Annotated in this window: 50 protein-coding genes and 1 pseudogene (1 of these 51 running past the window's edge); 22 read left to right on the top strand and 29 right to left on the bottom strand. The window is 72.9% G+C overall.

What is annotated here, in order from left to right; all coding sequences use genetic code 11:
* From QEZ54_RS17440 to QEZ54_RS17450, 3 genes and pseudogenes are all read left to right on the top strand, one after another.
* A pseudogene (locus tag QEZ54_RS17440) lies at positions 1-196 on the top strand (nucleotide sugar dehydrogenase); the annotation flags it as partial.
* Between the two features lie 145 nt (positions 197-341).
* Positions 342-1481 (top strand): mannose-6-phosphate isomerase, class I, encoded by a 1140-nt coding sequence (manA, locus tag QEZ54_RS17445; protein WP_281305919.1) that lies wholly within the window; start codon positions 342-344, stop codon positions 1479-1481.
* 477 nt (positions 1482-1958) lie between these two features.
* On the top strand, positions 1959-3239 hold the full coding sequence (locus QEZ54_RS17450) for a sporulation protein (protein ID WP_281305686.1): 1281 nt from the start codon (positions 1959-1961) through the stop codon (positions 3237-3239).
* Positions 3240-3302: 63 nt separating this feature from the next.
* On the opposite strand, the gene QEZ54_RS17455 is transcribed toward QEZ54_RS17450, so the two are convergent.
* Entirely contained in the window at positions 3303-3509 is a 207-nt protein-coding gene (locus QEZ54_RS17455; RefSeq protein ID WP_281305687.1) for a DUF2277 family protein, read from the bottom strand.
* Positions 3510-3544: 35 nt separating this feature from the next.
* Between QEZ54_RS17455 and QEZ54_RS17460 the strand changes: the two genes are divergently transcribed.
* The gene (locus tag QEZ54_RS17460) at positions 3545-4417 is read left to right on the top strand and encodes a hypothetical protein (protein WP_281305688.1); all 873 of its coding nucleotides are present in this window, start codon (positions 3545-3547) and stop codon (positions 4415-4417) included.
* 200 nt (positions 4418-4617) lie between these two features.
* Here QEZ54_RS17460 and QEZ54_RS17465 read toward each other — a convergent pair whose 3' ends face one another.
* Positions 4618-5613: a helix-turn-helix domain-containing protein gene (locus tag QEZ54_RS17465; protein ID WP_281305689.1), complete on the bottom strand. Its 996-nt coding sequence runs from the start codon at positions 5611-5613 to the stop codon at positions 4618-4620.
* Between the two features lie 92 nt (positions 5614-5705).
* Between QEZ54_RS17465 and QEZ54_RS17470 the strand changes: the two genes are divergently transcribed.
* From QEZ54_RS17470 to QEZ54_RS17480, 3 genes are all read left to right on the top strand, one after another.
* Complete coding sequence (locus tag QEZ54_RS17470) at positions 5706-7016, top strand: MFS transporter (RefSeq protein ID WP_281305690.1); 1311 nt, start codon at positions 5706-5708, stop codon at positions 7014-7016.
* A 445-nt stretch (positions 7017-7461) separates the two neighbouring features.
* A complete protein-coding gene (locus QEZ54_RS17475) occupies positions 7462-8664 on the top strand; it encodes a glycosyltransferase family 4 protein (protein ID WP_281305691.1) in 1203 nt (400 codons plus the stop codon).
* A 2-nt stretch (positions 8665-8666) separates the two neighbouring features.
* Positions 8667-10778 (top strand): glycogen debranching N-terminal domain-containing protein, encoded by a 2112-nt coding sequence (locus QEZ54_RS17480; RefSeq protein ID WP_281305692.1) that lies wholly within the window; start codon positions 8667-8669, stop codon positions 10776-10778.
* Here QEZ54_RS17480 and QEZ54_RS17485 read toward each other — a convergent pair.
* Positions 10746-11498: a SigB/SigF/SigG family RNA polymerase sigma factor gene (locus QEZ54_RS17485; protein WP_281305693.1), complete on the bottom strand. Its 753-nt coding sequence runs from the start codon at positions 11496-11498 to the stop codon at positions 10746-10748. The two genes, QEZ54_RS17480 and QEZ54_RS17485, sit on opposite strands and share 33 nt — an antisense overlap.
* A 174-nt stretch (positions 11499-11672) precedes the next feature.
* Here QEZ54_RS17485 and QEZ54_RS17490 point away from each other — a divergent pair, with 174 nt between their 5' ends.
* Complete coding sequence (locus QEZ54_RS17490; protein WP_281305694.1) at positions 11673-12155, top strand: 8-oxo-dGTP diphosphatase; 483 nt, start codon at positions 11673-11675, stop codon at positions 12153-12155.
* A gap of 67 nt (positions 12156-12222) precedes the next feature.
* On the opposite strand, the gene QEZ54_RS17495 is transcribed toward QEZ54_RS17490, so the two are convergent.
* Complete coding sequence (locus tag QEZ54_RS17495; RefSeq protein ID WP_281305695.1) at positions 12223-12903, bottom strand: hypothetical protein; 681 nt, start codon at positions 12901-12903, stop codon at positions 12223-12225.
* A 306-nt stretch (positions 12904-13209) separates the two neighbouring features.
* On the opposite strand from QEZ54_RS17495, the gene QEZ54_RS17500 reads away from it, so the two are divergent.
* Complete coding sequence (locus QEZ54_RS17500) at positions 13210-13842, top strand: hypothetical protein (RefSeq protein WP_281305696.1); 633 nt, start codon at positions 13210-13212, stop codon at positions 13840-13842.
* A 52-nt stretch (positions 13843-13894) separates the two neighbouring features.
* On the opposite strand, the gene QEZ54_RS17505 is transcribed toward QEZ54_RS17500, so the two are convergent.
* Genes QEZ54_RS17505 through QEZ54_RS17515 form a run of 3 tightly spaced genes read right to left on the bottom strand, consistent with a single transcriptional unit; the run spans position 13895 to position 17126 of the window.
* Positions 13895-15079: an ABC transporter permease gene (locus QEZ54_RS17505; protein WP_281305697.1), complete on the bottom strand. Its 1185-nt coding sequence runs from the start codon at positions 15077-15079 to the stop codon at positions 13895-13897.
* Complete coding sequence (locus tag QEZ54_RS17510; protein WP_281305698.1) at positions 15076-15792, bottom strand: ABC transporter ATP-binding protein; 717 nt, start codon at positions 15790-15792, stop codon at positions 15076-15078. Before QEZ54_RS17510 ends, QEZ54_RS17505 begins: the two co-directional genes overlap by 4 nt.
* Entirely contained in the window at positions 15789-17126 is a 1338-nt protein-coding gene (locus QEZ54_RS17515; protein WP_281305699.1) for an efflux RND transporter periplasmic adaptor subunit, read from the bottom strand. The genes QEZ54_RS17510 and QEZ54_RS17515 overlap by 4 nt, the downstream gene beginning before the upstream one ends.
* An 89-nt stretch (positions 17127-17215) precedes the next feature.
* Here QEZ54_RS17515 and QEZ54_RS17520 point away from each other — a divergent pair, with 89 nt between their 5' ends.
* Genes QEZ54_RS17520 through QEZ54_RS17530 form a run of 3 tightly spaced genes read left to right on the top strand, consistent with a single transcriptional unit; the run spans position 17216 to position 19708 of the window.
* A complete protein-coding gene (locus tag QEZ54_RS17520) occupies positions 17216-18322 on the top strand; it encodes an AI-2E family transporter (RefSeq protein WP_281305700.1) in 1107 nt (368 codons plus the stop codon).
* Complete coding sequence (locus QEZ54_RS17525; RefSeq protein ID WP_281305701.1) at positions 18312-18875, top strand: hypothetical protein; 564 nt, start codon at positions 18312-18314, stop codon at positions 18873-18875. The genes QEZ54_RS17520 and QEZ54_RS17525 overlap by 11 nt, the downstream gene beginning before the upstream one ends.
* Positions 18876-18877: 2 nt before the next feature.
* The gene (locus tag QEZ54_RS17530) at positions 18878-19708 is read left to right on the top strand and encodes a metallophosphoesterase (RefSeq protein ID WP_281305702.1); all 831 of its coding nucleotides are present in this window, start codon (positions 18878-18880) and stop codon (positions 19706-19708) included.
* A gap of 29 nt (positions 19709-19737) precedes the next feature.
* Here the strand turns inward: QEZ54_RS17530 and QEZ54_RS17535 are convergent, their stop codons facing one another.
* Positions 19738-21798: an Hsp70 family protein gene (locus QEZ54_RS17535; protein ID WP_281305703.1), complete on the bottom strand. Its 2061-nt coding sequence runs from the start codon at positions 21796-21798 to the stop codon at positions 19738-19740.
* A 221-nt stretch (positions 21799-22019) separates the two neighbouring features.
* On the opposite strand from QEZ54_RS17535, the gene QEZ54_RS17540 reads away from it, so the two are divergent.
* A complete protein-coding gene (locus QEZ54_RS17540) occupies positions 22020-22613 on the top strand; it encodes a hypothetical protein (protein ID WP_281305704.1) in 594 nt (197 codons plus the stop codon).
* Between the two features lie 54 nt (positions 22614-22667).
* Here QEZ54_RS17540 and QEZ54_RS17545 read toward each other — a convergent pair whose 3' ends face one another.
* From QEZ54_RS17545 to QEZ54_RS17570, 6 genes are all read right to left on the bottom strand, one after another.
* A complete protein-coding gene (locus QEZ54_RS17545; RefSeq protein WP_281305705.1) occupies positions 22668-23168 on the bottom strand; it encodes a DUF3592 domain-containing protein in 501 nt (166 codons plus the stop codon).
* 217 nt (positions 23169-23385) lie between these two features.
* Entirely contained in the window at positions 23386-25800 is a 2415-nt protein-coding gene (locus tag QEZ54_RS17550) for a VWD domain-containing protein (protein ID WP_281305706.1), read from the bottom strand.
* 224 nt (positions 25801-26024) lie between these two features.
* The gene (locus tag QEZ54_RS17555) at positions 26025-26513 is read right to left on the bottom strand and encodes a DUF2269 family protein (protein ID WP_281305707.1); all 489 of its coding nucleotides are present in this window, start codon (positions 26511-26513) and stop codon (positions 26025-26027) included.
* A complete protein-coding gene (locus tag QEZ54_RS17560) occupies positions 26506-27174 on the bottom strand; it encodes a response regulator transcription factor (RefSeq protein WP_281305708.1) in 669 nt (222 codons plus the stop codon). Before QEZ54_RS17560 ends, QEZ54_RS17555 begins: the two co-directional genes overlap by 8 nt.
* Positions 27174-28334, bottom strand: coding sequence for a sensor histidine kinase (locus QEZ54_RS17565; protein WP_281305709.1), 1161 nt, complete (start codon positions 28332-28334; stop codon positions 27174-27176). The genes QEZ54_RS17560 and QEZ54_RS17565 overlap by 1 nt, the downstream gene beginning before the upstream one ends.
* 122 nt (positions 28335-28456) lie before the next feature.
* Positions 28457-29119, bottom strand: a complete 663-nt coding sequence (locus QEZ54_RS17570) for a fasciclin domain-containing protein (protein ID WP_281305710.1) — start codon at positions 29117-29119, stop codon at positions 28457-28459.
* A 208-nt stretch (positions 29120-29327) separates the two neighbouring features.
* On the opposite strand from QEZ54_RS17570, the gene QEZ54_RS17575 reads away from it, so the two are divergent.
* Complete coding sequence (locus QEZ54_RS17575; RefSeq protein ID WP_281305711.1) at positions 29328-30827, top strand: MFS transporter; 1500 nt, start codon at positions 29328-29330, stop codon at positions 30825-30827.
* A 133-nt stretch (positions 30828-30960) separates the two neighbouring features.
* Here the strand turns inward: QEZ54_RS17575 and QEZ54_RS17580 are convergent, their stop codons facing one another.
* The 4 genes from QEZ54_RS17580 to QEZ54_RS17595 all read right to left on the bottom strand — a co-directional run bounded on the left by QEZ54_RS17580 (position 30961) and on the right by QEZ54_RS17595 (position 34227).
* A complete protein-coding gene (locus QEZ54_RS17580; RefSeq protein ID WP_281305712.1) occupies positions 30961-31647 on the bottom strand; it encodes a M23 family metallopeptidase in 687 nt (228 codons plus the stop codon).
* 164 nt (positions 31648-31811) lie between these two features.
* On the bottom strand, positions 31812-32276 hold the full coding sequence (locus QEZ54_RS17585) for an RDD family protein (protein ID WP_281305713.1): 465 nt from the start codon (positions 32274-32276) through the stop codon (positions 31812-31814).
* Entirely contained in the window at positions 32273-33031 is a 759-nt protein-coding gene (locus tag QEZ54_RS17590) for a hypothetical protein (protein WP_281305714.1), read from the bottom strand. The genes QEZ54_RS17585 and QEZ54_RS17590 overlap by 4 nt, the downstream gene beginning before the upstream one ends.
* A gap of 464 nt (positions 33032-33495) precedes the next feature.
* Positions 33496-34227 (bottom strand): hypothetical protein, encoded by a 732-nt coding sequence (locus tag QEZ54_RS17595; RefSeq protein ID WP_281305715.1) that lies wholly within the window; start codon positions 34225-34227, stop codon positions 33496-33498.
* 157 nt (positions 34228-34384) lie between these two features.
* Between QEZ54_RS17595 and QEZ54_RS17600 the strand changes: the two genes are divergently transcribed.
* Positions 34385-35380, top strand: a complete 996-nt coding sequence (locus QEZ54_RS17600) for an inorganic phosphate transporter (protein ID WP_281305716.1) — start codon at positions 34385-34387, stop codon at positions 35378-35380.
* A gap of 121 nt (positions 35381-35501) precedes the next feature.
* Complete coding sequence (locus QEZ54_RS17605; protein ID WP_281305717.1) at positions 35502-36137, top strand: DUF47 family protein; 636 nt, start codon at positions 35502-35504, stop codon at positions 36135-36137.
* A 132-nt stretch (positions 36138-36269) separates the two neighbouring features.
* Here the strand turns inward: QEZ54_RS17605 and QEZ54_RS17610 are convergent, their stop codons facing one another.
* Entirely contained in the window at positions 36270-36578 is a 309-nt protein-coding gene (locus tag QEZ54_RS17610; RefSeq protein ID WP_281305718.1) for a hypothetical protein, read from the bottom strand.
* A 101-nt stretch (positions 36579-36679) separates the two neighbouring features.
* Here QEZ54_RS17610 and QEZ54_RS17615 point away from each other — a divergent pair, with 101 nt between their 5' ends.
* Positions 36680-37381 (top strand): MBL fold metallo-hydrolase, encoded by a 702-nt coding sequence (locus QEZ54_RS17615; RefSeq protein ID WP_281305719.1) that lies wholly within the window; start codon positions 36680-36682, stop codon positions 37379-37381.
* Positions 37382-37438: 57 nt separating this feature from the next.
* Here the strand turns inward: QEZ54_RS17615 and QEZ54_RS17620 are convergent, their stop codons facing one another.
* The 7 genes from QEZ54_RS17620 to QEZ54_RS17650 form a co-directional block, all read right to left on the bottom strand.
* Positions 37439-37843 carry a PIN domain-containing protein gene (locus QEZ54_RS17620; protein WP_281305720.1) on the bottom strand — a complete coding sequence of 135 codons (405 nt, stop codon included), beginning with the start codon at positions 37841-37843 and terminating at the stop codon, positions 37439-37441.
* Positions 37844-37891: 48 nt separating this feature from the next.
* Positions 37892-39586, bottom strand: coding sequence for a proline--tRNA ligase (locus tag QEZ54_RS17625; protein WP_281305721.1), 1695 nt, complete (start codon positions 39584-39586; stop codon positions 37892-37894).
* Between the two features lie 102 nt (positions 39587-39688).
* A complete protein-coding gene (locus tag QEZ54_RS17630) occupies positions 39689-40330 on the bottom strand; it encodes a hypothetical protein (RefSeq protein ID WP_281305722.1) in 642 nt (213 codons plus the stop codon).
* Positions 40331-40376: 46 nt separating this feature from the next.
* The gene (locus QEZ54_RS17635; RefSeq protein WP_281305723.1) at positions 40377-40940 is read right to left on the bottom strand and encodes a septal ring lytic transglycosylase RlpA family protein; all 564 of its coding nucleotides are present in this window, start codon (positions 40938-40940) and stop codon (positions 40377-40379) included.
* Between the two features lie 194 nt (positions 40941-41134).
* The gene (locus QEZ54_RS17640) at positions 41135-41641 is read right to left on the bottom strand and encodes a potassium channel family protein (protein ID WP_281305724.1); all 507 of its coding nucleotides are present in this window, start codon (positions 41639-41641) and stop codon (positions 41135-41137) included.
* Between the two features lie 76 nt (positions 41642-41717).
* Positions 41718-42656 carry a formylglycine-generating enzyme family protein gene (locus tag QEZ54_RS17645; RefSeq protein ID WP_281305725.1) on the bottom strand — a complete coding sequence of 313 codons (939 nt, stop codon included), beginning with the start codon at positions 42654-42656 and terminating at the stop codon, positions 41718-41720.
* A 91-nt stretch (positions 42657-42747) separates the two neighbouring features.
* Complete coding sequence (locus QEZ54_RS17650; protein WP_281305726.1) at positions 42748-44160, bottom strand: sulfatase; 1413 nt, start codon at positions 44158-44160, stop codon at positions 42748-42750.
* Between the two features lie 521 nt (positions 44161-44681).
* Between QEZ54_RS17650 and QEZ54_RS17655 the strand changes: the two genes are divergently transcribed.
* Positions 44682-46184 (top strand): VCBS repeat domain-containing M23 family metallopeptidase, encoded by a 1503-nt coding sequence (locus tag QEZ54_RS17655; RefSeq protein WP_281305727.1) that lies wholly within the window; start codon positions 44682-44684, stop codon positions 46182-46184.
* A gap of 61 nt (positions 46185-46245) precedes the next feature.
* Here the strand turns inward: QEZ54_RS17655 and QEZ54_RS17660 are convergent, their stop codons facing one another.
* Positions 46246-46824, bottom strand: a complete 579-nt coding sequence (locus tag QEZ54_RS17660; protein WP_281305728.1) for a TetR/AcrR family transcriptional regulator — start codon at positions 46822-46824, stop codon at positions 46246-46248.
* Positions 46825-46915: 91 nt separating this feature from the next.
* Between QEZ54_RS17660 and QEZ54_RS17665 the strand changes: the two genes are divergently transcribed.
* Entirely contained in the window at positions 46916-47362 is a 447-nt protein-coding gene (locus QEZ54_RS17665; RefSeq protein WP_281305729.1) for a DUF1772 domain-containing protein, read from the top strand.
* Positions 47363-47378: 16 nt separating this feature from the next.
* Here QEZ54_RS17665 and QEZ54_RS17670 read toward each other — a convergent pair whose 3' ends face one another.
* Positions 47379-47969, bottom strand: a complete 591-nt coding sequence (locus QEZ54_RS17670; protein WP_281305730.1) for a hypothetical protein — start codon at positions 47967-47969, stop codon at positions 47379-47381.
* A gap of 285 nt (positions 47970-48254) precedes the next feature.
* Between QEZ54_RS17670 and QEZ54_RS17675 the strand changes: the two genes are divergently transcribed.
* The 3 genes from QEZ54_RS17675 to QEZ54_RS17685 all read left to right on the top strand — a co-directional run bounded on the left by QEZ54_RS17675 (position 48255) and on the right by QEZ54_RS17685 (position 55580).
* Positions 48255-49754, top strand: a complete 1500-nt coding sequence (locus tag QEZ54_RS17675; protein WP_281305731.1) for a hypothetical protein — start codon at positions 48255-48257, stop codon at positions 49752-49754.
* Between the two features lie 150 nt (positions 49755-49904).
* Positions 49905-54446, top strand: a complete 4542-nt coding sequence (locus QEZ54_RS17680; protein ID WP_281305732.1) for an ExeM/NucH family extracellular endonuclease — start codon at positions 49905-49907, stop codon at positions 54444-54446.
* A 306-nt stretch (positions 54447-54752) separates the two neighbouring features.
* Positions 54753-55580: a hypothetical protein gene (locus QEZ54_RS17685; RefSeq protein WP_281305733.1), complete on the top strand. Its 828-nt coding sequence runs from the start codon at positions 54753-54755 to the stop codon at positions 55578-55580.
* A gap of 140 nt (positions 55581-55720) precedes the next feature.
* Here the strand turns inward: QEZ54_RS17685 and QEZ54_RS17690 are convergent, their stop codons facing one another.
* Positions 55721-57278, bottom strand: partial view of a DUF3488 and transglutaminase-like domain-containing protein gene (locus QEZ54_RS17690; RefSeq protein WP_281305734.1) — the 3' portion only. It continues 677 nt past the right edge of the window; the window shows 1558 of its 2235 coding nt (coding positions 678-2235); its start codon lies beyond the right edge, outside the window; it ends in the stop codon at positions 55721-55723.

Here is a 57278-nt window from a genome sequence, read left to right on the forward strand (position 1 = left end):
CTACGTGCAGCACTGGGACGTCAACGGCGTCGAGGTCCTGCGCGCCGACGACCTCGACGTCGCCGTGGCCGAGGCGGACCTGGTCATCCTCGTCCAGCAGCACCGCCAGTACGACGTGAACGCCCTGGCGGCCGCCTCGCGCGAGTTCTTCGACACCCGCGGCGTGACCACCGGCGACGACGCACACCGGCTCTGAGCAGCCAAGCTGTCCGACCGGCCGGGGCTATGGGCCTGCTCACAGCAGCAGGCCCGGCCCCGGCTTCCGCCTTGCCGACGCGCCCGCGCGGAATCTAGTGTCGCTCCCGGTCCGGTGCCGTGCCCGAGGAGTGTGAAGGTTGACGCTGTTTGCGCTGCGGTGCGCGGTGCGGCCGTACGCCTGGGGCTCGCGGGAGTTCATCGCCGCCATGCAGGGCCGGTCGGTGCCGAGCGCCGGGCCCGAGGCGGAGCTGTGGATCGGCGCCCACCCCGGCGACCCGTCGCGTGACGGCACCGGCCGGGGCCTCGACGAGCTGATCGCCCAGGCGCCCCGGGCGCTGCTGGGGGCGGCCGCCGACCGGTTCGGGGCGCGGCTGCCGTACCTGATGAAGGTCCTGGCGGCGGCCTCGCCGCTGTCCCTGCAGGCCCACCCGGACCTGGCCCGCGCCCAGGCGGGGTACGCCGCCGAGGACGCGGCGGGCGTCGCGCCGGACAGTGCCGAGCGCAGCTACGTCGACCGCAACCACAAGCCGGAACTGCTGGTCGCGCTCACCCCGTTCGACGCGCTGTGCGGCTTCCGGCCCGCGGCGCAGGCGCGGGAGCTGCTCGGCGCCGTGGCCGCACCCGCCGGGGTGCTGGCGGCGCTGGACGCGGGCGGGCCCGTCGCGGCGGTCGGGGCGCTGCTCGCGCTGCCCCGGGAGACCGCCGCCGCGGCGGCGGCGCAGGCGCTGGCCCTGGCCGACCGGCTGCCCGCCGCCGAGGCGGTGCTGGTGCGGCGGCTGGAGGAGGCGTTCCCCGGTGATGTCGGTGTGCTGGTGGCGCTGCTGCTGACGCACCTGACGCTGGCACCGGGGGAGGGGCTGTGGGTGCCGCCGGGGGTCATGCACGCGTACGTGCGGGGAGCCGGGATCGAGGTCATGGCGGCCAGCGACAACGTGCTGCGCGGCGGGCTGACCGGCAAGCACGTCAACGTGCCGGAGCTGCTGGCGGTGCTCGGGGACGGGTCGGCCGCCCCGGCGGTGATCGCGCCGGTCGAGATCGGTCCGGAGGTCACGACGTGGCCGGTGCCGGTCGACGACTTCGCGCTGCACCGGGTGTCGCCGGGCGGTCGGCGGTGCGAGCCGGGGCTGGACGGGGCCCGGGTGGTGCTGTGCGTGGCGGGCGAGCTGGTGCTCGGCGACGGGGCGGACGAGATCCGGCTCGGGGCCGGGCAGGCCGCGTTCGTGGCGGCGGGCACGCCCCTGGAGCTGACCGGCACCGGCACGGCTTTCGTCGCCTCCCGGTAGAAAGGGCTTCCCCGCCTCCAGGGTTGGCAGGGCTGGCGGAGCTGGCGGGGCTGGCGGGGCTGGCGGGGCTGGTCGTCCGGAGGAGATCGCTGTGCGCGGTCAGAAGGTGGGTTCAGAGGGCAGGTTCTGACCGCTCCGCGCGATCATCGTCTGGGTGATCGCGGTGCGCGGTCGGTATCCGGGGTTTCGGGCCGGGGCCGCGCACGGGACCGACCGGAGTCGGCGATCTCCAGGCCGAAGCTGCCCTGAGGCGAGGGTGAGGCACCGCGCTCACGCAAGTCGATGCACCGAGAGTGACCGCAGGTGGCGATCTCCGCCGCGCGGGGCCGGCGGCCGAGAACGTCGGCGACTGACCAGCGCGGCTCTCCTGGCAGCCCGGCACTCGCCGAGCCGCGGTCGGGCCCCGGTTCCGGGTTCATCGGGCGCGGGATGTGCCGGACTCGGGTTGGTTTGGGCTGGTTGGGTCATGATGGACGCATGGTGTTGCGACGGATCCTCAGCAGCCTGGGCTTCGGTGGTGTCGACGTCGACACCGTGCTGTCCACCCCGACCGCCCGGCCGGGCGGCCCGTTCGCCGGGCAGGTGCGGCTGCACGCGCGCGGCGCCGTCGAGCTCGGGGCGATCGAGCTGCTGGTGGTCGCGTCCAGCCCGGCCGGGTCGGGCGAGGTCGAGCTGGCGCGCTTCCCGGTCGCGCAGCGGCTGGAGCTGGCCGGGGGTGCGGGGCAGGCGGTCGGATTCCACCTGGTGCTGCCGTACACCGTGCCGGTGACGCTGGTGTACGGCCATCCGATGCCCGGCATCGGGGTCGGGGTGCGTACGCAGGTGAGCGTGGCGGGCGGGTCGGCCAAGACCGACTTCGATCCGCTGGGAGTGGAGCCGACCGAGATCCATCAGCGGGTGCTGGACGCCCTGGGCACGATCGGGTGCCGGTTCATCCGCAGCGAGCTGCGGCCCGGCCCGCAGGTGTGGCAGGCGATCACGTTCTATGCGCCCGTACCGGCAGGGCAGCCGGTGGGTCCGCACATCCCGCAGCTGCTGTTCGCCACCACCTGCGACCCCCAGGGCATGACCGTGTACGCCGAAGCCGCCGCGCGCCCCGGCCACGGCACCACGTACCGGATCAGCGGCGAGCAGGCGCGCGAGCTGGGTGCCGATACCGGCCGCTGGATCGAGGTGGTCGACGGCTGGGTGCGCGCGGCCCTCGCCGAGTTGGCCAAGGCACCCGCCGACCAGGGCTCGTTCATGCGGCCGCCCGCCGGTGCGCCGCCGGGGCAGCAGGGCTGGCCGCCGCCGCGCCACCCCAACAACGGCTACGCCTACTCGGGGTACGGCGGCCCGGGCGGTTACCGCTACGGCGGCTACCGGCCCGGGATGGGCGGAGCGGTAGCGGCCGGGCTGGGCGGTGCCGCGCTGGGCTTCCTCGGCGGCATGGTCGTCGGCGACATGATCCACGACGCGCTGACCCCGGACGTGACCGCCGACGCCGCCGGAGCCGCCGGAACGGACGCCGCCGGAGCCGATGCCGCCGGAGCCGGTGACGCGGCCGCGGGCGGTGACACGGCGGCGGGCGGTTACACGGCGGCGGGCCTGCAGGACGGCGCCGACCCGAACAACTACGAGGTCACCGGCGACGAGTTCGGCCAGGGCGGCTACGAGACCGACGGCTTCGGCGCGGGCGGCTACGAGCCGGGCGGGTACGACCCGGGCATGGACGACTTCGGCGACTTCGGCGGAGACTTCGGCGGCGGCGACTTCTGACCCGGGTTGGGAAGGGGCCCTGCTACTACGGAAAGCGATAAGAAGGGTCCCTTCCTTGCGGGGTCAGCGGCGGACCTGGAGGGTGGCGAGGAGGGTGGCGGTGGCGGCGGCGACGGCTGCCACGGCGTCGTCGAAGGCCTGGGCGTTGTGGGCGGCCGGGGCGCGGAAACCGGAGATCTTGCGGACGTACTGCAGGGCGGCGGCCTGCACGTCCTCCTCGGTGACGATCTCCTGGAACGGCGGGCGAAGGGTCTTGATGCTGCGGCACATGGCATCCATTGTCGCTCGCTGGGCATAGTGGGCTGGTGACCGCACCTGACCTCGCCACCGCCCGGCCCGCCTCCGCCCGGCCCGCCTCAGTGCGTGTGCTGGCGGCGCTGCTGGTGCTCACCGCGCTGGTCACCGCCGCGGTCGAGTGGCTCAACTGGTACTACGCCGAGGACGGCGGCTACGGGCTGTTCGTGCGTACCGGGTGGGCGCTGCTGCGGGCGCTGGGGTTCCTGGTGCTGATCTGGCACGTGTGGGCGGGACGGCCCGGCGCGGCGCCGTTCGGGCTGATCCTCGGCATGACCACGATCTTCTCGGTGGCGCGACTGGTCGTACCGAGGAAGGGTTATCCGCCGCTGCCCGGGATCATCGGGTTCGGCGTGGTCACGGTGCTGTGCCTGGTGGTCATCGCGCTGCTGTACCGGTCGGCGGGGGTCGCCGGGCATCTGCGCCGGCCGCGCGCCCGATGGGTGGTGGACCGCGACGGGATCAACCGCAAGGTGGTTCAGGCGCGGCCGCAGGTCGCCGGGTGGCTGCTCACGGCCCGGGTCGCGTCGTTCAGCTACAGCGCGCTGATGCTGGTGGCGTGCGCGGTCGCGTTCGGGCCGGTGCTCGACGGCAGGCTGGCGCAGCTGCCGCTGGTGCTGGTCTGGCTGCTGCTGGCCCTGGTGATCAGCTACGTGGCGCTGTTCGCCGCACCGTTCCTGCTCAAGGGCAAGGGGTGGGCCAGGCTGCTGCTCGTGGCTCTCACCATATTCGTCCTGGTGGTGCACCTGCCGCTGTGCTGGTGGCTACTGGGTGTGGACGGGCTGGTCCGCGACGGCGGCCCGCTGGTGGTGGCAGCCTTGCTCACCCTGTACGGCCTCTGGCGCTCCAGCCGCAACGGCCGCACCACCCCCGCCTCCGCCTGACCCCGCAGCACCGACGAGCGCCCAGTCCCGCCTGCGCCCCGCCCGCGCCCGCCAGCGGCCCCGCGCCCGCCCGCGGCCACGCGCCCGCGTCCGCGCCCGCGCGCTCGCCACGCCCCGCGCGCTGGCGGCGGGGCTGCAGTTCCGGGGAAAGTGCGCGAATCTTGGGCTCGATTTCGGCAGTTTCCCCGAAAATGCAGTGATCAAAGCGCGGAGGCGGGGGTGGGGGCCGTCGCGGTGGGGGTCGGGCGGAAGGTGCGGCGGTAGGCCAGCGGGGCGGTGCCGATGCTGGCGCGCAGGTGCTGGCGCATCGAGACGGCGGTGCCGAAGCCAGCCCGCTCGGCGACCTGGTCGACCGTCAGGTCGGTGCTCTCCAGCAGGTGGCGGGCGTGTTCGACGCGCTGGCCGGTGAGCCAGCGGCCGGGGCTCATGCCGGTCTCCTCGCGGAAGCGGCGGGTGAACGTACGCACGCTCATGTTGGCGTGCCGCGCCAGCTGCGGCAGGTCGAGCGGCTCGCCCAGGCGGGTCAGCGCCCACGCCCGGGTCGGTGCGGTGACGGCGTCCCCGGCCTGCGGCATCGGCCGCTCGATGAACTGCGACTGGCCGCCGTCGCGCCAGGGGGCCACGACGGTACGCCGGGCGGCCCGGTTGGCGACCTCGGCGCCGTGGTCGCGGCGTACCACGTGCAGGCACAGGTCGAGCCCGGCGGCCACGCCGGCCGAGGTGAGGATGTCGCCGTCGTCGATGAACAGCACGTCGGCGTCGAGGTGGACCTGCGGGAACAGGCGCCGGAACAGGTCGGCGTAGGCCCAGTGGGTGGCGGCGGGGCGGCCGTCGAGCAGCCCGGCGGTGGCCAGCGCGAACGCGCCGGTGCAGATCGACATCAGCCGGGCCCGCCCGGCGGCCGCGCGCAGCGCCACCAGCGCGGGGTGGTCGGTGGGCAGGTGCACGTTCTCGCGGTACAGGCCCGCCACGATGATGGTGTCGGCCCAGTCGAGCAGCTCCAGCCCGTGCCTGGGCACGATGTCGAAGCCGCCGCTGCTCTGCACCGTGGCCGCGCCCGGGGTGCAGACGCGTACCTCGTAGAGGCGGTTGCCGTCGGGGTCGGTGGCGGCGTGGAACACCTGCGTGGGGATGCCGAGGTCGAGGGCGACGACGCCGTCGAAGGCGAGTACGGCGATGCGGTGCGGCTGGCTCATACCCCCGATGATGCCACGCAGTGGCCTGATCTTTTCGTATGGTGGCATTCGGGCCACTGGTGGGCACCCCGGCGCGCTCGGATGATTGCCACGTGACATTGCTGGAAAGCCGCGTCAAGCGGGTCAGAAGTCAGAACGTCGCCTGGGCGGTGGCGGCGGTCGCATTGGTGGCGATCGTCGGCTCGGCCGGGTTCCGGGCCACCCCCGGGGTGCTCATCGAGCCGCTGCGGCAGGAGTTCGGCTGGTCGCGCGGCACCATCTCGGCCGCGGTATCGATCAACCTGGTCCTGTTCGGGCTCACCTCGCCGTTCGCCGCCGCGCTGATGGAGCGCTTCGGCATGCGCAAGGTCGTGGCGGCGGCGATGCTGCTGGTCGCCACGGGCAGCGGCCTGACCGTGTTCATGGACGCCAGCTGGCAGCTCATCCTCTCCTGGGGCGTACTGGTCGGGCTGGGCACCGGATCCATGGCGCTGGCGTTCGTGGCCACGTTCACCGGCCGCTGGTTCGTCAAGCGCCGCGGCGTGGTCACCGGCGTACTGACCGCCGGTGGCGCGACCGGCCAGCTGATCTTCCTGCCGCTGCTGGCGAACCTGGTCGCGCGGCACGACTGGCGCGTCGCCGCGCTGACCGTCGCCGGATCGGCGCTGCTGGTGGTGCCGCTGGTGCTGTGGCTGCTGCGCGACAACCCGGCCGAGCTGGGCGTCCTGCCGTACGGCGCCGACCCGGCCGAACCGGTGGCGCCCGCGCCCGTACCGACCGGGGCGGCCCGGCGAGCGCTCGGGGCGCTGCGCGACGCGGCCCGTACCAAGACGTTCTGGCTGCTCGCGGCCGGGTTCGCCATCTGCGGCGCGACCACCAACGGCCTGGTCGGCACGCACTTCATCCCCGCCGCGCACGACCACGGCATGCCCAGCACCACGGCGGCGGGGCTGCTCGCGCTGGTCGGCATCTTCGACATCGCCGGTACGGTGCTGTCGGGCTGGCTGACCGACCGGTTCGACCCGCGCGTGCTGCTCGGCGCGTACTACGGCCTGCGCGGACTGTCGCTGCTGGTGCTGCCGAGCCTGTTCGCGGCCGACCCGCACCCCAGCATGCTGGTGTTCGTCATCTTCTACGGGCTGGACTGGGTCGCCACGGTGCCGCCGACGATCGCGCTGTGCCGGCAGGCGTTCGGCGCGGCGGCGCCGATCGTGTTCGGGTGGGTGTTCGCGTCGCACCAGCTGGGCGCGGCGGCGGTCGCGTTCACGGCGGGGGTGGTGCGGGACCAGTCGGGGACGTACGCGGGGGCGATCTACGTGGCGGGGCTGCTGTCGCTGCTGGCCACGGGGTTGTCGCTAGCGGTACGCCGCCCCGGCGAAGCCCGCCCCTGGCGCCTGGCGCAAGCCGGCCAGGCAGGCGCTTGACAATGACGCTGGCCTATCTCGAGGAGTGACGGTCCTTGAGATAGGCCAACGTCGTTGTCTGGGGGTTGGAGATCACCGTCTGCGGTCAGATGCGGCCCGTGTACCGCATGAATCGACCCAAGTTGGTGATCTTCGGTGGCCCCCACGCGAAGATCGCACCCCAGACGAAAACCGGGCCTACCTCCGGGCGCCAGCCCCGCCTGCGGGTAAGGCGGTGCAGTTTCGGGGAAACTGCACGAATCGTGGCCCCGATTCCGGCAGTTTGCCCGAAACTGCAGCTCGCCCGTCGCCCGTCGCCCGTCGCCCGTCGCCAGGGGCTGGGCGGTCTGTGGCCCGGTTTGTTGATCACGGTGCCAGGGTGGCGACACGCCGTCGAACCCGACCTCAAGTTCATGATCAACCGGAATGAGGTGTGGGAGGGGGTGGGTGGGGGTAAACAGAAGTGGTGAGAACCACGCTGGTCAAGGGCGGTGACAGTACGCCCGAACATTTCGCCAGGGTGCAGAACACCCTGCTCGGCAGCGGGTCCGCACCGTTGCGGATCGCGATGGTGGCGCCGCCGTACTTCGACATACCACCCGCTGCGTACGGCGGCATCGAGGCCGTCATCGCGGACCTCAGCAACGCGCTGGTCGAACTCGGTCACAAGGTGACCGTGATCGCGGCCGGTCGGGACGGCACCCAGGCCCGGTTCTGGCAGGTCTGGGAGCAGGCCGTGCCGGAGCGGCTGGGCGAGCCCGGCCCGGAGATCATCTACGCGGCGCTGTCGCGCCGGGTGGTGGAGAACCTGGCGGCGGCGGGCGAGGTGGACGTGGTGCACGACCACACCTTCGCCGGCCCGCTCAACGCCCCGGCGTACGACCTGCTGGGGCTGCCCACCATCGCGACCGTGCACGGGCCGGTCGACTCCGAGCTGCGCGGCTACTACCAGACCCTGGACCGCGACCTGTCCCTGGTGGCGATCAGCCGCCGGCAGCGGTCGCTGGCGCCGGAGCTGAACTGGCTCGACACGGTGTACAACGGGCTCAATCCGCACGACTGGCCGTTCCAGGAGCGCAAGGGCGACTATGCGCTGTTCCTGGGCCGGTTCAACGCCGACAAGGGCGCGCATACCGCGATCGAGGCGGCGCACCGGGCCGGGCTGCCGCTGATCCTGGCGGGCAAGTGCGCCGAGCCCGAGGAGAAGGAGTACTTCGCCAAGGAGGTCGAGCCGCGGCTGGGCCCCGACGACCGGATGATCGGCGTCGCCGACGCCAAGCGCAAGCGCGAGCTGCTGACCAACGCTCGCTGCCTGCTGTTCCCGGTGCAATGGGAGGAGCCGTTCGGCATGGTCATGATCGAGTCGATGGTGTGCGGGACGCCGGTGGTGGCGCTGCGTGCCGGTGCCGTGCCCGAGGTCGTTGAGTCCGGTGTGAGCGGACTGATCTGCGATGACCCCGACGAGCTGCCGCAGGCGCTGGCCGACGTGGTGCAGCTGGACCCGCGGGCGTGCCGGGAGCACGTGGTGCGCGGGTTCAGCGCGACCCGGATGGCGGTCGGCTACGCGCGGGCGTACCGGGCGGCGCTGGCGCGGATGCGGCGGCCGCAGGCGGCGGGCAGTGACAGACCGCTGGCGATCCGGGCCGGCCGGCCCGCCTCGGGGCGGTGACCGTGACTAATCCCGCCCCCCTGAACGCCTCCGAGCCGGTGCCGCACGGCCAGGGCGAGGTCACCATCGTCGAAGGCACGACGTTCAGCATCTGCGCGCCCAACGGGGACATGAACCCGGGGGCCGCGCAGGGGCTGTTCTTCCGTGATACCCGCATCGTGTCGTGCTGGCAGCTGCGCCTGGACGGCCAGCCGCCGCAGCCGCTGCAGGTGGTCGACCGCGACGCGTTCGCGGCCCGGTTCATGCTGCGGCGCCCGCCCGCGCCGGGGCACGCCGACAGCAGCCTGCTGGTGGTGCGCGAGCGCATCGTCGGCCAGGGCATGCGCGAGGTGATCACGCTGGAGAACGTCGGGTACGAGCCGACGATGATCACCCTGGACCTGCGGGTGGAGACCGACTTCGCCGACCTGTTCGCGGTGAAGGAGGGCCAGATGGTCCCCTCGGTCACGCACGCCACCGCGACCGGGGTGAACCTGGTGTTCAGCCGCTCGGACAACTCGCGCGGGCTGCTGGTGCACGCCACCGGCGAGCCGACCAGCAGCCACAACGGGCTGAGCTGGCAGGCGGTCATCCCGGGGCGGGGCCGCTGGCAGACCGAGATCGAGGTGCACCCGGTGGTGGAGAGCCGCCGGATCGAGCCGCGCTTCCGCGACCATCCGGCCGCCGAGGACGCCGAGGCCGGGTCGTGGCGGCGGCAGGTGTCGGCGATCCGGGTGCAGCACGAGGGCCTGTCGCTGGTGCTGCGCCGCAGCGTGCGGGACCTGGACGCGCTGCGGATCTCGGTGTCGGACGAGGCGCGCCAGACGTTCGTGGCGGCCGGGGCGCCGTGGTTCATGACCCTGTTCGGGCGGGACAGCCTGCTCACCTCGTGGATGGCGCTGCCGCTGGACCCGGGGCTGGCCGTCGGGACGCTGTACACGCTGGCGGGGCTGCAGGGACGCAAGGTCGATCCGCGTACCGACGAGGAGCCGGGGCGGATCCTGCACGAGCTGCGGCTGGGGCCGGAGAGCGCGTCGGCGCTGGGCGGCTCGCACTACTACGGCACCATCGACGCCGGGCCGCTGTTCGTGGCGCTGCTGGGCGAGGCGTGGCGCTGGGGTGCGGCCGAGTCGGACGTGCGCGCGCTGCTGCCCGCCGCCGACGGGGTGCTGAACTGGATGCAGACCTACGGCGACCGCGACGGCGACGGGTTCGTCGAGTACAAGCGCGCCACCGACCGGGGCCTGTTCAACCAGGGCTGGAAGGACAGCTGGGACGGCATCAACGACGCGGCCGGGCGGCTGGTGGAGCCGCCGGTGGCCCTGGCCGAGGTGCAGGGCTACGCGTACGCGGCGTGGCGGGCGCGGGCGGAGCTGGCCGAGGCCTTCGGCGACCCGGCGTGCGCCGCGGCCTGCACCGAGCGGGCCGAGAAGCTGCGGGAACGCTTCGCCGAGGCGTTCTGGCTGCCCGACGACGGCTACTTCGCGGTGGCGCTGGACGGGCACAAGCGGCCGCTCGACGCGCTGACCAGCAATCCGGGCCACTGCCTGTGGACCGGGATCGTCTCCGACGAGCACGCCGCGGGGCTGGTGAAGCGGTTCGCCGGTGCGGACATGGACAGCGGGTTCGGGCTGCGCACGCTGTCGGACCGGATGGGCGCGTACAACCCGATGAGCTACCACAACGGCTCGGTGTGGCCGCACGACACGGCGCTGTGCATCGCCGGGCTGATGCGGTACGCGCACGTGCCGGGCGCGGTGGAGCTGGCGCACCGGCTGGCCGACGGCCTGATCGCCGCCGCGACGGCGTTCGGCGGGCGGCTGCCGGAGCTGTACTGCGGGTTCCCGGCGGACGTGTACAAGCCGCCGGTGCCGTACCCGACGTCGTGCTCGCCGCAGGCGTGGGCCAGCGCGGCGCCGCTGCTGATCGTCCGTGCGTTCCTCGGCCTGGACCTGGACGCGCCCCGCCGCAACATCACCCTGCGGCCGCGCCTGCCCGAGTCGTGGGGCACGGTCACCGTCGACCGGCTGCCGTTCCTGGGCGCGAAGCTGCGCATCAGCGCCAAGGGCACCGAGGCGGAGATCAAGGGCCTGCCCGAGCCGTCAGGGGTGGAGCTGGGCCTGGTCGCCGAGTGACGCGCGCAGCTGGGTGAAGCACCGGTTGAGCAGCCGCGACACGTGCATCTGGGAGAGCCCCAGCCGCTGCGCGATCTCGGCCTGGGTCAGGTCGTCGGTGAAGCGCAGCGCGAGCAGGTGCCGGTCGCGTACCGGCAGCGCCGCGACGGCCTGGCGGACCACGTGCTGGTCGGCCAGCGACTCCAGCCGGGCGTCGGCCTCGCCGAGCAGTTCACCCAGCTCGGCGAGGCTGCCGCCGGTGCTGACCATGCTGTTGAGCGAGCCGACCGCGTACGCGCTGGCGCAGGCCATGCCGGCGCGGATCTCGTCGGGGTCGCGGCCCAGGTGGGCGGCGAGGTCGCCGACCTGCGGGGTGCGCTGCAGCCGCTGGCACAGCTGCGGGATGGTCCGGTTGATCTCCAGGTGCAGCTCCTGGAGCCGCCGGTGCACGTGCAGGGTCCAGCCCCGGTCGCGGAAGTGGCGGCGCAGCTCGCCGAGCATGGTCGGCGCGGCGAAGCGTTCGAACCGTACGCCCTGGTCGGCGTCGAAGCGGTCCACCGACTTGATCAGGCCGACCAGGGCGACCTGGGTGAGGTCGTCCAGCTCCTCGCCGCGGTAGCTGAACCGGCGCGCGATGCGCCGCGCCAGCGGGATGGCGGCGTTGATGGCCTCGTCGCGGGCCTGCGCCCAGGCGGGGTCGTCGCGCGAGAACCGGCGCAGCCGGGCCAGCGCCGCCGACACGACCCGGTCGCGTCGCGCCGACCATCCGTCTGTAACGCCGTCCCCGTTCACTATGCGAATTTTATCCGTGTACGCCCCGGCCGCCGGATGATCCGCGGAGTTGCCCGGGAACCGGGCGTATCTTGTACCGGCATACGCCCGGCTCCGGGCGGCTCGGCTGATCAGGAGGGTTCGGTGCTCACACCGATCATCGCGACGCTGGCGTACGTGGTGGCGCCGGACGGGGGCAGCGTGCTGCTGCTGCACCGGGACAAGCGGCCCGACGACATCCACTACGGCAAGCACGTCGGGCTGGGCGGCCGGGTCGAACGCGACGAGGACGTGCTCACCGGCGTACGCCGCGAGGTGCACGAGGAGTCCGGGCTGGACGCGGAGCGGCTGTCGCTGCGCGGCACGGTGTCCTGGCCCGGGTTCGGCAAGCGCGGCGAGGACTGGTTCGGGTTCGTGTTCCGCGTCGACACGTTCACCGGCGTCGCGCACGAGGGCAACCACGAGGGCACGCTGACCTGGGTGCCGCTGGCGCAGCTGTACGACGTGCCGATGTGGGCCAGCGACCGGGAGTGGCTGCCCATGGTCTTCGACGCCGACCCGCGCCCGTTCCACGGCGTCATGCCGTACCGCGACGGCGAGATGGTCAGCTGGTCCTACGTACGCTGACCGCCGTGACCCCCGGCGACCTCGGCACCGCTCTGGTCTCGACACCAGGCCCGTGTTCTCGTGACCGTCAGGGCGTCAGCCGGGCGCCGTCCAGCACCACGACGGAGTCGGGCTTCTGGCACTTGAAACGCAGGCGGACGTAGTAGGCATCCGCCACTTTCGCCGCCAGCTGTGCCGGCTCACCGTCCTGCTCGCGCCACTGGACGGGAGGGGTCATGCCCTCGTCGCCGCCGCCGACCTTCCGGTCCGGCGGGTCCCGGAAGACGGTCAGCTCGACGGCCTGGTTCACGGGAAGAGGGTCTCCGTAGGCGCGCAATGCGCCCACCAGCGTCTTGGCGGAACCCGGCCGCTCGAACCTGATTTCGACCATCTTGTCATTGGTCTGGTTGCTGGGGCAGTGCACGGCAATCGGGTGGTCCAGTGGCGGCAGCCCGTCGGGGAGCCTGGCGAGGAGCAGGCCCGAGCCGGTTTCGACCGGTAGGTCGGTCAAGTAGACGCCGGACACCGGTACCGATCCGGCAGTGGAGGCGGCACCGGGCGTGTTCTGCGACGTGCCCGGCGCGGGAGCGGCGCTCGCTGCGGCGGCTGGGCTGGTCGGGTCGTCCGAGGCGGGACTGGTCGGGAAGAAGATCGACCAGGTCTGGGCCAGCGCGGCGATGACACCCACGGCGCCGACGATGAACGCACCGACGGCAGGCCACTTGACCTTGCGTCCGACAGGGTTCTCGGTGGGGGATGGCGCGGACACGGTGCTCCTGAGCGGTCACGGGAAGGACGACGATTTTCGCACGGATTCGTACAGGTGAGAATGGTCCCAGCGGAAGAGATATCCGACAAGACCGAGGATCTGACCTGTTGCGCTGCGAGGGCAGAATGCCGTCTTATGGCCGACTCCCTTCCTACGCCACCCGCGTCGCCGCAGCAACCATCCACACCGGACGTATCGGCCGACCGAACCGTCCCGATCAGCACCGCGCCCGCCGTCGCGGCACCGACCCCGGCTCCCGCCAAAGCCGCGCCGCGTGGCGGACGTGGCCTGGCCGCGCTGAGCCTCGTGATCTCGCTGATCGCGGCCGGCCTGTCCGGTGTCGCGCTGCTGCGTTCCGGATCCTCGGAGCCGGAGACCACCACCAACCCCGGTGGCGCGCAGAGCGCAGCGGCCAAGCCGGGCAACGACGCCCCGCCCGCCCAGCCGACGAACGAGACGGCTCCACAGGCCTCGCCCACGGCCGCGCTCGACGTGCTCAACCCGCAGGCGAGCTTCACCGTCGCCTACACGGTCCAGGAGCTCGTCCCGCAGGTGACCCGTGACGACCGGGCCTACATCGACCTGAACGAGCCCCGCGTCGTCAGCTCAGGCGGCGACACGGTCGACGTGAGCCTGTCCATGCCGTACAACGGCAGCGTGCCGACGATCCAGCTGGACGACGGCGTCGAGGCGGCGATCACGACCACCAGCAACCCGAATCCGCAGCCCGAGGACTGCCGGGAGGCCATCCGCACCAGCCCGGTCCCGCCGAGCGCGGCTACCGCCGCGCAGCGGCCGCTGGTGATGTGTGTCGCGACGTCGGCCAAGCAGGCCGCGAGCATCGGCCAGGCGCAGCTCATCGTGGTCATCAAGGTGACCGCGCTGTCGGAGGACGGGAAGGTCAGCATGCAGCTGACCGCCTGGAAGCAGCCCAGCTGAGACCGGCTCCGCGTACGGCCCGGGACCGGTGTCCCGGGCCGTACGCGTCTGCTCAGTCGGTGCGCAGTGCCACGACCGGGTCGAGCTTGCCCGCGCGCTGGGCGGGCACGACCCCGAAGGCGATGCCGACCCCGGCGGACACTCCGAACGCCAGCACCGCCGACCACCAGGTGACCACGGCGGGCACCGGGCTCAGCGCCCCGACGGCCAGCGACACCCCGACCCCGATGACGATGCCCAGGATGCCGCCGACCGAGGTGAGCAGCACCGCCTCCAGCAGGAACTGCAGCCCGATGTCGCGCGGGCGCGCGCCGACGGCCTTGCGCAGTCCGATCTCGCGGGTCCGCTCGCGTACCGACACCAGCATGATGTTGGAGACGCCGACGCCGCCGACCAGCAGCGAGATGCCCGCGATCGCGGCCAGTACGGCGGTGAGCACCCCCAGGATCTCCCCGAGCGCCCCCAGGATCTGCCCCTGGGTGACCGCGCTGAACTCGTCGTCGGGGTGGCGGCGGTGCAGCTCGGCGACGATGTCGCGGCCGAGGCTGTCGATACCGTCGCTGTCGGGCGCCTTGACCGCGAACGCGTCGATCCGGTTCGTGCCGATCAGCCGCTGCGCGGTGGTCAGCGGGATGTGCACCTCGTTGTCGCGGTCCACGCCCAGGCTCTGCCCCAGCGGCGCGAACACGCCGATGACCCGGAACCGGACCCCGGCGATGGACAGCTGCTGGCCGACGGGGTCGCGGGCGCCGTACAGCTGCCGGGCGACCTTGTCGCCGAGCACCGCGACCCGGCGGCCCGTGTCGACGTCGGTGCGGCTGAGGTACGTGCCGGTGCGCAGGTCGCGCAGGAACACCTTCGGCGTCGACTCCAGCACCCCGAGGACGCTGGTGAACATGGCGTTGTTGCCGGCGCGTACGTTCTCGCCGGAGGTCAGCGACACGGTGACCCGGTCGCGGTCGCCGACGACCTTCACGACCGCGTCGAGGTCGGTGCGGTCCAGTTTCGACACGGTCGGGGCGGCGTTGAAGTTGACCTGGCCGGGCACGACGATGAGCAGGTTCGAGCCCAGCCCCTCGACCTGCGCCTGGACCGCGTCGCGGGTGCCGGTGCCCAGCGCCACCAGGATCACCACCGCGCCCACGCCGATGACCATGCCCAGCATGGTGAGCATGCTGCGCAGCCGGTTGGCGCGCAGCGCGTCCAGCGCCACCCGCCACGCCTCGGCGAACCTCACGGCGCCACCTCTCCGGCCGGGGCGGCGCTGTCGGACAGCACCAGCCCGTCGCGCATCACGATCTGCCGCCGGGCCCGCGCGGCCACCTCGCGGTCGTGGGTCACCAGCACCACCGCCACGCCCTCGTCGGTGTTGAGCCGCTCCAGCAGCTCCAGCACCGCCGCGCCGGTGGCGGAGTCGAGGTTGCCGGTGGGCTCGTCGGCCAGCAGCACCACCGGTTCGGTGACCAGTGCGCGGGCGATGGCCACGCGCTGCTGCTCGCCGCCGGACATCTGGTTGGGGCGGTGCAGCATCCGGTGGCCGAGGCCGACCCGTTCGAGCATCTGGGCGGCCCTGGCCCGCCGCTGCCTGGCGCCCAGGCCGCGGTAGACCAGGGGCAGTGCCACGTTGTCCAGGGCGCTGGTGCGGCCGAGCAGGTGGAACGCCTGGAACACGAAGCCGATGGTGGCGTTGCGCAGGTGCGCCATCTCGCCCGGGTCCAGTCCGGACACGTCGCGGCCGCCGATGCGCAGGGTGCCCGCGGTGGGCTGGTCGAGGCCGCCGAGCAGGTGCATCAGCGTCGACTTGCCGGAGCCGGACGGGCCGACGATGGCGACGTACTCGCCGTCGGCGATGGTGAGGGTGACTCCGCGCAGCGCGGGCACGTCGACGCCGTCCAGGGCGTAGGTGCGCTCGACTCCGACGGCCTCGATGGCGGGGACGCCGCCGGTCACGGCAGCCTGTCCCCGGCGGTGACGCGGTCGGCGCCGCGTACCACCACCTGCTCGCCCTCGCGCAGGCCGTCGGTGATCTGCAGGGTGTCGGTGCCGGAGACGCCGACGGTGACGGGTCGGCGTTCGGCGGTGCCGTCGGCGGTACGGACCCAGACCGTGTCGCGGCCGTCGGCGGTGAACACGGCCGAGGCGGGCACGGTGACCGTGTCGGCGGCTTCGCGCACCCGCAGCCGGGCCACGGCGCTCATGCCGGGCCGGGGCGTCGGCGCTCCGGCGGGCAGCGCGCCCAGCGACAGGTGCACCCGGTAGGCGACCGCGCCGCGGCTGTTGGCCGTGGGCAGCACGTCGATCGCGGTGACTGTGGCCGGGTAGGCGACTCCGGGCGCGGCGTCGAGTTCGGCCTCGGCGGCGATGCCGGTCTCGACCAGCAGGATGTCGGTCTCGTCGACCTCGGCGACCAGGCCCAGTTCGCTGGTGTCGACGATGGTGACGATCGCGGTCCCGGCCGACACCGGTGCGCCCACGGCGGGCACCCCGGCCACGCCGGCGGGCACCGTCGTGCCGCCGCCGGATGCGCCGGTGCCGCCGCCCAGGCCGCCGAGCAGGCTGGTCAGGTCGGGTGCGGCCGCGGCGGTGGAGGTGCCGCCGAGCTGCACCACACCGGAGATCGGCGCGCGCAGGGTCAGCGCGTCCACAGTCGACTTCGCCAGGTCGTACGCCTGCTGCGCCTGCAGTTTCTGCGCGGCGCCGAGCGCCTTCATCGCGGAGCCGAGCGAGGCCACCCCGCGCTGCACCGCCCCGGCGGCGTCGGCGACGGCGGCCGAGGCCTGACGGTAGCTGCGCTCCCCGGCGGTGATCTGCGCCAGCAGCGCCTGGCGGGCCTGCTCGTCGGCGATCTGCCCGGCCGCCGTACGGGCCTGGGTGAACGCCTCGGCGGCCGATTTGTCGAGGTGGCGCTGGGCGCCGCGCAGGTCGATCGAGGGGCTGCCGCCGCCGGAGCGCCGGGCCGCGTCGAGGGCCTGCCTGGCCTGGGCGAGCCGCGACTGCGCGGCGGGGGCGGCGATCACCGCGAGCACCTGGCCCCTGGTCACCTGCTGGCCGGGTTTCACGGCGAGCCTGGCGAGGGTACCTTCGGCGGGTGCGGTCAGGGTCGCGGCCGCGCGGGCGGTCACCGCGGCCGGGGCGTCGACGACCTCGGTGACGGTGGCGCGGCCGACCGCGGCCAGGGTCACCTCGGGGGCGTCGTCGCAGGAGGCGGCGGACAGCGAGACGGTCAGCAGCACCGTGCCCAAGAGCAGGGTGGGCCGGGCGGATCGGTGCAGAAGGGGTCGCACCAGGGCGATGGTAGCCAGCGCGGGCTGCCGATGGCCATACTCAGGTGGCTCAGTTCACCGTCCGAAGTGGCGGTTCAGGGAGGTCGAGGGTGGACAAGCAGTTGCCGTCGCCGCGGCGGTCGGTGTTCGCGACCGGGTTCGTGGGCGGGCTCGGGCTGGTGTGCGCGGTGGTGCTGGCGCTGGCCGTACGGGAGGCGGCGTCGATCCTGCTGCTGATCCTGGTGGCGCTGTTCCTGGCGATCGGCCTGCACCCGGCGGTGGCGTGGCTGCAGCGGCGCGGGCTCAACCGGGGCCTGGCCGTGACCCTGGTGGCGCTGGCGGTGACCCTGCTCGGGTGCAGCGGCATCGTGGCGCTGGTGCCGCCGCTGGTGAACCAGTCCGACCACCTCGTGGACGCGATCCCCACCTACCTCGACAAGATCGGCAAGGATCCGCAGCTGGCGGAGTTCCTGGCCCGCTACGACCTGGTGGACCGGCTGAAGTCGGCGGCCACGCCCGAGACGCTGGGGCAGGCGCTGTCCGGGGTGTTCGGCGGGGTGCTGCTGTTCTTCGGACTGATCTTCAACATCGTCACCGCGGCGGTGCTGACCATCTACTTCCTGGCCGCCTGGCAGCGGCTGAAGGCGGGCTTCTACCGGCTGTTCCCGGCGCACCGGCGCGAGCAGGCGCAGGTGGTGGGCGACGAGATCTTCGACAAGTTCGGGGCGTACCTGCTGGGCTCGCTGGCGATCGCGCTGCTGGCCGGGGTGTTCTCCTTCGCCTTCTTCCTCATCGCGGGCGTGCCGTACGCGTTCGCGCTGGCGTCGGTGGTGGCCGTGTGCGACCTGATCCCGCAGATCGGGGCGATGCTGGGCGCGATCGTCGGCGTCATCGCCGGGTTCGCCGTCTCCATCGAGGTCGGCCTGGCCTGCATCGTCTTCTTCATCGTGTACCAGCAGATCGAGAACTGGATCATCGCGCCGCGGGTGATGAAGCGCTCGGTCGACATCTCCGACCTGGCGGTGATCCTGTCCGCGCTGGTCGGCGCGGTGCTGCTGGGCGCGGTCGGCGCGCTCATCGCCATCCCGGTGACCGCCGCGCTGCAGCTGATCCTGCGCCGCATCATCCTGCCCCGCCTCGACCAGGCCGGGATCATCGACGCGCCGGTCGAAGAGGAAGCAAGCCGACAGCCCGAAGAAGTGCCCGATGCTGTATGACTTCCCCATGACGAACGGCTTCCTCGCCCCCGCGCCGTCCACTGCCGACACCGACCCGGCCGCCCGGCTCGCCGAGTCGGCCCGCGGCTGGCACGGGATGCAGCTCGGCGTGCTCGGCTTCATCGGCTTCTGCGGCGTGCTGCGCATGGGTGAGGACAGCGCCGGGCCCGAGTGGATGTCGTGGCTGGCGCTGCTGATGACGGTGGCCTCGTTCGTCACCGCGCTGTGGTCGATCGTCAAGGTGGGCAAGGTGGCCTGGCCGACCGGTGACGCCCCGGCCGAGCCGGTGTCGCTGGGCGCGCAGCTGCGTGCGGGCATCCGGACCACCATCGCGTCGGTGGCGATGATGGCGGTGGCCGGGCTGACCGCGTGGTGGCCCGCGACGGCGGCGCCGTCGGTGGAGCTGGAGTTCGGCAACGGCGCCACCGCCTGCGGCGTCGTCACCGACGGCGCCCCGCCGCGGACCCTGTGGCTGAGCACCGACAGCGGGGTCACCCTGCCGGTGCCGGTCGAGGCGATCGTCACCATGCGCCCGGTCTCCAGCTGCGCGTAGCGGTGGCACGCGGCGGCAGGGCGCCTGCCGAGCCCGTCCGGGTCCTGGTGGTCGGCGACGTGCACGGCGAGTTCGAGCTGCTCGCCGAGACGGCGGCGGCTGTCCGCGCCTCACTCGGCCCGCTCGACGCCATCCTGGCGGTCGGCGACGTCGAACCCAACCGGGACGAGGCCGACGCGGCCGGGGTGCACGCGCCGGCGAAGTACCGCAAGCTCGGCGACTTTCCGCTGCTGGTGGAGGGGCTGCTCGAGCTGGGGGCGCCGCTCTACTTCATCGGCGGCAACCACGAGCCGTGGCCCGCCCTGGACGAGGCGGGTCCCGGCTGGTGGAGCGACGGCGTCTACTTCCTGGGCCGGGCGGGTGTCACCGAGATCGCCGGACTGCGGGTGGCGTTCCTGTCCGGCATCCACTCACCCCGCGTCACTGACGCGCCCCGGGCACGCCGGGACACCATCAAGGACTGCGCCTACTACACCGCCGACGAGGTGCGGCAGGTGGGCCGGACCGCGGGCCGCTCCGGCCAGGTCGACCTCCTGCTCACCCACGACTGGCCCGCCGGCATAGCCGAACCGCAGCGGGGCGGCCCGGTCGGCCGTCCGGAGCTGCGCTCGCTGTGCGAGAGCCTGCGGCCGCGCTGGCACTTCTGCGGCCACATGCACCAGCGGCACCGGGCGCTCGTCGGCCCGACGGAGGTCGTGTGCCTGGGGCACATCAGCAGCGGACCGCAGGCGCTGGCCGTGGTCGAACGGGGCGAGGACGGGCAGCTGCGGCTCATCGAACACGTCCTGGGTGCGCAGACCGCCCCGCACCGCTGGGTCAGACCCGGCGGGTGACCTGAGCCCGGTCTCCGGGCAGGGCGGCGTCACACCTGCCAGACGTCCACGCAGCTGGTGTCGGCGGCACTCCACCGGGCCAGCAGGTGGTGGCCGTCGGCGCTGAACGCGGTCCGGGCCGAGCCGACCGAGCCGAGGTCGGTGCGGAAGACCTCCTCGGCGCTGCCCGTCTCGTGCAGCCATACCGCCGTGCCGGCCGAGTTGCGGGCGGTGCCCGCGCGCAGCCGCCCGTCCGGGCTGTCGCACTGGGCGGCGAACCCGTCGGTGGTGCTGTGGTCGGTGTAGCCGGCGTAGCGGCGGTGCAGGTCCTCGCCGACCATCTCCTCCAGCACCGTGCCGGTCGACAGGTCCCACATCGTCGCCACGTCGCGGACGTACCGGCCGACGTGGACCTTGCGGTCGGCTTCGGCGATCAGGCGCCACTGGCCCTCGTGCACCAGCACCTGCACCGGCCGGTTGTTCGCCGCGGCCTTGAACTGGGCGGTGAGCTGCCCCGAGTGCACGTCCCAGACGGAGAACCGGCCCTGCGGGTCCCAGGAGACCAGCGCCAGCCGGTCGTCCGGGCCGACGAACACCCGGCCCCGGCTGTCCGGGCTCGCCCCGAACGGGCGCACCTCGTTGACGACCGCGCCGGTCGAGATGGCCCGCATCCGCACGTACGCCCCGGAGCGCTCGCACTCCACCAGCAGCTCGTGGTCGGGCGTCAGCAGCCAGTCGCCCGCGACGCGCATCTGGTGCCGCTTGGCGGCCCGGTCCCCGGCGATCACCTTCACGGTACGGGCCATCGCCGCGATCGCGTCGGAGGTCAGCACCGCGCCGGGGGCGATCCGCTGCTCCACCAGGATGCCCTCGCGCACCGCGGTCAGGTCGTAGACGCGGTCGTCGGCGGCGCGGACCTGCGCCAGGGCCGCACCCGGCCCGTACTGCTGGCCCTGCCCGACCAGCCACCGCACCAGCCGGGCCCGCCCGTCGGGCACCTCCCAGGTCAGCGGCTCCATCCGCCAGGTGGCCGCGTTCGCCGCGATCCGGCGCGAGCCCACCCGGCCCGCCCACCGGGCCGCGCCCCGGATCACGGCCAGCTCCGGGTCGGTCGGCTGCCACAGCGGCCGCTGCAGGTCCCCGCGCAGCGCCGCGCGCGCCACCGGCAGCCGGGAGGCCCCGCCGACCAGCAGCACCCCGGTCACGTCGTTGAGGGTGAACCCGGCGCGGGCCACCACCGCGCGGCAGCTGGCGATCAGCCACCGCAGCGCCGGTTCGGCGAGCCGCTCCAGCCCGGCCCGGCTCATCCGGTACGCCGGGGCGTGCGGGGAGATCCGGTCGGTGACCTCGTCGGTCTCCGACAGGCGGTGCTTGACCGAGCGGACGAAGTCCGCCGCCGCGAACCTGGCCAGCAGCCCGGTCTCCCCGCCCGCGTGCAGCGCCGGCGCCAGCCACTCGTGCAGCGCCGCCCGCAGGTCGTTGACCAGCAGCAGGTCGAAGTCCTGGCCGCCGCCGGAGCTCTCCTGGCCCAGCACCACCGGATGCTCGCCGTCGACCCGGGTCAGCGCCACCGACCAGGAGGCGCCCAGGTCGCATACGAGCAGCAGCGCCCCGTCCGGGAAGTCCCCGTGCGTGTAGGGGTCGACCACCGCCGACACCGCGTCGCCGACCAGCTCCGCGTCCGGGAACCCGGCGTCGGCGGCCAGCGCGAGCAGCTGCTGGCGGCGCGGATCCTGCGGCCCGTACGCGGCCGGGGCGGTCAGGGCCAGCCGCTCGACGGGCTGCCCCATCCGCTGCTCGGCCTCGGCCCGCAGCACCTTCAGGTACGCCGCCAGCACCTCGGTCGCGGCGACGGTGCGGTCACCGAGGTGGATCGGCTCGCCGGTGTCCAGTGCCTGGCGCGGTCCGGCGGCGAACCAGCGCGGCAGCAGGTCGCGCCGCTGCACCGCGGCCGTGCCGACGACGAGGCTGTCGCCGTCCAGGCACACGGCCGAGGGCCAGCGCATGGCGCCGGTGACCGGGCAGGGCACCGGATGGACGTCGGTGCCGGCGACGACCGCCGCCGTCGTCTGGTACGCGCCGAAGTCGACCACCAGGATGGGCTGGGTCATCGTGGACTCCCTGCTCGTGCTGCACCGAAGGTCGACACCGCTGTCAGGCGCGTTGATGGACGCCGATGCTATCGAGCGGCTGTTGCCGGGCGGTTAACCTTTCGGGCATCCGGGTTAAGAAATCGGGGGAGCTAAGGGTGTACCCCCGGGCCGGGGTTCGGGGTGGCGGCCGGGGTGCCACCCGATGGTGTGCCCGCCGCGGTTCCGGCAGGTTGGGAGGCATGACCGACCAATCGCGACTGACTCGTACCGCACTCGTCTGGGCGCCGCTGCTGTGGCTGGCCGGATGGGTCATCATGCGCTGGAAGGGGCATCTGGGCCCCGGTGCGGCCTGGACCGCCGCGCACTCCGTCTGGGTCGTCGCGTTCGCGCTGTTCGCGGTGGTGGCGGTGCACCTGTACCGCAGGCTGGACGGCTCGGTGCGGGTGCTCGGCGGTGTCAGCGCGGCGATGAGCCTGTTCGGCGCGGTCGCCATGATCGGGCAGATGGGCATCGACCTCTGGTCGGGATTCGGGGCGGCGGACAAGGCCGCCATGGGCGAGCGCGCCGACCAGGCGATGTCGCTGCCGGGGGTGGACCTGGTGCTGTACCAGGTGGCTCCGGCGCTGCTCTACTTCGGCCTGCTGCTGCAGCTGGTGCTGCTGGCGGCGCGGCGGAAGGCCGGGTGGGCGGCGCCCGCGCTGGTCGCGCTGGGCATCGTGCTGGTGCTGGTCGGCCGGGGTGTCGACGGGGTGCGGCTGCTGGAGGGGCTCGGTTCGGTGGCGATCTGGGGTGCGCTGGCGCCGCTGGCCCGCCGGGCGCGGCACCAGGTCTGAGGGGTACGTCCCGACGGGTACTGCCGGCAGCCGGTCCGGCAGCGCCCGTCGGGCTCAGCGAGGCATCTTGCCGGAGGACAGGACGTCGTTGACCGCGTCGGAGATGGACTTGGCCACGTCGGGCAGGAAGACCGAGACGACGGCGACGGCCAGGACGAGGAGCAGCAGCAGGCCGAGGCAGCCGCCGCAGCCGCTGCTGACGCTGGACCTGCGGCCCGGCAGCGGCACGAAGCCGTCGGACTGGTCGTAGCGGACGTCGACGTGGTCGCCCTGCCGGAACTGGCCGTCGAGCCGTACGGTGCGGGGCTCGCCCCAGTGCGTGGTGTAGGCGGCCTCGGCGTGGTGGTCCGTGGTGGTGTGCATGCCGCCGTCGGCGGTGTGCTGCGTGTGCGTGGTGGTCCAGGTCCGGGTGACGGTGCCCTGGGCGGACCAGCCGCTGGACTTGACGCGCCGGCGCCGCAGGAGTTCGTAGATCAGGTAGAAGAACACACCCGCGCAGGCGAGGGCGACGACGAGGCCAATGATTGCGCCCAGGTCCGCGGCATCGAAATCCATCACGCGAGTGTATGGAGCCGCCGCCGGGCCCGTGAGTCGGCAAAGATCCCGTTCGCGGCTCCGTTGAGCCGATGCGGCTGCCGGGGCGGCCGTAGCCGGACCAGGCAGGGCGGCCGAGATCGTCGTTCGCGGTCGTTCGGCCCGGTGAGCAGCCGTCGAACGACCGGAGCCGATGATCTACGCAGGAAGATCACCGGCTCCGGTCAGGACGCGGGGGCTACGGGGCGGTGATGGTCAGGGTGTAGGTGCCGGTGCGGTAGTGGATCACCGAGCCGTTGCCGCCGGACAGGACCAGGCGGTACGTGCCGGCTGACGGTGCGGTGAAGGTGTGCTTGCGGCAGCCGCCGTTGCCGATCCACTGGTCGAACACCTCGGCGCCGTCCGGGCCGTACACGGTGGCGGTCAGGTCCATGCCGCAGCCGCCGGGGTTGCCGTCGCCGGTGATGGCCGCGACGTCGAGGACGAGCTGCTGCCCCGCCGTGGCGGTGAAGCGCCACTCGTCGCTGCCCAGCACCGCCTCGATCCTGCCGTTCACCTTGGTGCCGGGCTTGAGCGGGCGCACGTCCGGTGCGGGCACGTCGAGCACCGCGAACGTGTACGTGCCGGTGCGGGCGTGGATGACCGAGCCGTCGCCGCCGGTCATGACGACCCGGTAGGTGCCGGCGGCGGGTGCGGTGACCGGGTAGGCGTGGCAGCCGCCGTTGCCGATCCACTGCTTGAACAGCTCGCTGCCGTCGGGTGCGTACACGCGGGCGGTCAGGTCGAGTCGGCAGCCGCCGGGGTCGCCGTCGCCGGTGATGGCGCTGACGTCGAGGGCGAGCGTCTGCCCGGCGGCGGCGGTGAACCGCCACTCGTCGGCGGCGAAGCTCGACTCGATCTTCCCGGTGGCCTTGGTGCCGAGGGTGAGCGGGGCGACCGTCGGGTCGGGCACGTCGACGATCCGGAACTCGACCGTGCCGGTCTGCGCCTTGATGACCTGGCCGAGCCCGCCGAGGAAGACCAGCTGGTACGTGCCGTCGGCGGGTAGCGTGACCGGCCCGAAGGCCTTGCCGCAGCCGCCGTTGCCGATCCACTCGCGCCACAGTTCGGCGTGGTCGGGCCCGAGCAGCAGCGCGTCCACGTCGAAGCCGCACTTGTCGCCGGGGGTGCCGGGGGTGATCGCGCCGATCTCGACCGCGATCCGCTGCCCGGCCCGCCCGGTGACCGTGTACGCGGCCCCGGCGAGCCGGTGCTTGAGCGCCGCGGTCTGCTGCTGCCCCAGCTCGATCGCGCTGACCGTGATCGACTGGTGGGCGGCGGCGTCGGCGGCGAACGCCGGGTCCTTGGTGGTGGCGACGTCGAGGACGCAGCCGGCCAGGACGTCCTCGCGCAGGACCCCGGCGGCGCGGCAGATCTTCTCGGCGTCGGCGCGCTCCTGCGCGGTCAGCATGCCCGCGTCGCTCAGCTGGTGCGGGTACGTCCGGTCGGTGAACTTCTCGGTGCTCTCGCCGCTCAGGTAGTCGAACAGGGAGTCCTGCTGCGTGATGCGCCAGGTGTCGCCGTACCGGTCGTAGAGCGACTCGCGGGTGTCGGGGGACACCGGCTCGGTGCCGCCCTGCGGCCGCAGGTCGTTCTTGAGGGCGCCGTCGAAGTCGCCGAGCAGCCCTTCCAGCCTGCCCGCGCGGGTCGGTGCGGGGGCGATCTGAGTGCTCATGAAGTAGGTGCCGCGGGTGACGGTGACGACCGTGCCATCGGCGAGGGTGAGCTTGAGCCCCTCGGCGGACGCGCTGGCGGTGGCGCCGCCGACGGCGACCTGGCCGGTGACCGGCTGTCCGTCGACGAGGACGCCGCGCTGGGCGTCGTAGACGGCGACGCGGTGGCCGCCGGTGCGGATCGCCACGGCGGTGGTGATCGAGACGTTCGGCCCGAACAGGCCGGTCGGCGGCTGGTAGCGGGTCTGTACCGCGAAGTCGTCGGCGGTCGAACGGGTCAGCACGAACTCGCCGACGGCCTGGAAGTCGTAGCTGTACCCGTCGAAGGTGAGCAGGTGCGGGTCGCCCACCGAGTGCCCCGGCCGGGCCGGGACCTGCTGCGCGGGCGCGGCCGGAGCCGACGCGCCCGCCGAGGGCCGCTGCGACGGCTGGGCGGCGGCGGGGTCGGCGGGCCGGTGGGCGAGCACGTACCACAGCACGCCGCCGATCAGGACCAGCAGCCCCAAGCCGAGCAGGACGGGCAGCAGCACGGTTCCGGCGGCGGCACCGGCCGCGACCCCGGCTCCGGCGGCGGCTCCGGTCCCGGCCGCGCCTCCGGCGATGAGTTCGCCCGCGACCAGGGCACCGGTCGCGACGGTGGCCGACGCCATCCGCGCTGCGGTGTCGTCGCCCGGATCGGGCCCTTCGGGAGCCGGCTCGCCCTCGGCGGGCTCCGGCTCGACCGGCTGGTTGTCGATGTTGACCTTGGCTCGGCCGTACGACTCGCGCGCCTGCTGCTCGACCTCGAACGCCCCTTCCTGGGGCGGTGCGGCCGTCTCGGGCTTCGGGGTCTCGGGGATCGTCTCGTCGACCTCGGGCGGTGGTTTGGGCTGGTGCGGCTTGTTGCCCGGGTTGTTGGAGAACTGCCCCGAGTGGGGGTCGACCGGCCCGATGCCCGTCACGACCGAACCTGCGCTTCGCGCCGCATGAAGAGTCCTCCCACCAGGAGTTCGTCCGAACCGCGTGACGCTATCCCGGTGCGGCTGCGCCGACCATCCGGTGTCCGGAGGGTGACCCCGGGTCACCGGCCGACCGAGCTGCACTCGATCGGACCGCCGGATCTGGACGAGTCGCCCACCCCGGGTCCGTTCGGGCACCGCGCCGGCGGCCGGTCGGGCGTCCCCGCTCAGATCGGTGCGCCGGTCCTGCCCCAGGGTTTGTAGACGGACAGGACGGTCGCGGTGGTCAGCACGACCACCGAGGCGATCGAGGCGTCGAGCACCTGCCGGGCCGGGTCGGTCAGCAGTCCGGCGCGGGCCGCGGCCAGGGCGTCGGCCAGCGCCGGATGCCGGGTCAGCATGGGGATGACCAGGGCGGCCAGGTTGAGGAACAGCTTGACCGCCACCCACCAGTGCTTCACCAGGCCCCAGTGCGTGCCGACGCCGAGGATGACGCCGGTGGCCAGGGCGAGCAGGCCCAGCGGCAGCACGGCGGCCAGATCCAGGGTGGACATCAGGGCGTACGCGCCCTGCCGGGTCGCCAGGTCGGCAGACCGGTCGGCGGTGATCGTCATGACCAGCATCGCGTAGGCGACGCCGAGCCAGCCGACCGAGGCGGCGATGTGCGCGGTCAGCAGTCGGCGGCGGTTGTCCCGGGACAGGCGCACGTCACTCACCGGCCCAGCCGGGCCGGACCAGGCCCGACTCGTACGCCTCGACGACCAGGTGGGCCCGGTCCCGGGCGCCTAGCTTGATCATGGCGCGGCTGACGTGGGTCTTGGCGGTGGCGGGGCTGACGAACAGCCGCTCGCCGATCTCGTCGTTGGACAGCCCGGCGGCGACCAGGGCCATCACCTCGCGTTCGCGCTCGGTGAGCGCGGCCAGCCGGTCGGTGTCGCGGGGCCGCTTCGAGCGCTGGGCGTACTCGGCGATGAGGCGGCGGGTGACGCCCGGCGACAGCAGCGCGTCGCCGCGGGCCACCACCCGGACGGCCTGGATCAGGTCGGCGGGCTCGGTGTCCTTGACCAGGAAGCCGCTGGCGCCGTGGCGCAGCGCGTCGAAGACGTACTCGTCGAGGTCGAAGGTGGTGAGGATGACGACCTTGACCTCGGCCAGGGCCGGGTCGGCGGCGATGCGGCGGGTGGCCTCGATGCCGTCGAGGCGGGGCATGCGGATGTCCATCAGTACGACGTCGGGGCGCAGGGAGGCGGTCAGCGCGACCGCCTCCTCGCCGTCGGCGGCCTCGCCCACGACGCTGAGGTCGTCCTGCGCGGCGAGCAGCGCGTGGAAGCCCGCGCGGACCAGCGCCTGGTCGTCCACCAGCAGTACCCCGATCATCACGCGGCTCCGGTCGGCAGCGCCGCGCAGACGGTGAATCCGCCCTCGGCACGCGGGCCGACCGCGACGGTACCGCCCAGCGAGGCGACCCGTTCGCGGATGCCCGCCAGGCCGTTGCCGTCGCCGGGCTCGCCGCCGCGGCCCCGGTCGGTGATGTCCAGGAGCAGCTCGTCCGCGCCGTACCCGATGGTGACCTGGGCGTTGTCGACGCCGGCGTGGCGGTGCACGTTGGTCAGCGACTCCTGCACGATCCGGTACGCGGCCAGGTCGACGGCGGCGGACAGGGCACGCGGGGCGCCGGTGACGCGCAGGTCGACGCGCAGCCCGGCGGCGGCGAAGCGCTCCACCAGCTCGTCCAGGCGGGTCAGGCTGGGTGCGGGCGTGCGGGGTGCGTCCTCGTCGACGGCGCGCAGCACGCCGAGGGTGGTGCGCAGTTCGCGCAGGGTGTCGCGGCTGGCGGTCTTGATCGCGGTGAGCGCGGTGCGGGCCTGCTCGGGGTCGGCGTCCATCAGGTGCAGCGCGACGCCCGCCTGCACGTTGATCAGGGAGATGTGGTGGGCGACGACGTCGTGCACCTCGCGGGCGATGCGCAGCCGCTCGTCGCCGGCGCGGCGGCGGCGGATCTCCGTCATCCGGTCGCGGTTGCTGCGGATCAGCTGGCCGAACAGCAGCGGCGCGGCGAGCACGACCGCGCCGGCGACGAGCCGCTCCTGGTTGCGCCACTCCGCGGCGGGCAGGTTGCCGATGAACTCCGCGACGGGCAGGTTGTACTGCCACCAGGCGGCGTAGGCGAGCGCGGCGGTGATCCAGGCGGCGGTCCGGTGCCCGAGCACGACGGCGGCGGCCAGCGAGATCACCAGGGCCAGGAAGAACGGCCCGATCGGGGGGTATCCGAGTCCGACGTAGGCGGCGGTGCAGGTGGCGGTGGCGGCCAGCGCGGCGACGGGGCTGCGGCGGATCAGGTAGAGCGACATGGCGGCGGCGAACAGCAGGCTGTAGCCGAGCACGGCCAGGTCGTACGTGCCGCCGGTGGAGTACGGGGACGCCGTGGTGTGGGTGATGGCGAAGACGGCGAGCACCTGTATCAGGCCGACGATGATCGGCGCGGCGCGGCCGCGGCGGTGGCGCAGCTCGCGGAAGTCGGGGGAGTCCCAGGTCATGCCCACAACGCTAGGTCGCGGCGGGGGCGGTGTCGTCGGGTGAGGGGAGTGAGCGCGCCTACTCCCGGGGGAGTAGGCGCGCGGTGTGTCCGGTGCGCTCGGGCGTAGCCCGGGTGCCCCGATCAGGCCGGCGGCATGAGGACGCCGTCGAGGATGTACACGGTGCCGTTCTTGGTCTTGATGTTGCCGCAGGTGATCGTCGCGGTGTCGTTGACCTTGAAGTCGGTGCCGCTGCCGCTGACCTTCAGGTCCTGGCCCTCGACGGTCTTGTGCGAGCCGTCGAGCTGGTCGGGGGCCAGGGTGCCGGCGACCACGTGGTACGTCAGCACCTTCTTGAGCAGCTCCGGGTCGGCCATGACGCGGTCCAGGTCGGCCTTGGGCACCTGGCTGAACGCCTCGTTGCTGGGGGCGAACACGGTCAGCTCCGGGGCGGAGTTGAGCGTGTCGGCGAGCCCGGCCTTGGTGATCGCCGCGACGAGGGTGGACAGCTGCGGGTTGCCCGCGGCGGCCGAGGCGAGCGGCTGCTGCGCCATCTGCTCCATGCTGCCGGCCATGGCCGGGTCGGTCGGCAGGGCCGCGCAGCCGGTGCCGAACGTGCCGCCGGGGCCCATGCTCGCGCCCGGGCTCATCATGCCCATGCTGGGGCTCATCATGGGCATGCCGGTCTCGGACTGGCGCGCCTGCGGGGTGGTCATGTTCTCGCTGCCGCCGCAGGCGGCCATGGCCAGGGCCAGCGAGAGGGCGACCAGACTCGCCGCGGCGGTCAGCTTCTTCTTGCCGTACATGACTGGGTGGGTCCTTTCTCCGGTGAAACCTCCACCGGTGATTCGACACCGAACACCGCCCGGAATGGTGCAATTCACGCAGATTTCGCCATAATTGTTTCGAAAGGGCGCCCGCCAGGTCGTGATGCACGCCTCAGACCTGCGGAAACACGGCCGACGGCTGGCTACCGTCGGTGCGACTCCACCCCGTACCTCAAAGGCTGCCCCTGTGACTGCCACCCTCACCCGCGCCGACGGGCCCGCCCCGGCCGCCGCGCCGGTCCACCCCCGCCGCTGGCTCGCCCTGGCGATCATCGCGCTGGCCCAGCTCATGGTGGTCCTCGACGCGACCATCGTGAACATCGCGCTGCCGAAGATGCAGGTCGACCTGGAGATCAGCGACGCGCAGCGGCAGTGGGTGCTCACCGCCTACACGCTGACCTTCGGCGGGCTGCTGCTGCTCGGCGGCCGCATCGCCGACTACTGGGGCCGCAAGCGCACCTTCGTCGTCGGCGCGATCGGCTTCGCGCTCGCCTCGGCGCTGGGCGGCGCCGCGCAGGACGGGCTCACCCTGTTCGCCGCGCGCGGCCTGCAGGGCGTCTTCGGCGCGCTGCTCGCCCCGGCCGGGCTGGCCCTGCTGACGGTGCTGTTCACCGAGGCCAAGGAGCGGGCCAAGGCCTTCGCCGTGTACGGCGCCATCGCCGGCGGCGGCGCCGCCATCGGGCTGCTGCTGGGCGGCGTGCTCACCGAGTACGCGAACTGGCGCTGGTGCCTGCTGGTCAACATCCCGATCGCCGTCATCGCGATCGCCGCCGCGCTGCCCGTCGTGCCGGAGAGCCGCGCCCAGGGCAACACCCGCTACGACATCCCCGGCGCCGTCACCGTCACCCTCGGCCTGATCGGCCTCGTGTACGGCCTCACCAAGGCCGCCGAGCCCGCGTACGGCTGGGAGTCGCCGGTGTCGCTGGGCTTCATCATCGGCGGTGCGCTGCTGCTGGCCCTGTTCGTGGCCATCCAGCTCAAGTCCAGCCACCCGCTGCTGCCGCTGCGGATCGTGCTCGACCGCAACCGGGGCGGCGCGTACCTGTCCGGCATCCTCACCGGCGCCGGGCTGATGGGCGCGTTCTTCTTCCTGACCTTCTACTTCCAGGGCATCCTGCTCTACACGCCGATCCAGGCGGGCCTGGCCTCGCTGCCGATCTCGGCCGGAGTGTTCATCTCGGCCGGTGCCGCCAGCCAGCTCATGCCGAGGCTGGGCGCGAAGCCGCTGATGGTGGCCGGGGCGGTGCTCGCCGCCGGGGCGATGTTCTTCCTCACCCAGATCGGCCTGGGCACCGCGTACGCCACGCACGTGCTGCCGGGGGCGCTGGTGCTCGGGCTCGGGCTCGGGTTCACGTTCGTGCCGCTGTCCAGCCTGGCGCTGGTGGGCGTGCCGGAGCACGACGCCGGGGCGGCCAGCGCGACGCTGAACGCGACGCAGCAGGTGGGCGGTTCGCTGGGGGCGGCGCTGCTGAGCACGTTCGCGCTGAACGCGTCGGCGGCGTATATGACCGAGCACCTCGCGGACGGGCCGCTGCCGCTGGTGCAGGCCAACGCGGCGGTGCACGGGTACACGGTGGCGTTCGCGTGGGGCGGTGGGCTGCTGACGTTCTCGGCGCTGGTCATCCTGCTGCTGATCAAGGTCAGCCGGAAGGACCTCCCCGCCGAGGCCGCCATCCACGTCGGCTGACCCGCTGCTCCAGCCCGCAGCACCTCCCCCCGGGGGTTTGAATTGACGCTGGCCTATCCAGAAGACGATTTCTCGGAGAACCGTCTTCTGGATAGGCCAGCGTCAATGCTAAGTGGGGCGGGGTGACGGCCGGTCAGGGGGCGGTGGGCTTGGTGGGGCAGCCGTTCTTCTTCTGCCACGCGGTGATCTCGGCGAGGGGAGACTTCTGGCCGCCCTTCTTCCACGAGTCCAGGTACTTCCACGGCCAGATCACGCCGCGCCGGTTCCACCAGTCGTCGGTACGCGCGCACACCGGCGAGATGCCGAAGTGCAGGTGGCAGGCGCTGGCCAGCCCGGTCTGGCCGACCTTGGCCAGCTTCTGGCCGGCGGTGACCCGCACCCCGGGCTGGATCGACGCCTCGATCGCCGAGAAGTGCGAGCCGTAGTAGCGCACGCCGTCGTCGCCGAGGATGGAGACGTTCAGGCCGCCGCGCAGGGCGCCGTCGTCCTTCTTCGGGTCGTACCGGTTGACCCGGTCGACCTCCAGCACCACCCCGTCCACGGCCGAGACGACCTGGGCGCCGCACTTGGCCATGACGTCGGTGGCCGGGTAGTCGTGGTGCGTGTGGCCGTAGGACGTGTTGCCGAGCACCGGGTAGACGTACCTGCCCTGGTAGCCGGTGGGGCTCGGGCGGGGGGAGGGGCTGGGCGCGGTCGACGGGCTGGGGCTCGCGGACGGGCTGGTCGCGGGTACGAACGCGGGCGCGGCCGCTGGGGCGGTGCCGCAGGCGGCGAGCGCGGCCAGCGCGACCGCGCCGGTCACGAGGAGGGGTAGGCGCACAGCAGCCGACCCTACCCCCGCCGCGATCGACCGGCCCGCCCGCGCCCGCCCGCGCCGGGCCGCGCCGTGGAGGGGCGGTGCGGTTTCGGGGAAAGTGCAGGAATCATGGGCCGGATTCGTGCAGTTTCCCCGAAACCGCACGAACCCCGCCGTGGGGCGGGTGGTCAAGGGGTCGGGAGGCGGGGCTGGCGGCGGCGAGGGGCGTAGCGGACGACGGTGCCGAAGACGCGGTCGTGCCAGGCGCGGCGCTGGTCGTCGGTGAGCACGCCGAGCATGCCGAGCAGCCATACCGGCGGGAAGGCGAGGCCGACCGCGGCCCGCAGCAGGGCGCGGCCCGGGCCCAGATGGCGCCCGTCGGGTCGGCGGACCACGGTGCCCAGCAGCAGGCTGCCGACGGTCTGGCCGGTCAGCCACCAGCAGGCGGCGAAGTACACGACCGGCAGCAGCGCGGCGATCAGCCCGGTGGTGGCGTCGAGCCAGCCGGGCGTGCTGCCCTCCAGGGTGCGCCAGACCGACGGTACGCCGGTGACGACCAGGGAGGCGGCCAGCGCGAGCAGGCCGGCGTCGATGGCCAGGCCGGCCAGGCGCGAGACGATTCCGGCGTACGGCTGACGGCGGGGCGCCGTCACCGGTCGCCGTTCGTATGGTGCACGTGGAACAGCCGCCGGAACGACTCCTCGATCCGGTCGTCGGCGCCGGCGGAGGTGCTGCGCAGTTCGTCCGCGGCGTTGGCGAGCATGCCCCGGCTCTGCTCGGTGATCAGCGCCTGCAGGCGCGGGTCGCGGGTGAGGTCGTCGATGACGACCGGGATGACCTTGTGCCGGATCTCCGGCAGCGCGCCCTCGACCAGGCGCGGCACCACCCGGTCGATCAGGTGCGGCACCAGGTTGTCGATTATGCGGGGCACGATGGTGCGCTCGAGCCAGGACACGGTCTCCTCGACGGTGCCGTTGAACGCGCGCAGCGCGGCGGCGCGGCCGGTCAGCAGGGTGTCGCGGCCGCGGGCGCCGGCCACGGTGACGGCGTCCCGGCCGCGGTCGCGGGCGTCGTTGACGGTGTCGCGGGCGGTGGCCAGCGGGGCGACCCGCGGTACGGCGGCGTCGACGCCGGCGCGCAGGCGCCGGGCCTGGTCGCGGCCGGTGTCGGCGAGCCTGGCCGCGGTCTGCCGGGCCAGTTCGGCGCCCTGCTGGGTGAAGCCGACGGCCACGGCCAGTGGCGAGCGGGCGTCGACCAGTGCCGGTTCGACGCCGCTGGTGAGCAGGTCCTGGGTGCGCTGCTGGTCTTCGGGGTCTGTGCCGCCCAGCCGCCTGAGCCGCTCGGCGACCAGGACCGCCGCGCCGAGGGCCAGCCCGGTGAGCCCGGGTTGCCGCTGCTTTTCCGACATAACATGAATTTACGTCAAAACAGGAGCCCAGCTCGGGAAATGGTGCAGCTCGGGAGCCGTCGCGGCCGGGAAATGGTGAAGCCCGGGGGACTGGCCTGCCCCCGGGCCTCGTGATGCCGCCGACTTGCACACGCCAGCACGTTTAAGCGTACGGATCAGTCGTGAAGTCCCCGCGTCCTACCGTTGGAACTACCGCGCCATGTAGCGGCGCAGACTGGATTCGAACCAGCACCTCGGTGGATGTCGTCCGTACGCGGTCGATCTGGCGATCGGCGGCGAATGCTGAATCTGGAGCGAGAATCTGAGTCTGATCGCGGCTGCCTCTGCCTATTTGGGCTACTCCCGCATGTGGTGCGGGAGGCAGGAGTCGAACCTGCACCTGTACCGCGTTCGTCAGCTTCAGCGTCAGCTTCAGCTTGCGCTCCTGGCGCACCCCCCGCCCTCCGGCGGGGGGAGTCTCATGGTCAGGCGAACAGGTACCCGAACACCTTCTCGCCGACGTGGCGGTCGACGGCCTCGGTGTTGTTGGCCTCCTCGCGGGCGAACTTGACCGCCTGCTGCAGCCGCTCCACCCGGTCCAGCAGCACCGACACCCGCTTGGCCGGCAGCGCCCCGGAGAACTTCACCGTGGTCCAGTAGCCCACCGCGATGTCCTCGTAGTACACCTCGACCTGCGCCGGGTGCTTCTCGGTCGCCTCGGCCTTGACGTGGTTGCGCGGCACCTTCTTGGTGCGGATCGTGCGCACCGGCTCGGTCGACCAGCAGTCGGCGGAGTCGCTGAACACCCACGACTCGGCCGCGTCCAGCACCGGCAGCTTCTTGACGAAGGTGTGCAGGTCGGTGAGCTGCTTCTCCAGGAACAGCAGGTACGTCACGGGCACGTCGGACAGCAGCACCCGGTCGTCGACGACGACGTCGGCGCGCGCGACGCAGTTGGTGGCGTCCTTGGTCGCGGTGACGTCGAACAGGCGGGTCAGCGTGGTCGAGATCTGCCGCAGCACGTCCTCGGCGCGGGCCTGCACCCGGGTCGCCTCGGGCGGCAGCTGCTCGCCCTCCTCGTCCTTGGCCTGGTACGTCCGCGAGATGCCCGACAGCAGCGCCGGCTTCTGCACGGCGTGGTGGGCCTCGGTCAGGTCCTGAAACGAGCGGCTCTTGACGCCCTTCTCGACCGCGATGATCTGGTTCAGCTTCGCCATGGTGTTCCTCCCGAGCCGGAACCCTATGCGAGCCGCGCCAGGGGTCGCAAAAGGATTAGCGACCGATTCGCCCAGGTGTGCACCCTGTCATCAGTCGATCACGTACGGTAGGTTTCTGCACAGTCCGGCTGCGGCGGTCGACCGCCATCGAGCACGGATGACCCTGCGCAGCCGGGGGGTGGTCGAGATGCCGATCGTGTTCGCGATGCTCGCCACCGGATTCGTCTTCGTCTGCGGCGCCAACGACGGCGCCGCGCTGCTGTCGCTGGCACTGCGGCGCGACGTCCCGCTGTTCGGGGTCCTCGCGGTGCTGCTCACCGCCATCGTGGTCGGCCCGGCCCTGTTCGGACTCGCCGTGGCCCGCACCTTCACCGACCGCCTCGTCGACGCCCACGCCGTACGCGGACCGCTGATCCTGCTCGCCGGCGTCACCGTCGCCCTGGCCCTGGTGCTGCTGCTGACCTGGCGCGGCGTACCCACCAGCCTCACCCTGGCGGTCCTGGGCGGCCTGGCCGGGGTCGGCGCCGGGCTCGGCGTGCCGCCGGTCTGGTCCACCCTCGGCCTGGTGCTCGCCGTCGCGGCGGTCGCACCGCTGCTCGGCGGCCTGCTGGGCTACCTGCTCGGGCTGGCCGCCCGCCGCCTGCCCACCAGCGCCCGGCTGCCAGGCGCGCTGCGCTACGCCCACGTAACGGCCTTCGCCGGGCAGAGCCTGGCCTACGCCGCCAACGACGGCCAGAAGATGTTCGCCGTCGTGGGAGTGGCCCTGGCCGTCGCGCACCGGGCCCGGGGCATGCTGGCCCCGACGGTGCCGGTGCTGTGCGCCACCGCGCTGGTGTTCGCGCTGGGGGCCGTGGCCAGCCTGCGCCGCATCTCGCGCGGCGCGACCGCCGGGCTGCTGCCGCCGCGCCCCTGGCACGTGGTGTCGGCCGAGGTCGCCGCCGCGACCGCGGTGCTGGGCAGCGCCGGATTCGGCGTACCGGTGAGCATGACCCAGTCGGCGGCGGCCGGGCTGGTCGGCGCCGGGGTCAGCTGCGGGGCGCGCCGGGTGCGCTGGCAGTTCGCCACCCCCGTGATGACCGCGTGGCTGGTCACCCTCCCTGCCAGCCTCACCCTGGGCTTCGCCGCGGGCCTCCTCCTCCGGGAGCTCCGATGAGCGCGGCGTCCGTCCCCGTCACCAGGCGAGGGCGCAGTTTCGGGGAAATTGCCGCAATCCGGGCCGAGATTCGTGCACTTTCCCTGAAACTGCACCCAGGACGCGTAGGGGTGAGGGTGGGATGAGGCTGCGGCGGGTGCTGGATGATCTCGCGGGGCGGGCGCCGCGGCGGGTGCTGTCCATCGTGGTCGCGCAGATCGACGCGGCGCTGGAAGGGGTGGCGCTGGCGGTCGCGGTGACCATCGGGGAGCTGGAGCCGCCGCTGGCCCGGCTGCGGATCGCCGAGATCGAGCACGTCGGCGACGCCCACCGGGGCCGGCTGGTCGCCGAACTGGGGGCGGCGCTGACCACCCCGATCGACCGGGAGGACCTGTTCCGGCTGTCGCGGTCGGTCGACGACGTGCTGGACCACCTGCGCGACTACGTACGCGAGACCGATCTCTACGGGGTGCGCCTGGACGCCGGGGCGGTGGCGATGCTGGAGCAGGTCGCGATCGGCCTGCGGGAGCTGCGGCGGGCGCTGGACCGGCTGATCGAGCGGCCCGCCGAGGCGGCCGAGGCGGCGCTGGCCGCGCACAAGCGGTCCGGGCGGGTCCGCCACCTGTACGCCCAGGCGCTGGCCGACCTGCTCAGCGGCGACATCACCGCCCCGGTGCTGAAGCAGCGGGAGCTGCTGCGGCGGCTGGACGTGGTGGGGCTGCGGCTGGCGGAGTGCGCTGACGCGCTGGCCGACGCCATGCTCAAGCGCAGCCTCTGACTCCCGCCTGGAGGGAAAGGAAGGGACCCCTCTTATCTCTTTGCGAGGTAGAGGGGTCCCTTCTTAACGCAGGTCCCGGCTGGGTGCGAGCAGTCGGGCGGCGCGGGGGTGCGGGTGGTGCGTGCGGCCGGGTCAGCGGTCGGCGGCGCCGGGGCCCACCCAGCGGCCCAGCGGGCGGGTCGGATCGTCGTCGTCGTCCTTCTTGTCGCCCGCGGCGGCCAGCAGGCCGGCCAGGCCGCCGCTGCCGATGCCGCTCTTGGACAGGCGGGTGTCCAGGGCGGTCGGGCCGGAGCCGGTGGCGTCGGTGAGCGCCTGCATCTGCGCGGCCTCGTCAGGGGTGAGGCCGTACTGCTCGGCGACCTCGTCGGGGCTGGTCCGGGCGTGCGCGGCGAACTCGGGGTCCGTGGCCATCCGCTCGACGACCTCAGGGAATCGGGACATGATCTTGGTCCTTTCGCTGGGTGGTCCATTGTGTGGGGTAACACGGACTGCGTCCAACTGCGGTAAGAATGCTGACGGTTTCACTTTACGAGAGGAGTCGAGTGCGATTCACGGTCGTCGGCTGTGCGGGCTCGGTCCCCGGGCCGGACAGCGCCAGCTCCTGCTACCTGGTCGAGCAGGACGGATACCGGCTCCTGCTGGACCTGGGCACCGGCTCGGCCGGGCCGCTGCAGCGGTACTGCGCCCCTGAGCAGGTGGACGCGGTGCTGGTCAGCCATGCCCACATCGACCACTACTTCGACCTGAACGCGCTGTCGTACCTGCGGCAGCGGGTCGGCGCCGCGCCGCTGGACGTGTACGGCCCGGCGAACCTGCCCGCCGCGCTGCGCTGGACCGACGAGGCGCTGCTGCGGCTGCACACCGTCACGCCGCCCGGCCCGCTGGCGCTGGGGCCGCTGGCGGTGCGGCTCGCGGCGGTGGAGCACGGGATGGAGTCGTACGCGTACCGCGTCGGCGACGCGCTCTGCTACACGGGCGACACCGCGCCCTGCGCCGAGCTGGACAAGCTCGCCGACGGGTGCGCGGTCCTGCTCGCCGAGGCGTGCGGGTACGAGGCGGACAGCGTGCCCCGCCACCTCAGCGCCGCCGACGCGGGCCTGCTGGCGGCGCGGGCCGGTGCCCGGCTGCTGGTGCTCACCCACCTGCGCTCGTGGCTCGACCACGACCGCCTGCTCGCCGAGGCCGCCGCCGTCGCGGGCTGCCCCGTGGTGCTGGCCACCCCGGGCCTGCGCCTGCGCGCCTGACGTTGCCCAGTGGGGAGAGCACTCAAGGCGTACGGACGCTGTCGCGCGGTGGACACCTCAGGTGATCACGCGCTGGATCTGCAGCTCTGAGGCACGGGCGATCACCTCGTAGTCGCGGTCGTCGTGCAACACGACGAGCCTGTTCTTCATCGCTGTCACGGCGACCAGCAGGTCGACCGGCGACGCCCCGCTGTGCTGGCTGGTTATGGCCAGCTCGTCCTGGAGTTCCAAGGCGCGTGCCCAGCAGTCATCGGGAATCGGGCACCGCCCGCACAGTTGGCGGATCATGCGTTGAATCTGCGGTCGGCGGGTGTTGGTGGGCGTGTCTCGCAATAGTTCCAGCTCGACCGGGTCGCAGATGGCTACGGTGCCCGCGGTGACGGCGTCGATCCAGATCTGGTCCGCCTTGCCGGTCAGTATCCGAATCACCGCGCTGGTGTCGGCGAGAAAGCGCGTGCTCACTCGGCCTGCTTGTCGGCTTGGTGCCGGGCCTCCCAGGCGGCGGCGATCCTAAGCAGCGAACAGTTCGCTGAGATGAGTGACTGCGCTGGCGAGCGGGGTGCGCGTGGTCTCGCCGGTGGCGCGGGTGGTGACCTCGACGGTGCCCTCGGCCAGGCCGCGGGCGCTGACGGTGATCCGGTACGGGATGCCGACCAGCTCGATGTCGCTGAACTTCACCCCGGGGCGCTCGGCCCGGTCGTCGAGCACCACGTCGACCCGCCGCGCGCGCAGCTCGGCGTACAGCCCTTCGGCCGCCGCCGCCACCTGCTCGTCGTTGCCGAGCTGGGCGATGGCCACCACGAACGGGGCCACCGCGGCGGGCCAGACGATGCCGCGCTCGTCGTGGTGCGTCTCCACGATCGCGGCCAGCGCCCGCTCCACCCCGATCCCGTAGCTGCCCATGATCGGGGTGATCCGCTCGCCGTCGGCGGCCAGCACGGTCACGCCGAGGGCTTCGGTGTAGCGGCGGCCGAGTTTGAAGATGTGCCCGATCTCGACCGTGCGCAGCACGTCCAGGGGCTGCCGGCAGCGGGGGCAGGGTTCGCCGGCGACGACTTCGCGCAGGTCGGCCCAGCGGCCGACGGCGATGTCGCGGTCCAGGTCTACCCCGCGCAGGTGTACGCCGTCGCGGTTGGCGCCGGTGGTCATGTCGCGGCGGCCGCGCAGCGCCTCGTCGGCCAGGATCGGCAGGTCCGTGACGCCGACGCCGCCGAGGCTGCCGGGCAGGGCGCCGAGGGCGGCGCGGATCTCCTCGGGGTGGGCGGGGCGGACCTCGACCGCGCCGATGGTGTCGATGAGCTTCTGCTCGACCAGGGCGTGGTCGCCGCGCATCAGCACCAGCGTGAGCTGGTGGTCGACGACGTACACGAGGGTCTTCACCTGGCGGTCGGCGGTGACGCCGTAGTCGCGGACGAGGTCCTCGATGGTGCGCGCGTCCGGGGTGTCGAACGGCTCCGGCGCGGCCAGGCCCGCGCCGTCGGCCGCGGCGGGCAGGTGCGAGGTGGCCTTCTCGACGTTGGCGGCGTAGCCGCAGGCGCAGTGGACCACGATGTCCTCACCGGCGTCGGTGGGGCACATGAACTCGGTGGAGTCGCTGCCGCCCATGATGCCGCTGGATGCCTCGACGGCGATGGCGGGGATGCCGAGGCGGGCGAAGACGCGGTGGTAGGCGTCGCGGTGCGCGGCGAAGGACCGGTCGAGCCCGTCGGAGTCGGTGTCGAAGCTGTACGAGTCCTTCATGGTGAACTCGCGTACCCGGATGAGGCCGCTCTTGGGGCGGGGCTCGTCGCGGAACTTGGTCTGGAACTGGTACCAGCGCTGGGGCAGGTCGCGGTAGGAGCGCAGCTCCTGGGCGACGGTCGTGAAGATCTCCTCGTGGGTCATGCCCAGGGCGAGGTCGGCGTCCTTGCGGTCGGTCAGCCGGAACATCTCCGATCCGATCTTGTCCCAGCGGCCGCTCTTCTGCCACACGTCGGCGGGCTGCATGGTGGGCAGCAGGAATTCCTGGGCGCCGATGGCCGACATCTCGTCGCGGATGATGTCGATGATCTTCGCGCGGACGCGGACGGCGAGCGGGAGCAGGCTGTAGTGGCCCGCCATCAGCTGCCGGATGTATCCGGCGCGCAGCAGCAGCCGGTGGCTGACCGCGTCGGCGCCGGCCGGATCCTGGCGCAGCGTCGGGACGTACATCTCTGACCAGCGCATATTGACGACACCTGCACTCTCTGCTGCGGACCGGAACCGGGTTGCGCCGATCCTAGGCGGCGGCGCTCCCACCCTGCGACCGGATAACGGCAGGTCGGGCCGTCACGTGTCGCTGCGGTCCTGCATCTCCCAGGCGTGGTCGAGCACGTGCCAGGCGATGCGGCGGGCGGCGTAGGGAACGTGCCAGCCGCCGGGCACGGGCGGGCTGCCGTCGCGCGGTGCGGCCAGCACGTCGAGGATGTCGGTGCGCAGCGCCGCGACGGCGGCGGCGTCGTCGAAGGCGGGGGCTTTGTGCCTGACTCCGATCTTGCGGGCGTACGACGCCTCGGCGGCCACCACGTGACCCAGCATCCGGTCCCGGTCCCGCCCGCCGCCCCGGACGCCTTTGCGCAGCTCGGCGGGGGCGTGCGCGGCGGTGTCGGCGAGCACCTCCCAGGCCGCGCGCACCAGCGCGCCCGTGCGGGCGGCCTGCTCGGCACCGTACGGGCGGCGGTCGGCTCCGGCGGGGCGCTCGGGGGCGCCGAAGTCGGTGGTGCTGCCGCCGTCGACCCGCTCGACCACGCGCAGCGCCCCCGTCTCGAAGGGGATCTTCGCGCGCCCGGCCACCACCGCGTAGCGGTCGGCGTACGCGGTGAGCGCCGCGAGCGCGGACTCCGCGTCGCGGCCGGAGCGGCACCAGCCGGGCCACTCCAGCGCGCACGCGAAGATCCGCTTCGAGCCGAGTTCGAGGTATACGGACGCCATATCGACATCTTGGCATGCCTCTGGCGCCTTTGCGCCGGTCGGCGTGCTACTTGAGGATGTCGTACCGCACCGTGGTGACGCCGCTGGACAGCTTCGCGATCTCGGCGAAGGCGGCGCGGGACAGGTCGAGGCAGCGCCCGGCGATGTACGGGCCGCGGTCGTTGATGCGTACCACCACGGACTTGCCGTTGGCGGGGTTGGTGACGCGGACCCGGGTGTTGAACTTGAGGGTCTTGTGCGCCGCGGTCAGCTCGTCGGGGTTGAAGCGCTCGCCGTTGGCGGTGCCCTGCCCCTCGGCGTAGAACGAGGCCTTGCAGGTGCCCGAGCCCACGACGGTGGTCCTGGGGCCGTCGGTGGCGGTCGCGGCGCGGACGGCGCCGCGGGAGACCTTGTCGGGGATGCGGTTCACCACGATCGGGGTGACGCTGGGTGAGGCCGCCGCGAGACTGTCGGCGTGCTGCGTCGTGCCTGTGTCGGTGCCGGTGTCCGTCGAGGTGGCCTCGACGGCGAGCGCGGTGCCGCCGACCAGGATGGCCGTGGCGACGGTGGCGGTGGCGATGGGGGCGAACGTCCTTCGGGGCTTGTGCTCGAGGGAATGTCGGCCGGACAAGTCGCTTACCTTCCGTAGACAACAAGGACGGGCGCGGTGCCTGCCGTGGCGGGAGCACCGGGCCGAAGTGGACCGTATCCACCCGGCTGCATCTGGTGTCAACATGATCACGAATTTGATGGTGATTTGAGTGGAAAACTTCGCACGATCGTAGGACTTCTGACCCGTCCGGGTGGCGGCGGCGCGCCGGAAGATCACTTGCCCCGATGGCGCTCGCGGGCCCGGGCTGCGAGTTGGTGCGACAGCACCGAGACCCCGGCCGCGATCACGACCGTGTTGAAGACCATCTGCAGAATGAGCAGCACCCGGGCCTGCTGGCCCTGCGCGTGGACGTCGCCGAAGCCGACCGTGATCAGGGTGGACAGGGCGAAGTAGAGCGCGTCGACCCTGGTCTGCAGGTCGACGAACGACCCCGGCGCCCCTACCGCGACCACGTAGTCGGCGAGCGCGAAGAACAGCACCCCCGCGGTCAGTGCGTTGAGCAGCCCGAGCAGCGGCGTCTCGTCGTCGCCGAGGTGGCGGTTGATCTGGCGCACGATCAGCACCGCCACCACCACGATGCCCACCAGCGAGAAGAGCACCCGCGCGACCAGCTCCCACACGCCGCTGCCGCGGTCGGTGGGCACGATGAAGTACACCGCGACGAGGATCGCGGTGCTGAGCAGCCAGCGTACGAGCGGACGCCGGGCCAACCAGGACATGACGCACATACTGCCCGCCGGACGGTGGCCGGGCGGGGTGCGACGCGCGGGTCGGTCCGCCGACCGGTTCCGCTGCTCAGTCCGCCGCGACGCGGAAGCCGATGTTGCTGGTCGAGCTGTCCGGGGTGTTGGCCGACCGGGCCGCGACCCGGTAGCGGTTGCAGTACGACACGTGGCACAGGTGCGAGCCGCCCCGCATCACCTTCGCCGTGCCGGCGGGCGGCCCGGTCGGGTCGGTGCGCGGGCCGGTGGCGTGGAAGTCCGCGCTGAACCAGTCGGCGCACCACTCCCACACGTTGCCGGCCATGTTGTACAGGCCGAAGCCGTTGGGCCGGTAGGACTTGACCGGCGCCGTCCCGGCGTACCCGTCGGCGGCGCTGTCGCGGACGGGGAACTCGCCCTGCCAGATGTTGCACATGTGCCTGCCGCCCGGGGTCAGCTCGTCGCCCCACGGGAACCTCGCCTGGACCAGGCCGCCGCGGGCGGCGAACTCCCATTCGGCCTCGGTCGGCAGGCGGGTGCCCGACCAGTCGCAGTAGGCCAGGGCGTCGTGCCAGGACACGTGCACGACGGGGTGGTTCTGCCGGTCGCCGATGCCGGTGCCGGGGCCGTACGGGTCGCGCCAGCTCGCCCCCGGGACCTCGAACCACCAGGGCGTGTTCGGCACCCGGGTGCCGCGGGCGGCCACGCCGGGGGCCAGGTGCCCGCCGAACACGTACGACGAGCCGAACCGCTGTGCCTCGGTGACGTAGCCGGTGGCCTTGACGAAGGTGGCGAACTGGGCGTTGGTCACCGTCGTCGCATCGAGCCGGAACGGCCGTACCGTCACCTCCCGCACCGGCCCCTCCCCGTCGGCGGGGAACCCCTCGCTGTCGTCGGTGCCCATGAGGAACGCCCCGCCGGCCAGCGCGACGGTACGCGCCGCGGCGCGCGCCCCCGCCGGCCGCACCGGTGGTGCGAGCTGGACCGCCACGGCGCGCCCAGGGGTGCAGCAGGCAGCATGCAGATCGTCCACGACATCTCCAGAGATCTCAGCCCGGGGGTAAGGAAGGGTCCCTTGTTAACACACGTCTGTGTAGAAGGGACCCTTCCTTACCCCGGGGCGGTTACGGGGCGGTGGAGCCCGCGCTGGTGCGGTCGGCGGCGAGCTGGGCGGCCAGGGCCGGGATGCCCAGCGCGGTCTCCTGGGCCGGGGTGGCCTGGTAGAGCAGGTTGGTCAGCTGGTGCGGGTCGTTGACCAGGTCGTAGTACTCGCGGAACAGGATCGCGCCGCTGCCGGTCGGGATGCCGTTGGCGTCGGTGTGCACGTCGCGGTACTCGGTGTACTGCCTGGTCGCGGTCACGTACGACGACCAGCTCGGCGGGCCGCCCGCGGCGGTGCCGTGCTTGAAGAACTCGGTCAGGATGCGGTCGCGCCGGTACGAGCCGAGCAGCGAGTGTCCGTCGAGCGGGTGCTGGGCGTCGGGGGTGATCCCGGCGGCGTCCAGGATCGTCGGGGCGATGTCGATGTTGCCGGTGAGCCGGTTGTCGGTGGCGCCGGTGTTCAGGCCGCCCGCGGGCCAGGAGACCCGGAACGGCACCTCGATCGCCGGGCCGTAGGGCACCGACTTCTTGGTCCAGCCGTGGTCGCCCCAGGCGTAGCCGTTGTCGGAGATGAAGAAGACCAGGGTGTTCTGCAGCTGGCCGAGGGCTTCGAGCTTGTCGTGGATGGCCTGCACCGCGTCGTCGACCGACAGCAGCGTACGCAGCTGGCTGGTGCGGATGTTCTTCCCGTCGGCCAGGGTGCCGTCGGCGTTCCTGATGTAGCCGGGCTTGTCCGACCGGTCGTTCTCGGGCACGCCGGGGCGGCCGTCCCAGGCGGGGACCTGCGCGTCGGCGTACGGCACGTCGGGGGTGTTCGGGCCGTGCGGCGCCTTCGGGGCGACGTACAGGAACCAGGGGCGGGTGTCGGTGGTGGAGCGCTGGATGAACTGCAGCGCCCGGTTCTTGACGACGTTGGTGGTGTACCCGTTGAGGGTCTGCACGGTGCCGTTGACGTTGTACTGCCCGTCGAGGTATGTGATCGGGGCGAGCAGCGCGAACTCGTCGAAGTGCGGCGGGTCGTCGTTGACGTCCCAGCCGTTGAGGTACTTGCCGTAGAGGCCGGTGCGGTAGCCGGCCTCGTGCAGGTAGCGCTGGACGGTGGCGTGGTGGTTGAGGTTCTCCTGCAGGGCGTTGCCGCGTACGCCGTGGTTGTGCGCGTACTGGCCGGTGAAGATCGTGGCGCGCGACGGCGCGCACAGCGGCGTCACCGAGTACGCGTTGGCGAACGTGGTGCCGTGGTCGCCGAGCCAGCCGATGGTCTTCTGGGTCGCCCACTGGGTGTTCTTGGGCTGGTCGTCGGTGACGATGACGAGGATGTTGGGCCGGGCCGCGGCCGCGTTGGCGGGCTGACCGGGCAGGCCGGTGGCGGCTGCGACGCCCGCCGCGGCCGAGGCCGCGAGGAACGTGCGCCGCCGCAGCGAGGAGTTGTCCGACATGGGATCGCCTTTCCGTGGGTGCGCGGCGGCGCGCGGGCGCGGTGGCGCGCCTGCGTGGGCCGGGCAGGAGGGGGCCGCGTCGATCGCGGCGGGGAGTGGAGTGCGGGCAGGGTCAGGCGCGCGGTGCGCGCGGACACAGCGCGCTGGCCTGACGTCGCAGATCGACGTGCAGGCGTGCCGTGAAAAGGCGCGTCAGCTCCACGGATCCAGCGTAGGAGCGCTCGCCTGAGGATCTCAAGAAAATAGATATTTCGACTTCAGGGCCAGTGTTAACGAACGGTGTGGTGCCCTGTCCGGCGCCGGTCGCCGAGGGCCGGGTCTGTGCGGGGCGTTCGATCGATGGAGTCCATCCTGGACCAGGCGGCGGCGGCCGTAGCGGTGCTGTGTCAAAGCAGCTCACGACTCCTGTGTGGAGCTAAGTTTCAGCGGCATTGACATGAGTGAAGTTCATGACCAGACTCGGGACATCGATTTCTCGCCCCCCGAGTAGACCGCATCCCCAGCGGTCAAGAGGAGTTGCCATGGGCCGCAGTGCCCGTCTCGTCCTCAGAACCATCCTCGTCAGCCTGCTCGCCGCCGTCGGTGCGACCGTGGTCACCCAGGCCCCGGCCTTCGCGGCCCCGAACTTCAAGGCCCCGTTCCCCTGTGGGCAGCGCTGGACCTACAGCCACCACTCCGCCGAGGTCCGGCTGGCACTGGACTTCGTCCGCGCCGACGGCGGCGTCACCAACGGCACCCCGGTCATCGCCTCCGCGGCCGGCACGGCATACCGGTTCTCGCAGCCCAGCGGCGCGGGCAACTACATCGCCATCGAGCACGGCGGCGGCTGGAAGACCTACTACTTCCACCTCAGCGCCTACTCCGTGCCCGACGGCGCGGTCGTGGCCCAGGGCCAGCAGATCGGGCTCACCGGCAGCACCGGCAACTCCTCCGGCCCGCACCTGCACTACGAGCAGCTGCTCAACGGGGTCGGGCAGAACATCGCCATCAACGGGGTGTCGCTGGCGCCGTACCCGGGCTCGTACAACCAGAAGTATCTGACCAGCGACAACTGCGGCACCTCCGGGCCGTCGCTGTTCCCGGCCGGCTCGCCGACCGACTTCAACGGCGACGGCAAGGACGACATCGTCGCGTTCAACCTGGGCTCGCTCAACGACGTCTACGTGGCGACCTCGACCGGCTCGGCGTTCGCCGGCACGTCGGTGAAGTGGAACGACTTCTTCGGCCTCAACGGCGAGAAGCTGCTCACCGGAGACTTCAACGGCGACGGCAAGGACGACGTCATCACGTTCACCGGCGGCACGCTCGGCGACGTGTACGTCGGCCTGTCCACCGGCACCGGCTTCCTCGGCGGCGCCAAGTGGCACGACTGGTTCGCGCCAGGGGCCGAGGTCCCGGTCGTCGGCGACTTCAACGGCGACGGCAAGGACGACATCGCCACGTTCACCCACGACGCCCAGGGCGACGTGTACGTGGCCCTGTCGACCGGCACCGGCTTCGGCGCGGGCGTGAAGTGGCACGAGTTCTTCGCCCCCGCCGGGGAGTACCCGGCCGTCGGTGACTTCAACGGCGACGGGCTGGACGACATCGCGACGTTCATCCAGGGCCCGGCGACCGCCGCCGACGTCTACGTCGCCCTGTCCAACGGCTCGTCGTTCGGTGCCGGGGTCAAGTGGCACGACCTGTTCGCGGTCGGGTCGGAGCTGCCCCGCGTCGGCGACTTCAACGGTGACGGCAAGGACGACATCGCCACGTTCACCTGCAACGCCGACGCCGACGTGTACGCGGCCCTGTCCAACGGCAGCGCCTTCGTCGGCACGACGGTGAAGTGGAACGACTTCTTCTGCATCGCCGGGGAGTTCCCGTACACCGGGGACTACAACGGCGACGGCAAGGACGACATCGTCGTGTTCAGCAAGGGCGCGACCAACGACGTGTTCGTCGGGCTGTCGACCGGCTCCGGCTTCCTCGGCGGCGCCAAGTGGCACGACTTCTTCGGCCTGACCGGCGAGACGACGTACTAGGGGCGCGTACCGGGCGGCGCGGGGTCTGCGGGTTCCGCGCCGCCTCTCCGCCGTGCCGGTGTCAGAGCACGGCGAGCCGGTCCACCAGCAGCTCCACCCTGTGCTCGGCGTACTCCGGGGGCAGCCGTCCGGCGCGGGTGAGCGTGGCCAGCCCGTGCAGGGCCGCCCAGAACAGCTCGGTGAACAGTCCCGGGTGGACGCCGTCCCCGGCGACCTCGGCGAGGGTCTCCAGCAGGGCGGCGAAGGCGTCCTTCAGTGGCGGCGGGGTGTCCTCGTGCGCGAAGGCCAGGCCGCCGTCGAGCTGGAACATGGCGTCGTAGACGGCCGGGTTGCGTGCGGCGAAGTCGAGGTACGCGCGGGCGAGGGCGGTGACCCGGGCGCGCGGTCCGGCCGCGGCGGCGGTGGCGGCCCGCAGGGCCGCGGCCATCTCGGTGGCGCCGTCGAGGGCGACGGCGCCGATGATCTCGCGTTTGCCGCGGAAGTGGCTGTACAGGACCGGTTGGCTGTACTCGATGCGCTCGGCGAGCTGGCGGGTGGTGACCGCGTCCCAGCCGTGCTGCTCGGCGAGTTCGCGGGCGGTCGCCACGATGAGGCGCTCACGCTCTGCCCGTTCGCGCTGCTTTCGTTCCTGTGCCGGCATGAGCAGATGCTAGCACTGCTAGACATCCGAGCGGCAGTAGTGCTAGCGTCGCCTCAATATCTAGCGACGCTAGATTTTGAGAGGAGTCGTCATGCTCAGCGCACTCGAGGTGTTCACCATCGTGTCGGTCGGCCTGATGGTGGGGGTGGAGGCCTCGGTCGCCTTCGTCATGAACCCGATCTTCAGTGCCCTGCCCGAAGACAGCGGCCAACTCGCCCGGTCCCACGGGGGCCGGATGCTCGGCGCCGCGATGCCGGTCTGGTACATCAGCTCGCTCGTGCTCGTGGCGGTCTGGGCCGTCGCGGGATGGCACCACCCGGGCCGCAGCCTCGTCGTCATGGCGGGCGCGCTGCTGATCCTCAGCGTGGTCATGTCGATCCTGCTGCTGGTGCCGATCAACAACCGGGGCAAGACGTGGACCCCCGACAACCGGCCCGCCGACTGGAAGCAGCAGATGAACCGCTGGGACCGCCTCCACTACATCCGGGTCGCCGTCATCGTCGCCGCCTTCGCCCTGCTGGTCACCGCCCTCGTCTGAGCCCGCGGCGCGCCGGTCACGGCGTCGCGGTCTCGCGGGGGCGGCCCGCCAGCAGGCACAGCACGGCGGTCACCAGGTACAGCACGATCAGGGCGAGCCAGCTCTGCCGGTGCTCGGTCAGCTGGCTGGGCAGCATCGGATCGGCCAGGCCGTTGGGGTCCTCGACCACGGTCACCGGATCGCCCACCCGGTAGCCGGGCTCGCCGGTGGTCAGCTCGCCCTCGACCGGGCGCCAGGCGGCGGTGGTCAGCGCGTGGTGGTAGCGGTCCTCGGCACTGCCGGCCTCGCGTACCGAGGTCACCCGCGCCTCCACCGGCCCGCCGCGCAGCTGCAGGATCGACGGCCCGGTCTCCACCATGACGCTCACCACCAGCAGGAAACCGATCAGCCCGGCGGCCGCGGTCCACAGTGGGCGGAAGCCCGTTACCGCGAACCAGCCCGCGATCAGCCCGGCGGCCAGCACCAGGCCCATCACCAGGCCGCGGAACTCCGCGCCGATCAGGGTCGTGCCGCCGACCATCGCGGCCACGACGGCGGCGGTGACCACCAGGAGCAGGCGCACGCCGCGCAGGCGACGGGGGTGCAGCGCGCGCAGGGGATTACGCATGGCGGACAGGATAGGCCTCGACATGCGCTGCCCATATCCACCCCGCGGCCGCCTAACCCACCCGCCCGCGTGACCCTCCCGACCTCGCCCGCGCGGGCGGCCTGGCGGCCTGGCGGCCGGGCGGCCGGGCGGCGTGCAGTTTCGGGGAAACTGCACGAATCGAGGCGCTCATTCCTGCAGTTTCCCCGGAACTGCACGGGTGCCGACCGTGATCGGCCGGGCGTGGTGGTTCGGGCGGGAGGAGCGGGGTCGCCGACGTTGCCGGTGCGGCCTACGCTGGCGGCCATGTTTGCGGGCGAGGTGGACGGGGTGCCCGTCACGTGGCAGGACCATGCCGGGGACGTGCAGGCGTCGCTGGTGTTCGGTGCGGGCGTACGCGACGAGGGCGTCGACGGCCTCGGCCTGAACCATCTGGTGCAGCTGCTGGTGCTGGAGTCGGTCAGCACCGAGGCCGACCAGCAGACCGGCGTGGTCGACACGGCCTTCACCGCCTCGGGCAGCCCGGCCGAGGTGGCCGAGCACCTCACCGAGTGCTGCGCGGCCCTGGCCGAACTGGCCCGCGACCGGATCGACGACCTGGCGGGCGTCGCCGCGCAGGCCGACGCGTCCGACCGGGTCATCTCGCTGGACCTGGAGCTGTCCGATCCGTGCCGCGACCCGTGGGCGTCGCTGCTGGCGCGGCGGCTGGGCGCGGCCGGGGCGGGGGTGCTGCGCTGGCCGCCGGTCGACTACACCGACTTCACCGCCGACGAGGTGCGCGCGCATGTCGCGGGCTACTTCACCGGCGGCAACGCGGCGCTGGCGCTGACCCGGGCGCCGTGGCCGGGGCTGCGGCTGCCGCTGCCGTCCGGTGAGCGTCCGGTCCGGGCCGACCTGGTGCCGGTCCGGCCCGGCAGCGGCTGGTACGAGGACGAGGTCGCCGGTCCCGGCCTGGCTGTCACCGCGGCCGCCGGTCCGGCCGCGCACCTGGTGTTCGCGCTGCTGCACCGCCGGGTGAACCAGGCGCTGGAGGAGGCCGGGCTGGACTGCGTGGCCACGCCCTGGCTCACGCCGGTCGGCACGGCCACGGCGCTGCTCGGCCTGGGGGTGCAGTTCTCGGGCAAGCGCGGCCGCGACACCGCGCTGGCGGCGCGGATCCTGTGGGAGCAGCTGCGGTCGCTGGCCGAGGCGCCGGTGCCGCAGGCCGACCTGGACTGGGCGGTGAGCTGGCACGCCGGGGACGGGGCCGAACTGCCGGAGGAGCTGCGCCGGATCCTGGACCGGCAGGGCGTCACCGAGTCGCTGCGTGCCGCGATGCGGTTGGAGCCGGTGGCCGGTGCGGCGCGGGCGGGGCTGCTGGGCGTCTGCGACAGTGCCAGCCCGGCGGAGCTGGCGGCCGCGGCGGAGCTGACCCCGGCCGAGCTGCGGGCGGCGGTGGCGTCGTGGCTGCACACGGCGCTGGTCGTGGTGCCGGTCGGGTCCGGGGTGCAGCTGGACGGGCTGGCGCGGTTCGACTGCCCGCTGAGCTCGTACGTGCCGGAGGGCAGGATGCTACGGCCGTCGCTGCTGCGCAAGTTCGGGCGGGGCGAGGAGCGGCTGGTGCTGGCGCCGGACGGGATCCACCACGTGCGCGGGGACGGTTCGGTGCACAGTTTCCCCACCAACGACGCGATGGTGGTGGAACAGGGCAAGCAGGTGTATCTGGGCAACGTCCGGCACGGCTGCCTGGTGGATGTGGGCCGGCTGGCCGATGCCGTGACCCTGGCCGAAGTCCTGCCGCCGCGGCGCCTGCGCCGGATCGGCTGAGCGGGCCGGTCCAGGATGGATCAGTCGATGGAGTTACGGTCGGCTGACTGAGCAGTTGCGGTTGCGCGAACCATCGACCGAGCTCTTGTGAAGGCATGACTTCACACATACGGTGGCTAGCATCCCCGTCCCTGCGCAGAGAGGCATCCTGTGCGTCTCCATATTCGACGCAACCTCGCCCGTTTCGCCGTCGCGTTACTGGTGATCCCCGGTGCGGCCACGCTCACCGCATCCGGCGCCGCGGCAGAAGCGAGCTCCGGCAACCTCGTGGTGGTACGGGTCGGTGATGGATCCGCGGCGTTGAGCAGCGCGGCCGCACCGGTCTTCCTCGACGAGTACACGGCCGCCGGTGCGCTGGTGCGCACGACCGCGCTGCCGACCTCGGTCTCGGGAGCCAACCGCCGCTTCACCGTGAGCGGCAGCGCCACCTCCGAGGGCGCGCTCGCCCTCTCGGCCGACGGCCGCTACCTGACGTTGGGCGGGTACGACGCCGATCCCGGCCTCGCCGGGGTCGCCACGAGCAGCACGGCGACCGTGGCGCGGGTGGCCGCGCGGGTCGACGGCGCGGGCACGGTCGACACCACGACGGCGATCACCGACGCCTTCAGCGGCGCCAACATCCGCGGCGTCGTCTCCGACGACGGCTCGCGGGTCTGGGCCGTCGGCTCCTCCGGCGGGGTGCGCCTGGCCGCCGTCGGCGCGGGCACCACGACGCAGATCAACAGCGTCGCGCCGACGAACCTGCGGGCCGCGGCCATCGCCGACGGCCGGCTCTACGTCTCCACCGGCAGCGCCCCGACCGGCGTCTACGCCGTAGGCTCCGGGTTGCCGACGACCGGTGGGCAGACCCCGTCGCTGGTCACCGCCGCGCCCAGCCCGTACGGCATCGTCGCGCTGGACCGCGACCCGGCGGTGGCCGGTGTCGACACGATCTACGTTGCCGACGACTCCGCCAGCCCCAACGGCGGCATCGCGAAGTACTCGTTCAACGGGTCGGTGTGGACCGCGCGGGGCAACTTCCGGCCGAGCGGCAGCGGCGCCCGGGGCATCACCGGTTCGGTCACCGGCGCCACCGTGACGCTGTTCGCCACGACGAACGCCGGAACGGCGCAGCTGGTCAAGGTCGAGGACACGGCCGCGTACGACGCGCCGATCAGCGCCACGGCCGTCGTGCTGCAGACCGCGAGCGCGAACACGGCGCTGCGCGGTGTCGCGTTCGCGCCGGCGGGCGGCGGTTCGACGCCGACGGCTCCGGCGATCACGACGCAGCCGCAGGACATGACCATCACCTCCGGTACCGCCACGACGCTGACGGCCGCCGCGACCGGCACCGGGCCGCTGACCTTCCAGTGGTACGCGGGCACCTCCGGTGACACGTCTGCGCCGGTCGGCACGGGCGCGTCGTACACCACGCCCGCGCTGACGGCCACGGCCGCGTACTGGGTGCGCGTCAGCGGTCCGGGCGGCCAGGTCGACAGCGTGACGGCGACGGTGACCGTCACCCCGGCCGCGCCGGTGTGCACCGGCGCGGTCACGGCGATCGGCGCGGTGCAGGGCACCGGCGACGTCAGCCCGCGCGCCGGGCAGACCGTCACGGTCCGCGGCACCGTCGTCGGCGACAGCGAGGGCCCGAGCCCGGCGCTGCGCGGCTTCTACCTGCAGGATTCCGGCGACGGCGACGCCGCCACCTCCGACGGTGTGTTCGTCTTCGACAACGGCGCCAACCTCGTCAGCCTCGGCGACGTGGTCGAGGTGACCGGCACGGTCTCGGAGTTCCAGGGCCAGACCCAGCTCACCGCCGCCGCGACGGGCGTCGTGCCCTGCGGTGCGCAGAACACCGTCACCCCGGCCGACCTCACGCTGCCCCGCGCGAGCGCCGGCGACCTGGAGCCGTACGAGGGCATGCTGGTGCGGTTCCACCAGACGCTGACCGTCACCGAGCACTTCCAGCTCGGCCGGTTCGGGCAGGTCGTGGTCTCCTCCGGTGGCCGGCTGCGCCAGCCGACGGCCGACATCCGGGCCACCGACACCGCCGCCGTCGCGGCGGCCCAGCAGGCCAACAACCTCAACCGGCTGATCATCGACGACGCCGACCAGGCGCAGAACCCCGACCCGATCGTGTTCGGCCGGGGCGGCCAGCCGCTGTCGGCGAGCAACACGCTGCGCGGCGGTGACACGGTCACCGATCCGGTCGGTGTGCTGACCTACACGTGGGCGGGCAACTCGGCCAGCGGCAACGCGTACCGGCTGCGCCCGCTCAACTCCCTCGGCGGCGCCGCCTCCTTCGAAGCGGGCAACCCGCGGCCGAGCGCGGCGCCGACCGTCGGCGGCGGCCTCAAGGTGGCCAGCGCGAACCTGCTGAACTTCTTCAACACCTACACCGGCTGCCGCCTGGGCACGCTCGGTGCGGTGACCGACTGCCGGGGTGCCACCAGCGACACCGAGTACCAGCGGCAGCTGGCCAAGGAGGTCGCGTCGCTGCGCTTCCTCGGCGCCGACGTCATCGGCTACATGGAGATGGAGAACGACGGCTACGGCACCGACAGCGCGGTGCAGGCGCTGGTGAACGCGCTGAACGCCGCCGACGGTCCGGGCACCTGGGCGTTCGTGGACGCTGACGCGGCCACGGGCAGCACCGACGTGGCCGGTACCGACGCGATCAAGGCGGGTCTGCTGTACCGCACCGCGGCGGTGGCCCCGGTCGCGGGTGCCACGTTCGTCGACGTCAACCCGATCTTCGAGCGGCGCCCGGTGGCGCAGACGTTCCAGACCCCGGCCGGGGCGCGGTTCACCGTCATCGCCAACCATTTCAAGTCGAAGGGCTCCTGCCCGACCTCGGGTCCGGACACCGACCAGGGCGACGGGCAGAGCTGCTGGAACGCCCGCCGCACCCAGCAGGCCGGCGAGCTGGCGAACTGGATCTCCACGACGGTCGTGCCGGGCGCGGGCGACGCGGACGTGCTGATCGTCGGTGACCTCAACTCGTACGCGGGCGAGGACCCGATCGCGGCCCTGGAGGCGGCCGGGTTCACGAACCTGGTCAAGGCCTTCCACGGCGACGACGCCTACTCGTACGCCTTCGACGGCCAGTGGGGCTACCTCGACTACGTGCTGGCCAGCGGCCCGGCCGTCGGGCAGGTCACCGGCGCCGGGGACGTGCACCACAACGCCGACGAGCCGTCGGTGCTGGACTACAACACCGACTTCAAGACCGCCGGGCAGCTCGCGTCGCTGTACGCGCCGGACCGGTTCCGGACCAGCGACCACGACCCGGTGCTGGTCGGGCTGGACCTCGGCACCGCGCCGACGGTCGCGGGCACCCCGCCGGCGGGCACGGTCGGTGAGCCGTACAGCTTCGGCTTCACCGTGACGGGCTCCGGCCCGGTGACGGCGAGCGTCGCGGCCGGCAGCCTGCCGCCGGGGGTGGACCTCACCGTCGACGGCCGGCTCAGCGGCTCCCCGTCGACCGCGGGCGACTTCGCGTTCACCGTGCGGGTGTCCAGCGCGTACGGGCAGGCCGAGCTGTCGGCGTCGGTCCACGTCGGTCCGGGCACCAGTGCCACGGTGCTCACCGCGCAGCCGAACCCGGTCGCGACCGGCGCGGGGCTCACCCTGACCGCGACCGTCACCGCGGCTGTCGCGCCGACGGGTACGGTCACCTTCCGCGAAGGCACCACCGTGATCGGCACGGCCGCGCTCAGCGGCGGTACGGCCACGCTGGTCACCTCGGCGCTGGCGGGCGGCGACCACGCGATCACGGCCGCGTACTCGGGCAGCGCCGATCTGCTCGGCTCGCAGTCGGGTCCGCTCGCGGTGGCCGTGGTCGACCCGGTGACGCTCGACGGCACGCTGCCGGGCGGCACGGTCGGGGCGGCCTACTCGGCGAACGTGTCGTACAGCGGCGGCGGCCCGGTCACCTTCGCGCTGAGCGGTGGGGCGCTGCCCCCGGGCCTGTCGCTGTCGGCGTCGGGTGTCGTCTCCGGTACGCCGACCGCCGGTGGCGGCTACACCTTCACCATCACCGTCACCAACCCGGTCAGCACGGTGGCCCGGGACTACACGGTCACCATCGCCGCCGCGGCGACCACCACAGCGGTCACGTCCTCGGCCAGCCCGTCGGTGCTCGGCGCGCCGGTGACCTTCACGGCCGCCGTGACCGGCCCGGCCGGGACCACCCCGACCGGGTACGTGCAGTTCCGCGTCGACGGCGCGGCGGTCGGCGGTCCGGTCGCGCTGTCCGGCGGCAAGGCCGTCAGCAGCCCGATCGCCAGCCTGGCGGTGGGTTCGCACCAGGTGAGCGCCGCGTACCTCGGTGACGCGTCGTACCTGGCGAGCAGTGGCACGGCCACGCAGGTGGTCCGGTACGCGATCCGGGTGGTCGCGCCCACGGCGGGTGGCAGCGTGCGGGGCGGATCGGTGGTGCCCGTCGCGTTCCAGCTCACCGACGCGTCGGGTGCGCCGATCCCGCTGCTGGAGTCGGCCTGCCTGCTGCTGAGCGGGCGGGTGAAGGTGTCGGTGTCGGGTGCGCAGTCGCTTGCGGCGACGACGCCCGTGTTCGAGCCGATCACCCGCACGTTCGGCATCCTGTGGCCGACGGCCAAGCGTCCGACCGGTACGGCGACCATCACGGTCACCGTGACCTACCCGGACGCCCCGGCACAGCAGGTGAACACGACGATCACGCTCAGCTGACCGTCCGCGTGGCGAGCTGAGGTCTGCTCGGCTCACCGGGCCGGGCGCCGTCACGGCGCCCGGCCCGGTCGCGTTAGCGGCCTCGACGCTTGGTGCCGCGTCGTCGTGCCGTCGCGCGGTCGCGCCGTCGCGGCGTTGATCGCGGTCAGGGGCCGGGAGGTGCGCTGCGGGTAGGGCAGACGACCGCGCGGAGAGATCTTCGAGGCCGATCGGGTGTGGATAGAATCGGCTGCCGACCAATGTGGAGGAGATCAGATGGCGCGGAGCGGTGGTCGGTCGGGGTGCGGATGCCTGGTTCTCTTCCTGTTGGCGCCGTTCGCCCTGAGCATCTTCATCTCCGTGCCGGGGATGGTGCTGGCCTCACCCGCGATCGTGGCGTTCCTGCTGGTGCGCAAACCGGATCAGATCGCCGCGTACCCGTCGTGGTGGATCGGGGTGGCGCTGGCGCCGCTGGTGGCGTACCTGGTGGTGCGGTTCGCGGGCCGGGGCAAGGAGCCCCGCGGCCAGCGGATCCACCTGGTCCGGGCGGGCGTCCTGACCGGGCTGGTCACGGTCCTGGCGCTGGTGGCGCTGTTCCTGGACGAGAAGTACCTCGCCGGTGCGGCGAGCCCGTCGGCCGCGGCCACCGACGAGGAGAAGCTGAAGGCGACGTTCTTCGCACTGCCGCTGGTCGGCCCGACCATCGCGGCGCTGACGGCGCTGGTGTTCTACTGGGTGCTGCGGCTGCTCGACCGCAAGGTGCCGGACCGGCGGCCGCCTGTGCAGCGGTACCAGGGCACCTACGCGCCCACCCAGCTCGACCCGCAGCCGCAGGAGATCTGGTGGGGCGAGGTCGAGTTCCGCGAGGGTGACGGGTCGAAGGACCGGCCGTTCGTGGTGCTGCGGGCGTACCCGGAGTATCTGGAGGTCCTGCAGATCACGTCGCAGGACAAGTCGCACCGCGACGACCACATGTGGTTCTGGTCGGTCAGCGACGACGTGTACTCCGCCGGGCCGGGCTACCTGGAGCTGCGGGTCCGCCGCCTGGACCGGGTCGACCTGCGCCGCCAGGACTCCGGCTACTGCCCCGACGAGATCTGGACCCAGGTCCGCCACCTGCGCGAGGGCCAGCACCCCCGCTCCCGCACGTCCTGACGCCGGGCGCCGCCGCGCCGCCGCGCCGCCAGGCCGTCCGTGCAGTTTCGGGGAAACTGCACTAATTGGGGCGACTATTCATGCAGTTTCCCCGAAACTGCACGCCACCCGGCGACGGCGCGCCAGCGCCAGGCGGCCGGTCAGCGGCGGCGGTACCAGCGCAGCGGGCCCGGGTGCACGGTCCACAGCAGGCGCCGCCACCAGGAGCGGCGGGCCTTCAGCTCGCCGATGTAGGCCAGGGCCCCGCTGCGGGCGGCCTCGGCCTGTGCCTCGTCGGCGGTGCCGGGCCCGAACACGCTGGTGTTGACGGTGCCCGCCATGTCGTCGAGGGCCGGTGCCCGCAGCCGGACTGTGTGCTTGCCGCGCACCAGCGCGGCCGCGTCGGCGGCGTGCGCGGCGACCTCGGCGGCGCTGAGGTGCCCGCCGGCGGGGTGCCCGGCCAGCCGCAGCGCGTCGCCGACCTCCAGCCACGCCCCGGCGATCCGCTCGCCCGGGGTGCCCTGGTCGAGGCGGCGGCGGCGCAGCGCGGCCCGCGCCAGCAGCACGAACGCGATGAAGCCGGTGAGCAGCAACAGCAGCAGCCCGCCGCCGCCCGCCCCGGCGATGAGGCCGACGGGCACTCCGGCGGCTCCGGCTCCGGTGCTCGGCCCGGCGGTTTCGGTCGGTGCCTCGCTGCTGTCGTAGGTCGGGACCGGTTCGGGCGACTGCGGCGGCGGGGACGAGGTCTCCGGCAGCGGCTTGAACTCGTTCTCCAGCGGTTTGACGTCCTGGTTCGGCTGCGGCAGCGGGTGGAACGGGACCCAGCCGAGGTCGGTGAAGTACACCTCCGGCCACGCGAGGGCGTCCCCGGCGGTCAGCGCGCGCTGCCCGGCGTGGGCTTGGAAGCCGACGACGACCCGGCTGGGCAGGTTCAGCAGCCGGGCCAGCACCGCGTACGTGGCGGCGAACTGCTCGGAGGTGCCGCGCCGTCCGCCGCCGTTGTCGGGTCCGAACAGGAAGAAGTCGAGGTTGGGGTAGGCGTGGCCGCTGGGGGCCTGCGGGTCGAGCCGGTAGTGGTCGGCCAGGAACTGCTCGATCGCCAGCGCCCGCTGGTAGGGGGCGCCGTTGTCCGCCCCGAGCTGCTGCGCCAGGCGGCTGAGGTGGTCGGGGACGCCGGGGCCCAGGGCCAGGTAGCGGGCCATCTGGGTACCGGTGGGGACCTCGGCGCCGGGCAGCAGGTTCACGTCGGGCTCGGTGTGCTGCGACACCACGGAGTAGCTGGTGCCGGGGGTGAGCCCGGCCGGGTACAGCAGGGTGCCCGTGAGCTGGTCGTAGGAGACGCGTACGCCGTCGACGCGGCGGGCGGTGGCGGCGGCGGGCAGCAGCTTGCCGGTGAGCCCGGAGACGGTGATGGTCTGGTGCACGGCCTGCGGGCCCGTCGCGGGCCGGCCTGCTTCGGGCGGCTGCGGCAGGGTGCGTCCGGCGGGCCGGTAGGTGGCCCCGACGCGCCAGGTGACGCCGTCGTAGTCCGACAGCACGGCCAGCCGGATCCGGGCGTCGTGGTCGGTCTGCACGTCGAGCAGCTGCTGCTGCGGCTGCAGGGCCCAGCCGGACAGCCGGATCAGGGGGTTCTCGTCGAGGGCGTCGAGGTCGGGCGGGTCGATGAGCGACCGGGGGTCCAGCGGCGCGGTGGTGACCTGCCGCGCGACGGGCTGTTCC

This window comes from Catellatospora sp. KI3 (genome assembly GCF_029948125.1).
In the GTDB taxonomy this organism is placed as follows: Bacteria; Actinomycetota; Actinomycetes; order Mycobacteriales; family Micromonosporaceae; genus Catellatospora.

Excerpts from the sequence above, each read along its gene's own strand:
- QEZ54_RS17655 (WP_281305727.1), top strand. The coding sequence starts at position 44,682 with ATGGGCCGCAGTGCCCGTCTCGTCCTCAGAACCATCCTCGTCAGCCTG.
- QEZ54_RS17675 (WP_281305731.1), top strand. The coding sequence starts at position 48,255 with ATGTTTGCGGGCGAGGTGGACGGGGTGCCCGTCACGTGGCAGGACCAT.
- QEZ54_RS17665 (WP_281305729.1), top strand. The coding sequence starts at position 46,916 with ATGCTCAGCGCACTCGAGGTGTTCACCATCGTGTCGGTCGGCCTGATG.
- QEZ54_RS17450 (WP_281305686.1), top strand. The coding sequence starts at position 1,959 with ATGGTGTTGCGACGGATCCTCAGCAGCCTGGGCTTCGGTGGTGTCGAC.
- QEZ54_RS17540 (WP_281305704.1), top strand. The coding sequence starts at position 22,020 with ATGACCGACCAATCGCGACTGACTCGTACCGCACTCGTCTGGGCGCCG.
- QEZ54_RS17590 (WP_281305714.1), bottom strand. The coding sequence starts at position 33,031 with ATGTCGGAAAAGCAGCGGCAACCCGGGCTCACCGGGCTGGCCCTCGGC.
- QEZ54_RS17545 (WP_281305705.1), bottom strand. The coding sequence starts at position 23,168 with ATGGATTTCGATGCCGCGGACCTGGGCGCAATCATTGGCCTCGTCGTC.
- QEZ54_RS17560 (WP_281305708.1), bottom strand. The coding sequence starts at position 27,174 with ATGATCGGGGTACTGCTGGTGGACGACCAGGCGCTGGTCCGCGCGGGC.
- QEZ54_RS17650 (WP_281305726.1), bottom strand. The coding sequence starts at position 44,160 with ATGTCGGACAACTCCTCGCTGCGGCGGCGCACGTTCCTCGCGGCCTCG.
- QEZ54_RS17525 (WP_281305701.1), top strand. The coding sequence starts at position 18,312 with ATGCTGTATGACTTCCCCATGACGAACGGCTTCCTCGCCCCCGCGCCG.
- QEZ54_RS17610 (WP_281305718.1), bottom strand. The coding sequence starts at position 36,578 with ATGTCCCGATTCCCTGAGGTCGTCGAGCGGATGGCCACGGACCCCGAG.
- QEZ54_RS17600 (WP_281305716.1), top strand. The coding sequence starts at position 34,385 with ATGACCCTGCGCAGCCGGGGGGTGGTCGAGATGCCGATCGTGTTCGCG.
- QEZ54_RS17565 (WP_281305709.1), bottom strand. The coding sequence starts at position 28,334 with ATGACCTGGGACTCCCCCGACTTCCGCGAGCTGCGCCACCGCCGCGGC.
- QEZ54_RS17660 (WP_281305728.1), bottom strand. The coding sequence starts at position 46,824 with ATGCCGGCACAGGAACGAAAGCAGCGCGAACGGGCAGAGCGTGAGCGC.
- QEZ54_RS17625 (WP_281305721.1), bottom strand. The coding sequence starts at position 39,586 with ATGCGCTGGTCAGAGATGTACGTCCCGACGCTGCGCCAGGATCCGGCC.
- QEZ54_RS17465 (WP_281305689.1), bottom strand. The coding sequence starts at position 5,613 with ATGAGCCAGCCGCACCGCATCGCCGTACTCGCCTTCGACGGCGTCGTC.
- QEZ54_RS17670 (WP_281305730.1), bottom strand. The coding sequence starts at position 47,969 with ATGCGTAATCCCCTGCGCGCGCTGCACCCCCGTCGCCTGCGCGGCGTG.
- QEZ54_RS17570 (WP_281305710.1), bottom strand. The coding sequence starts at position 29,119 with ATGTACGGCAAGAAGAAGCTGACCGCCGCGGCGAGTCTGGTCGCCCTC.
- QEZ54_RS17630 (WP_281305722.1), bottom strand. The coding sequence starts at position 40,330 with ATGGCGTCCGTATACCTCGAACTCGGCTCGAAGCGGATCTTCGCGTGC.
- QEZ54_RS17640 (WP_281305724.1), bottom strand. The coding sequence starts at position 41,641 with ATGTCCTGGTTGGCCCGGCGTCCGCTCGTACGCTGGCTGCTCAGCACC.
- QEZ54_RS17535 (WP_281305703.1), bottom strand. The coding sequence starts at position 21,798 with ATGACCCAGCCCATCCTGGTGGTCGACTTCGGCGCGTACCAGACGACG.
- QEZ54_RS17595 (WP_281305715.1), bottom strand. The coding sequence starts at position 34,227 with ATGGCGAAGCTGAACCAGATCATCGCGGTCGAGAAGGGCGTCAAGAGC.
- QEZ54_RS17605 (WP_281305717.1), top strand. The coding sequence starts at position 35,502 with ATGAGGCTGCGGCGGGTGCTGGATGATCTCGCGGGGCGGGCGCCGCGG.
- QEZ54_RS17455 (WP_281305687.1), bottom strand. The coding sequence starts at position 3,509 with ATGTGCCGCAGCATCAAGACCCTTCGCCCGCCGTTCCAGGAGATCGTC.